We start from the raw sequence: 45518 nt of genomic DNA on the forward strand, positions 1-45518 counted from the left end.
TGGTATAATTGAAAAAAAGTATGTATTGGAGAACACCCATGGCGATAATAATGGATGGTAAGGCCCTAGCTGTTAAAATGCAGGATCAATTGCAAGAAAAGGTAGCACGTCTAAAAGAAAAGGAATGGATTGTGCCAGGACTCGTGGTAATCATGGTCGGTGATAACCCTGCCAGTCAGGTTTATGTGCGTAATAAGGAACGTGCTGCTAAAAAGGCTGGCTTCCATAGTCAGACGGTCAATCTTTCTGAGAGTATTAGTGAGGAAGAGTTGATTGAAGTTATTGAGCGCTATAATCAGGATCCGCTTTTCCATGGTATCTTGGTTCAATTGCCACTGCCTAATCATATTAATGAAATGCGTATTCTTTTGGCTATTGATCCTAAAAAAGATGTTGATGGTTTTCATCCTATGAATACTGGTAATCTCTGGAATGGTCGCCGTCAAATGGTGCCTTGTACACCGGCTGGGATTATGGAAATCCTTCGTGAGTACAATGTTGAATTGGAAGGTAAGACAGCAGTTATTATCGGACGTAGTAATATTGTTGGTAAACCTATGGCTCAGCTTCTTCTAGAAAAGAATGCAACAGTTACCTTGACCCACTCACGAACACCGCATTTGGCTAAGGTTTGTAGCAAGGCAGATGTCTTGATTGTAGCTATTGGACGTGCAAAATTTGTAACAGAAGACTATGTCAAAGAGGGTGCTGTTGTCATTGATGTGGGAATCAACCGTGATGAAGAAGGCAAACTTTGTGGTGACGTTGATTTTGATCAAGTGAAAGATAAGGTTGGCATGATCACGCCTGTTCCGGGTGGTGTAGGCCCTATGACTATTACTATGCTGATGGAACAGACCTATCAAGCTGCTCTTCGTAGTGCGAAAGGATAGTTTATGAAAGTTGATGACGATTTAGCTAGGCAAGTGATAACACCTCGCTTGAGAGAGTCTCACAAGGGTTCTTACGGTCGATTGCTTTTAGTTGGTGGGCTTTATCCTTATGGTGGTGCCATCATTATGGCTGCCATAGCTTGTGTCAATAGTGGGGCAGGCTTGGTCACAGTGGCTACGGATCGTGAAAATATCACAGCCCTTCATGCTCATCTCCCTGAAGCCATGGCTTTTGACCTTAGAGAGACTGAAAGATTTCTTGAGAATCTTAGGGCAGCTGATGTGGTATTAATCGGTTCTGGCCTAGGTGAAGATGGTGCAGCTAGTCAGGCTATGGACTTGGTGCTGGCAAATATTAGGGCAGATCAAAATTTGGTTGTTGATGGTTCAGCTCTCAATCTTTTGGCTAAGAAGAATAAGAAGAGCTTACCAGATTGTCACCTTACTCTCACCCCACATCAAAAAGAATGGGAACGCTTGTCTGGTTTTAGGATTCCAGAGCAGACAGTTTCCAACACTCAAAAAGCCTTAGGTGAGTTCCAAGCTGGGACAATCCTGGTTGCCAAGAGTCACAAGACGGCTGTCTATCAAGGTGAAAAAGTAGCTCATTTAGAAGTTGGTGGGCCTTATCAAGCCACAGGAGGAATGGGAGATACCTTAGCTGGTATGATTACTGGTTTTCTGGCCCAGTTCCCTTCAATTGATCGCTATAAGGCTGTCACAGTAGCTACCTGGCTTCACTCAGCTATTGCTGATGATCTGGCTAAAAATGCCTATGTGGTTTTGCCGACACATATCAGTAAAGCCATTCCTAGCTGGATGAAAAAGTTGTCAATATAATCTAAAAAACGTGTCTTATATTGAGGCAAGTTTTTTTAGATTTCGACATTTTTTTAAGATTGCTGAAGCTTATTTGTGATAAAATAAAAGAGAATTTTTATGAGAACATAGAGGAAAAAAAGTGACATCATTTTCGAAAAAACTCAGTCAAAAATGGGAAAAACGGCGCCAAAAACAAAAAGAAAAACGAGCGAATAAGCCTAGAAAGCCAGTAAACATCTCACGTCGTGTTTACTTGCTTTTTGGTGTAGTCTTTGTCCTTTTTTTGTTGCTTTTTGCACGTTTGACCTATATGCAGGTTTATAACAAATCGTTTTATACGAAAAAATTAGAGGATAACTCCAAGTATACGGTTAGAATTGCAAGCGAACGTGGGCAAATCTTTGATGCTAAGGGGGTCGCTCTTACGACCAACCAGAGTAAGGACGTTATCACCTTTACACGTAGCAATTTGGTGTCATCAGATACTATGAAGAAGGTCGCTGAAAAGTTAGCGACCATGGTAACACTAACGGAGACGAAGGTAACAGCACGCCAGAAACGCGATTTCTATCTAGCGGATTCTGCCACCTACAAACGTGTGGTTAATGATCTTCCAAAGGACAAGAAAACAGATAAGTTTGGTAATAAATTAGCTGAAGCTACTATTTACAACAATGCTGTTGATGCCGTTCCTGATGAAGCAGTGGATTACACTGAGGATGAGCTTAAGATTGTCTACATTTACTCACAGATGAATGCTGTTTCTAATTTCTCAACAGTCACATTGAAAACAGGAGACTTGACGCCTGAACAAATTGCGATTGTAGCGGCTAAACAGAAGGAACTTAATGGTATTACGGTTGCTAAGGATTGGGAGCGTCATACGGTTGATTCAGCCTTGTCTCCTCTCATCGGGAAAGTCTCAAGTTCAGAAGCAGGTTTGCCACAAGAAGATGCCAAGGAATACCTCAAAAAAGGTTATGCCCTTAATGACCGTGTAGGAACTTCTTATCTAGAAAAAGAATACGAGGAGAAGCTACAAGGGAAACATACTGTTCGTGAGATTACAGTAGACAAGGAAGGCGAAGTTGATAGTGATAAAATCACTCAAAAGGGAAGTAAGGGTAACAATCTGCAGTTGACCATCGACCTTGATTTCCAAAAAGGAGTTGAAGATATCCTAGGTCAACAGCTTTCTTCAGAGATTTCAGAGAACAAAGCTACCTATTCTGAAGGAATGTATGCAGTTGTTATGAATGCTGACACTGGTGCTGTACTTGCCATGGCGGGGCAAAAACATGAACAAGGAGCACAAGATTTTAAAGCAAATGCCTTAGGAACAATCACTGATGTCTTTATTCCAGGATCTGTTGTTAAGGGAGCAACCCTAACTGCTGGTTGGCGTTCAGGTGCCATCTATGGAAATCAGGTCTTGACTGACCAACCAATCAACATTGCTGGTTCAGCCTCGATTACGTCTTGGTTTACAGATCAAGGTAGCCGTCCTATTACCGCGACACAGGCTCTAGAATATTCATCAAATACCTATATGGTGCAGATTGCAATCAAACTACTTGGCCAACAATATGTTCCAGGCATGGCCTTGTCGACTGACAATATGGATAAGGCCATGACGACACTTCGTGATACCTACGCTGATTTTGGTATGGGGGTATCTACAGGGCTTGATTTGCCTGGAGAATCAGAAGGTTATATTTCTAAGAATTACAATGTAGCCAACGTCTTGACAGAAGCTTTTGGTCAGTACGACTCTTATACAACTATTCAATTGGCTCAATATGTTGCTTCAATTGCAAATGGTGGTAAACGTGTAGCACCTCATATTGTGGGAGGTATCTATGATGCTGGTACTAATGGTAGCTTAGGAACTCTAGCTTCAACGGTAGATACACGTGTATTAAATACCTTACCTCTTGATTCTGAGCAGATGGGGATTATCCAACAAGGCTTTAATGATGTCGTTAATTCCGGTTCTAGCCTTGCGACTGGTAAAGCTATGGCAAGTTCTATTATTCCAATTAGTGGTAAAACAGGGACAGCCGAAACTTATGCAACGGATGCTTCCGGTAACTCTGTAACAACGGTTAACCTTAATGCAGTGGCCTATGCGACTGCCAAAGATGGTACTAAGTTGGCAGTTGGGATTATGTATCCACATGCTCTAGACTGGAAGAGTAAGGCTCATCAAAATGCGGTCAAAGCTATCATGGAACTTTATCAAAATACTCACTAAATATGAAAATCTCTTGTGCCTTGCACGAGGGATTTTTCTGTGATATAGTGTTTGAGTATTTGTTCTTGGGTAAAGACATATCCATGACAGTGACAAAAGATAAGAGATGAATAAAATCATATAAAGAACAGGAGACCTTCATGCTTTATCCTACTCCAATTGCGAAGCTGATTGATAGTTTTTCAAAACTCCCTGGAATTGGGGCTAAAACAGCGACACGCCTAGCTTTTTATACTATTAGCATGTCTGATGAAGATGTCAATGATTTCGCAAAAAACCTCTTAGCAGCCAAACGTGAATTGACTTATTGTTCGGTCTGTGGTCGTTTGACAGATGATGATCCCTGTAACATTTGTACAGATGAAACGAGAGATCGTACTAAGATTTTGGTTGTTGAAGACTCCAAAGATGTTTCAGCTATGGAAAAGATTCAGGAATACCGTGGTCTCTACCATGTGCTTCAAGGGCTTATTTCCCCTATGAATGGTGTTGGACCAGATGATATTAACTTGAAAAGTTTGATTACTCGTCTTATGGATAGCGAGGTTGACGAAGTTATCATTGCTACTAATGCAACAGCAGATGGTGAGGCAACATCTATGTATATTTCACGTGTCCTCAAACCTGCGGGAATCAAAGTGACTCGTTTAGCGCGTGGTTTGGCTGTTGGTTCTGACATCGAGTATGCTGATGAAGTGACCTTGCTAAGAGCTATCGAAAATCGAACAGAACTTTAGGAAAAGTGTTGGTAAGTCCAGCGCTTTTCGTTTGCAGTAAGTAGGTTTCTCATTAAAAATTTGGTAAAATAAAGTAAACGCTTTAATGACGAGGGATCATGATGCAGATTGAAAAGATTTTAAACAACAATGTTGTTCAGGCTTTGGATAATAATGTGGAATACATTGTCATGGGCAAGGGACTGGGCTTTCAAAAGAAGGTCGGAGACTTTGTTGATAAGGAAAAGATTGAAAAGACTTTTGTTTTAGAAAATACAGAGGCAGTAGAGGAATGGTCTCGTGTTTATGTCAATTTGCCTGAAGGTGAAATGCAGGTCTTTTTGAATATCCTTACTTTTGCTGAAGCTGTCTTACAAACCAAGTTTGACCCCTCTTTTTTCATCGCCCTAGCTGACCACCTACATTACGCCATTGAAAGAAGTGGAGAAGGTATTTCTCTGCAGAATCCCTTGGCTTGGGAGGTTCGAAAATTTTACCCTCGGGAGTATGAGATTGGAAAACAAGCTCTTTGTTTGATTGCCAAGGATTTAGAAGTTAAATTGGCAGATGATGAGGCTGCCTCTGTCGCTTTACATTTTGTCAATGCACAAAAGGATGCGGGTCTCCATGAAAAAGACCGACAGATGACTCAAATTGTGGTTGGGATTAGTGACATTGTCCGTCTTCATTTTGGTTATGATTTGGATGAGGATAGTTTCTCGTATAACCGTTTTATGACCCATCTCCAATACCTAGCCCAACGGATTGTGAGTGGGGTTAGTGGTGGTAAAAATGATGCTTTTCTTTACGAGCAGGTTAGGGTAAATTATCCAGAATCCTTTATCTGTACCCAAAAGATTGCTAACTATATTAAGACAGGTTACACTTTTGAATTGAGTTTGGACGAACAGGTCTATTTAACCATTCATATTCAACGTCTTAAGGATAGTTTGGATAAGTAAGCGATTCACGGAGAGGCCATACAAAAAGCAGACAATTAGACTTAAGTCTGCTTTTTCTGTGTCCTTATGGTATAATGAGGTGATTAATATTAAACTAAAAATACTCAAAGTTAGGATTCTATGTATTTGAGTATTTCTATAAAAAGCTAATGAGTTAGTGAAAGGAAGCGAGCGGTTCTGTGCTTGGAGTGAGCATAGCCGTTCCTAAAGAATCTTATGTATATTGAAATGATTGACGAGACTGGACAAGTCTCTGAGAAATTAAAAGAACAAACTTTGGAGTTGCTAGATTTTGCAGCACAAAAACTTGGCAAGGAAGACAAGGAAATGGCTGTTACATTTGTAACCAACGAACGCAGCCACGAACTAAACTTGGAATATCGTGATACAGACCGTCCAACGGATGTCATTAGTTTGGAGTATAAGCCTGAGTTAGATATTAGCTTTGATGAGGAAGAGTTGGCTGAAAATCCTGAATTAGCTGAAATGATGGGAGAGTTTGATAGTTATATCGGTGAACTCTTTATTTCCGTTGATAAGGCTCATGAACAAGCTGAGGATTATGGACATAGTTTTGAACGTGAGATGGGTTTCTTGGCTGTTCACGGTTTTCTCCATATCAATGGCTATGACCATTACACCCCAGAAGAAGAAGCGGAAATGTTTGGATTACAGGAAGAAATTTTGACTGCTTATGGACTTACGCGACAATAATCCACAAAAAAAGTGGAAAAATAGAGAATTTACAGCTAGTTTTGAGTTTGCTCTGACAGGAATAATAACGGCTTTTAAAGAAGAACGCAATATGCGCAAGCACTTGGTTTCAGCTATCTTGGTGGTATTGGCTGGCTTGATTTTCCGTGTGTCTGCGACAGAATGGCTCTTTCTTTTGATGGCAGTTTTTCTCGTAATTGCCCTAGAGATTGTTAATTCTGCCATTGAAAATGTTGTCGATTTAGCTAGTAATTATCACTTTTCAATGCTAGCAAAAAATGCCAAGGATATGGCCGCTGGAGCTGTTTTAGTGGTTTCTTGTTATGCAGTTATTACGGGGATGATTGTTTTCATACCTAAAATTTGGCACTTAATTTTCAATTAAAACGAAATAGGAAAGAAGTTATATGACATTTAAATCAGGATTTGTGGCTATTCTCGGCCGTCCTAATGTAGGAAAATCAACGTTTTTGAACCATGTTATGGGGCAAAAGATTGCTATCATGAGTGATAAGGCTCAAACAACCCGCAATAAAATTATGGGAATTTACACAACCGATAAGGAACAGATTGTCTTTATCGATACCCCAGGGATTCACAAGCCTAAGACGGCTCTTGGGGATTTCATGGTGGAATCTGCTTATTCAACCCTTCGTGAGGTTGATACAGTCCTCTTTATGGTACCAGCGGATGAGCCTCGTGGTAAGGGTGATAATATGATTATCGAACGCCTCAAACAAGCTAAAGTTCCAGTTATCTTGGTAATCAATAAGATTGACAAGGTCCATCCAGATCAGCTCCTAGAGCAGATTGACGATTTCCGTACACAAATGGATTTCAAGGAGATTATTCCGATATCTGCCCTCCAAGGGAACAATGTTTCCCACCTTGTGGATGTCTTGAGTGATAACCTTGAGGAAGGGTTCCAATATTTCCCAGCGGACCAAATCACCGATCACCCTGAGCGTTTCTTGGTATCAGAGATGATTCGTGAAAAAGTCCTTCAGTTGACACGTGAAGAAATTCCACACTCTGTTGCGGTTGTCATTGATGAGATGAAGCGTGATGAAGACACGGATAAGATTCATATTCGTGCGACAATCATGGTTGAGCGTGACAGCCAAAAAGGGATTGTTATTGGTAAACAAGGTTCCATGCTCAAGAAAATTGGTACCCTTGCTCGTAAAGATATTGAAGTCATGCTCGGGGACAAGGTCTTCCTTGAAACCTGGGTTAAGGTTAAGAAAAATTGGCGTGATAAAAAACTTGATTTGGCCGATTTTGGTTACAATGAAAAAGAATATTAAAAAGCTGGGCACTTGCTCGGCTTTCTTGCTAGAAGGAGGAGCAGATGCCTGAGTTACCTGAGGTAGAAACTGTTAGACGAGGTTTAGAACGGTTAGTAGTAGGTCGGACTATTTTGTCGCTTGAGGTCAAGGTTCCAAAAATGATTAAGACCTCCTACGATAGTTTTTTGACTGATTTACCTGGTCAAACCATTCAAGCCCTGCGACGAAGAGGCAAGTACTTGATTTTTGACTTTGGACAGTTGATTATGATTTCCCACTTGCGTATGGAGGGAAAATACCTGCTGTTTACAGATCAAGTTCCTACCAACAAGCATTTTCACTTATTTTTTAAGTTAGATGATGGCTCCACCCTCGTCTATCAAGATGTCCGCAAGTTTGGAACCTTTGATTTATTGGCTAAAAGTCAAGAGGAGGCTTATTTTACAAGGAAAAAGCTTGGTCCTGAACCTACTAAGAAGGCCTTCAAATACGCTCTATTTGAGAGAGCCTTGATGAGTTCTGCAAAGCCCATTAAAAGTCTCCTCTTGGAGCAAAAATTGGTGGCTGGTCTAGGAAATATCTATGTTGATGAGGTGCTTTGGGCGGCCAAGGTTCATCCTGAAATGCCAGCAAAGGAACTCAGTAAGGTAGCCATGAAGCGGGTCCATGATCAAACGATTGCCATTTTACAGCTTGGCATTGAAAAAGGCGGCTCAACCATAAGGACCTATCGTAATGCCCTTGGTGAGGACGGAACCATGCAGAACTATTTGCAGGTTTACGGAAAGACGGGACAGCCTTGTCCACGCTGCGCAAGCACAATTGAAAAAATCAAGTTAGGAGGAAGAGGGACACATTTGTGTCCTCATTGTCAGAAACGATGATTATTGGGTTAACAGGTGGTATTGCTTCAGGAAAATCAACGGTTGTTGAAATGATTAAAGAGGCAGGTTACAAGGTCATTGATGCTGATCAGCTTGTCCACGATATGCAGGCCAAAGGAGGCCGTTTGTATAGTGCCTTGCTTGATTGGTTGGGAGAGGGGATTCTCCTTCCTAATGGAGAATTGAATCGTCCTAAACTAGGGCAACTGATTTTTTCGAATGAGGAGATGAGACATCGGTCTGCTGAGATTCAAGGGACAATTATTCGAGAGGAACTAGCAACTCAAAGGGATTGTTTGGCCAAGAAAGAAGATGTTTTTTTCATGGATATTCCCTTACTTATTGAGAATGGGTATCAGGACTGGTTTGACCAGATTTGGTTGGTGGCAGTGTTACCTGAGGTCCAGCGCCAACGCTTGATGAAACGTAATCACTTAAGTTCAAAGGAAGCTAATATGCGTATCGCTAGCCAGATGTCTTTAGAAGAGAAAAAGCCTTATGCCAGCTTGGTTCTTGATAATAATGCTAGTCTCGATGATTTGAAGGAGAAAGTGAAGAGCGCAATAAATGATTTACCTAGCTCCTCATAGCTAACCATTGTGATATAATGGATAGTGAATTTTAGAAAGAAGATGATTATTTGCGCCAAAAAGAGCTTAAAAGTACTGATTGGCAACGTAACCTTAAAATTGCATGGATAGGAACCTTCTTTACTGGAGCTAGTTTCTCCATTGTTATGCCTTTCATGGCCCTCTACATTGAGGAACTAGGTGTTAAAGGAGACATGGTTGAATGGTATACTGGTTTGTCTGTTGCCATCTCTGCTTTAGCCTCGGCCTTGGTTTCACCTGTTTGGGGACGCTTGGCTGACCGTTATGGCCGAAAGCCCATGATGATTAGAGCCAGCATGGTGATGACTTTTACAATGGGAGGTCTTGCCTTAGTCCCAAATGTTTTCTGGCTGCTTTTCTTAAGAACGCTGAATGGTTTGTTTGCGGGGTATGTTCCAAATGCCACAGCTTTAATTGCTAGTCAGGTTCCTCAGAACCGTTCTGGCTATGCCCTGGGGACCTTATCTACGGGTCTAACGGCAGGTGTTCTGATTGGCCCTTTGTTAGGTGGTACCTTGTCTGAGGCGTTTGGTATGAGAGGGACCTTTTTATTGGTGGGCCTCATTCTATTTATCTGCTGCCTCTTAACTGTCTTTGGTTTGCGAGAGAATTTTCAACCTATCGAAAAGGGAGAGATGATGACTCTTTCTCAGATTTGTGCGAAAATTCCCAGCAAATCTATGTTGATTGGCCTTTTTGTGACCAGTATGATTATCCAGATTTCTGCCCAATCGATTGCGCCTATGTTGGCCCTCTATATTCGTTATTTAGGTCAGAGGGACAATATCCTTTTTTACTCAGGTTTAATTGTTTCTGCTATGGGCTTCTCTAGTCTCTTGAGTACCCCTTTTCTGGGAAAATTGGGAGACCGTATTGGGAATCATCGCTTGCTTTTAATGGGGCTATTTTATAGCTTCCTCTTGTATTTCCTTTGTGGTTTTGCCGGTTCAGCCTTGCAATTGGGTATCTTACGTTTTGCCTATGGCTTCGGTGTGGGTGCCCTTATGCCTAGTGTCAATTCTTTATTGACCAAGATGACACCCAAGGAAGGAATCTCAAGAATATTTAGCTTTAATCAAAGCTTTTCATACATTGGACAAGTTTTAGGTCCTTTTGTTGGTTCGGCAGTTGCGACTGGACTAGGTTATCGCTGGGTCTTCTTTGTGACCGCAATGATTGTCTTTGGAAATTTTGTCTGGTCCTTAATCATCTTTAGAAAATCGCTAGGAGTCAAGAATATAGGTGAGAGTTAAAATTAATTTAAAGTGTAGTGAATGTGGGAGCATCAACTATCTCACAAGTAAAAATAAACAAAATCATCCTGAGAAAATTCAGGTACCCAAATTCTGCCCCAAGGATAGAAAAGTAACCTTACATGTTGAATCTTAAAGGGTTCTATGGTAGAATAAAAAGGACTTTTTCGGAGGAATAACTATGTACGACTTATTATTAACGCTGCTCTTGGTGATGTCAGCTATTATTGTGATTGCGGTATTCATGCAGCCACAAAAGAATCCAAGTAGCAATGTCTTTGATGGTGGTGGGTCAGAAGCACTATTTGAACGTAGTAAACCACGTGGTTTTGAAGCCTTTATGCAACGCTTTACAGGAATCATGGTTTTTCTATGGATTGTAGATGCAATCGTCCTTTCCATTCTCTCAAGTAAGTAATGAGCTGACTGAGGTTGGCTCATTTTTTGCGTTATAGTCAATAAATAAAAGAAAAGGAAATCATGAAAGAATCTATTATAAATTATTTGAAGGAGCATGGGAAATCCAGTGTAAACGACATTGCCCAGGCTCTTAATCATGCTGGGGGAGAAAAGTTTCCTCAGCTCATCAAGGCCATATCAGCCATGGAAAGTAAGGGGCAGTTGCGTTTTAATCGAGATGGCTCTGTTTCCTTGCGTCCTAAGAAAGAAAATCCAAATCAGGTGACTGTTGAAGGTGTTTTCCGTGCCAATAAGAACGGTTTTGGTTTCTTGCATGTCGATGACAGTGAAGATGATATGTTCATTGGTCGTAATGATGTTGGCCATGCTATTGACGGTGATACTGTTGCTGTTGTTATCAAGAAGCCAGCGGATCGTTTGCGTGGGACGGCAGCAGAAGCACGGGTTGTTGAAATTGTAGAACGTTCGCTTAAGACTGTTGTAGGGAAATTTATCCTTAGCGACGAGAAAGAACCTTATGCTGGTTACATTAAGTCTAAAAATCAAAAAATTCAGCAGCCAATTTATATTAAGAAAGAACCAGTTGCCCTAGACGGTACTGAAATTATCAAGGTTGATATTGAAAAATACCCTAACCGTCACTATGATTATTTCGTAGGAAGTGTTCGTGACATTATTGGTCATCAAGGGGATGCTGGTATTGATGTCTTGGAAGTCTTAGAATCAATGGATATTGTTTCAGAGTTCCCAGAGGATGTCATGGCGGAAGCAGAAGCTGTACCAGATGCACCTAGTCAGGAAGACCTCCTTGGTCGTGTTGACCTTCGTCAAGAGGTAACCTTTACTATTGATGGAGCTGATGCGAAGGACTTGGATGATGCGGTCCATATTAAACGTTTGCCAAATGGTAATTTTGAGCTTGGTGTTCATATTGCCGATGTGTCCTACTATGTCACTGAAGGTTCAGCTCTTAACCGTGAGGCCGTAGCACGTGGGACTTCGGTTTATGTGACAGACCGTGTGGTGCCAATGTTGCCTGAGCGTCTTTCAAATGGTATTTGTTCACTAAATCCCAATGTTGATCGCTTGACTCAGTCAGCCATTATGGAGATTACTCCAAAAGGTAAGGTGGTTAATCATAAGATTTGCCAATCTGTGATTAATACAACCTTCCGTATGACCTACAGTGATGTCAATGAGATGTTGGCTGGAAATCCAGAAAAGATTGAGCAGTTTAAGCCAATCATGGAGTCTGTATCAGCCATGGCAGAACTGCATAAGATTTTAGAAGACATGCGTGAGCGTCGTGGTGCCCTTAACTTTGATACATCTGAAGCTCGTATCTTGGTAAATGAGAAGGGGATGCCAGTGGATATCGTGGTGCGTGAACGTGGAACAGCCGAGCGAATGATTGAATCCTTCATGTTGGCTGCCAATGAATGTGTGGCAGAGCATTTCGCTAAGGCTAAGTTGCCATTTATCTACCGTATCCACGAAGAGCCAAAAGCTGAGAAATTGCAACGCTTCATGGATTATGCCTCTATTTTTGGTGTTCAAATCAAAGGAACTGCCAATAAGATGGATCAGCTAGACTTGCAAGAGTTTATGGCCAAAGTTCAGGGAAAACCTGGAGCAGAGGTCATGAACATGATGCTGCTTCGTTCAATGCAACAAGCCCGCTATTCAGAACACAACCACGGACACTATGGACTTGCGGCTCAGTATTATACCCACTTTACTAGTCCAATCCGTCGTTACCCAGACCTCTTGGTTCACCGAATGATTCGTGAGTACACTAACAATATGTCTCAAGAAACACGTGAACATTTTGAAGAGGTTATTCCTGAGTTAGCGACATCATCTTCAACTCTTGAACGTCGTGCCATTGATGCCGAACGTGTCGTTGAAGCTATGAAAAAAGCGGAATACATGGAAGAGTTTGTTGGTCAAGAATTCGACGGTATTGTTGGAAGTGTGGTTAAATTCGGTATGTTTGTGGAATTGCCAAACACCATCGAAGGTTTGGTTCACATCACCACCCTTCCAGAATTTTACAATTACAATGAACGTACCATGACACTTCAGGGTGAAAAAACTGGTAAGACTTTCCGAGTTGGTCAGCCTATCCGTGTTAAATTAACACGTGCGGATAAGGAAACAGGAGACATTGACTTCCAATACCTTCCAAGTGAGTATGACATCACTGAAAAAGTAGACCACAAGGCACGTCAGGAACGTGAAGAGAAGGCGAAAACCTTCCGCAATAGAGGTCCACGTCGTGACCGTCAAAATGGAGACTTCGAACATCGTGGTAAACGTGGGGATAACCGTAACCGTCAAGATGGTAATGGTCGTAAAGGCTCTTATGAAGAAAAACGTAAGTCATCTAAGAAACCAGACAAACGTAAAAATCAAAACCGTCCTCATAATGATAACAAGGGACGTGAGAGTGGTCGTCGTAAGAAAAAAGGGAACAAACCTTTTTACAAGGACGTTGCTAAAAAACGAAAATAGGATGAGAATGGAGGGACTGCTATGCCAAAGGGTGAAGGCAATGTTGTTGCTCAGAATAAAAAGGCTAGACATGACTATAGTATCGTTGATACTATTGAAGCAGGTATCGTGCTGACAGGAACAGAGATTAAATCTGTTCGTGCGGCCCGCATCCAACTAAAAGATGGCTATGCCCAAATCAAGAATGGTGAGGCCTGGTTAATCAATGTCCATATTGCTCCTTTTGAGCAAGGAAATATTTGGAATCAAGATCCAGACCGTACGAGAAAGTTGTTGCTTAAGAAAAAACAGATCACCAAACTTCAAAATGATCTTAAGGGTACAGGAATGACCCTAGTTCCTCTTAAGGTCTACCTAAAAAACGGTTTTGCCAAGGTATTGCTCGGTATTGCCAAAGGGAAACACGATTACGATAAACGTGAGTCTATCAAGCGTCGTGAACAAGAGCGTGATATTAAACGTATTATCAAGAGTGTTAATCGTTAAACTGCCTATCATCTAAGACTACTATAGTCTTAGATGATTTTTTGTTTTTGGCTTTAAGACATGATATAATGAGAGTACCATGCGGTCTTTAGTTAGGATACTAGCTATACCTGACTCTAGCTGTGATACTGTAAAGGAGATTAGCGATGCCAGTAGATGCTAAAACAAAATACAAGGCCAAGAAGACTAAGATTGTTTTCTTTGACATTGACGACACCCTTCGTGTTAAAAAGACAGGCTACATTCCTGAATCTATTAAGGCTGTTTTCAAAGGGCTTAAAGAAAAAGGAATCTTGACGGGGATTGCCACAGGACGTGGCTACTATGGTGTCGTTGAGGACATTCGAGACCTAGAGCCCGATTATTTTGTAACCATCAATGGAACTTATGTGATTAATCGAAAAGGGGAAGAAATTTATAACCAACCCCTCGCTCGTGAGGTTACAGAAGCCTTTGTTGCTTGGTGCAAAGAGATTGGGATTGCTTGGGGCTTTGCTGGTAAGGATAAGCCAGTTGTCTCAGAGCGTTCAGATTTGATTGATAATGCTATGAAACCAGTCTATGGTCTTTGTGATGTGGAGCCAGACTTTCACTTGTCGAATGATGTTTACCATATGTGGACTTTTGCGGAAAATGATGGTGACCTTGAATTACCAGAAGAACTCGCATCCCATGTCCGTATGGTACCCTGGCACGAACACTCCTCTGACGTCGTAGCAAATGGTATCTCAAAGGCCTCTGGTGTCGAGCATGTCTTGGAGCATGAAAATCTTAAACCAGTCAATGCCATGATGTTTGGTGATGGTCCAAACGATATGGAAATCTTTGACTATGTTGGACTTAAGATTGCGATGGGTAATGCCACACCAGAATTGAAAGAAAAAGCAGATTACGTTACAGGAACAATAGAAGAAGATGGCATTTTCAATGCCTTGGAGGAACTCGGATTGGTAGAAAAAGAACTTCATTTCCCACAACTTGACTTGGATACAGTAGAAGGTCCAGTCGCAACAATTAAAACAAATCATGGTAATTTGGTCATCAAACTCTTCCCTGATCATGCACCATTAACAGTTACTAACTTTGTCAATTTGGCCAAGAGTGGCTACTATGATGGTGTGATTTTCCACAGAATTATCAAGGACTTTATGATTCAAGGTGGTGACCCAACTGGTACTGGTATGGGTGGTGAGTCAAGCTTTGGTGGTAGCTTCCAGGACGAATTTTCTGAAGAGCTCTATAACCTCCGTGGTGCGCTTTCTATGGCTAATGCTGGACCAGATACAAATGGTAGCCAATTCTTCATCGTTCAAACGTCTGAAATTCCTTATGCTAAAAAGGAACTCGAACGTGGTGGATGGCCAGCACCAATCGCAGAAGCTTATGCTGAAAATGGGGGAACACCTCATCTAGACCGTCGTCACACAGTCTTCGGTCAATTGGTGGATGAAGACTCTTACAAGGTGCTTGATGAAATTGCCAATGTTGAGGTTGGGGCTCAAGATAAGCCACTTGAGGATGTTGTAATTGAAACAGTTGAGGTAGCAGACTAAGATGAAGATTGGAGACAAGCTTAGGGGTGTTATCACAGGCATCAAGCCTTACGGTGCCTTTGTTTCATTGGAAAATGGTACCACAGGCTTGATTCACATCTCAGAGATTAAGACAGGTTATATCGACAATATCTACAATACCTTAAAGGTAGACCAGGAGGTCTTAGTTCAAGTTGTTGATTTTGATGAATTTACACAAAAGGCCAGTCTTTCTTTGAGAACCCTTGAGGAAGAAAAAAATAAAATCCCTCATCGTCATCGTTTTTCTGATAGTCGTTTGAACTATGGCTTTAAACCTTTGGCAGAAGCAATGCCAGGATGGATTGAAGAAGGACTTGACTATCTTAGACAAGAGCATGAGGAGAAATAGCAAAAGCTGACTCACGATGAGTCAGCTTTTTATATGGCTATTGAATTTGAGTGCAAACGAAAAGGTCCTCAACTTAATTGAAGACCCTTCTGGATTAATTAAACATCAAAATAGAGCAATTCTTTTGGTGTGTGTGTGAAGACTTCAAAGCCGTCTTTTGTAACATAACCACAGTCCTCGATACGAACACCAACTTTTTCAGGAATGTAGATACCTGGTTCAACTGAGAAGCACATTCCTTCTTCAATGACCATGTCATTTCCTTCCATGATAGAAGGGAATTCATGCACATCCATTCCGATACCGTGTCCGAGGCGGTGGTTGAAGTATTCGCCGTAACCAGCTTTTTCAATAACATTACGTGCTGCAGCATCGACTTCGCTGGCAGTTACACCTGGTTTAATCATATCTAGGGCAGCCTGTTGAGCTTCTAAAGTCAAGTGGTAGATTTCTTTTTTGAAATCATCGGGTTTTCCAACAGCGACTGTTCGCGTCATATCTGAAGCATAGCCATTCACCATACAGCCCAAGTCGAAGAGAAGAAGAGCATCTTTTTCAATTTTGTTGCTTCCAGGAATGCCGTGTGGGTTGGCTGCATTGTTACCAGTCAAGACCATAGTTTCAAAGCTCATTTCATAGCCCAAGCGTTTGATGCCAAATTCGATTTGAGCAATGATGTCTGTTTCAGTAACATCGAGAGAAATATTGTCGAAACCGATATTAACAGCTTTATCAGCATAATCACCGGCAACAAGCATTTTTTGAATTTCATCAGCTGACTTGATAACGCGCATTTTTTGAATGAATGGTGTCAGGTTTTCAAAGCGACCTTCAAAGACCGATTGCAATCCTTGGAACTTGGTCACATTAAGATTGTCAAACTCTGCATAAATAATAGGGCTGTCTGTGCTTGCTAGGCCAGCTTTGATTTTTTGCCATGGATTTTCAGAGTCTACATAACCAAAGACTGGGAAGTCGAGTACAGCAGAGGCACGTGCAACCTCAAGAGCAGGTACAAATAGGGCAGGCTCACGATTTTCATAGACGAAGAGGAACATTTGGCGTTCATGTGGGTCACAATCAAAACCAGTAAGATAATTGACAGTTACAGGATCTGAAACAATAGCTAGCCCTGCTTTATTTTCATTCAAAAAATGACGAATGCGATCAAGTTTAGACATAGAAAAAAACTCCTTTGTATTTCTTACACTCATTCTGTCACTTTTATAAGGAAAATGCAAGCTGTTTTTTTGGCTTTTCATTAAATCATTTACTTTCATTGAGACTTTTTTAGGCTAGTTTTGTAAGCGATGGATAGTCTTGGAAACACGAAATGAGAGGCCTTTTTCTGAAATGGCTTTCTTCCTCATAACCACAAAGAAGGAATCCCTTTCATTTTTTTGTAAAAAATCAGTCAAAATAATTGAAAGTGTTTTCAGAATCTGATACAATTAGCGTGAAAGAGTGAGCGTAAAATGAGAAAGGAAGTGTTTTTATGAATACTGATGAAACAATCACTATTTATGACGTTGCGCGTGAGGCAGGCGTTTCGATGGCGACTGTGTCTCGTGTGGTAAATGGAAATAAAAATGTAAAAGAAAACACCCGAAAAAAAGTGCTTGAGGTCATTGATCGTTTGGATTATCGTCCAAATGCGGTTGCGCGTGGCTTGGCGAGTAAGAAAACCACTACTGTAGGAGTTGTCATCCCAAATATTGCAAATAGCTATTTTGCTACTTTAGCAAGGGGGATTGATGATATTGCAACGATGTACAAGTACAATATTGTCCTTGCTTCTAGTGATGAAAATGACGATCACGAAGTTACCGTGATTAACTCTCTATTTGCCAAACAAGTAGATGGTATCATCTTCATGGGTTACCACTTGACGGAAAAAATTCGTGCAGAATTTTCTCGTACCCGTACTCCGATTGTCCTAGCAGGAACAGTGGACCTCGAGCACCAATTACCGAGCGTTAATATCGACTATAAAGTTGCCGTTGAGGATTCTGTAACGCAACTTGCCAAGAATAATGAAAAGGTTGCCTTTGTATCAGGACCACTAATTGATGATATTAATGGCAAACTCCGTCTAGCTGGTTATAAGGCTGGACTTGAAAAGAATAATTTGCGTTACAATGAAGGTCTTGTCTTTGAAGCCAAATATAGCTATAGAGATGGCTTTGATTTAGCACAACGTGTTTTGAACTCTGGTGCCACTGCTGCCTATGTTGGAGAAGATGAATTGGCTGCAGGTCTCTTGAATGGCCTCTTTGCTGCAGGTAAATCAGTTCCAGAAGACTTCGAAATCATCACAAGCAATGACTCACCAATTACAAGCTACACACGTCCAAACCTTTCTAGTATTAATCATCCTCTCTATGATTTAGGGGCAGTTAGCATGCGTATGTTGACTAAAATCATGAATAAGGAAGAGCTCGAAGAAAAAGATGTTATTCTTAATCACGGTCTTACCTTACGTCAGTCAACAAAATAAAAAAGGAGTTGGGACATAAGTTTGTCTCAACTTCTCTTTTTTAGAAAAAGGGAGAACCAATGACTTTTGAGGATGCTTATTTTAAACAGAAGATCCTAAAACAGGATAGCCTAGAGCCTTTTGGTTTTACAACTACTGAGCAAGGTTACGAGTTCAGAAAAACACTGATGGCGGATGAACTTGAAGCTCGATTGCTTATTGATTTAGAAGGTAAGTTGACGGGACAGGTTGTTGATATCGATCTTGATGAGCCTTATGATATCTTCAGGAGTCCTCAGGCCACTGGAACTTACGTTGGTCAAGTCAGAGAAGCTTATGGAGAACTTCTCTCACAGCTAGCTGATTCTTGTTATGAAAATCAATTGTTCTCATCTCCACAAGCTAATCGCCTAGTTCAGTTTTTAGTTCAAGAATTTTCAGACCAAGCAGACCATCCTTTCGAAAAGGAACCAAGCTATTTGTCCTTTAGGGTTGATGGTAAATGGTATGCCTTGTTTTTTCCTCTTAAGGGAGAAAAACTAGGGCTTGATGGAGAAAAGGCGGATTTAATTTATGATGTGGTTAACCTGAAGGTTAATCCAAAGCAAATGGATAAGCTCTTGGAAATGGATGGGGTTTTTCCTAGCTACCATATGTCCAAGAAGACCTGGATTAGTCTTGTTTTAGACGAGACATTGTCGGACCAAACCATTATTGAGTTTCTTAGTGACAGTCGCTCCCTAGTGGCCCCAAAACATCTTAGAAAGGCTTTTGAGCCTCATTATTGGATTATCCCGGTAAATTTGAAATACTACGATATTGGAGAGGAGTTCTCCGCAAATGAGGAGATCCTTTGGACACAGAAAGCTAGTATGCAAAAGGGAGATTTGGTGGCTATCTATATTACGGCACCTACCAAGACCATACGTTACCTCTGTCAGGTTTTAGAAGCGAATATCCCTAATCAAGGTTATCGTGAAGAGGCGAGTATTAAGGAGTTGATGCGGATTAAACCCTTATACACCTTTAATGACACCGAATTTGACAGTGATAGGCTAAAGAGTTTAGGTATCAAAACTGTGCGAGGTCCAAGACATATGACGGATGAGTTAGTTCAGGCCTTATCCCCTTACCTAAAAGAAAAATAGAAGGAGGACATCATGCGAATTTTGATTGCACCTGATTCCTTTAAGGAAAGTTTGTCTGCAAAAGAGGTCGCCTTAGCTCTCAAATCGGGCTTTGAAAATGCCTTACCCGACGCTGATTTTGACCTCATGCCAATAGGTGATGGTGGCGAGGGCACCTTAGATGCTCTTGCTGAAAATCTAAATCTTGAGAAGAAAAGTATCGAGATTCCTCATGCCTATACAAGTGATGGAAGTGTTTCTTTTGCCAGCAATGGCCAGACTGCCGTTTTTGAAATGGCTGCGATTTGTGGCTTGGAACAGATTCCTAAGGATAAACGAAATCCTCTAGCTCTAACGACACAAGGCGTGGGTGAACTAATTGTTCATTTGGTTCAATCTGGCATCCGAGATTTTATCATAGGCGTAGGTGGGTCTGCTACCAATGATGGTGGTATTGGTATGGCATATGGATTGGGTTATCGTTTTTATGACTCTCAGGGACAGGAGCTTGAGCCAATAGGTGCTAATCTTGGTCTTATTAAAAAGGTATCCTCTAAAAATAAGATTGATTTGTCTGGTGTTACTATTCATCTGATTACTGACGTAGATAATCCCTTGTGTGGTCAAGATGGAGCGACCTATATTTTTGGTGGACAAAAAGGCCTAGCTCCTTCACAATTTAAAAAGGTTGACCAAGACATGACACAATTCTACGAAAACTTTGCTCCTGAGGTTTTAAAACTGGCTGGTTCAGGAGCCGGAGGAGGCATGGCAGCGGGTTTAGTAGCTTTTGCAGGTGCAGAAATTAAATCAGGGATTGACTTTGTACTTGATTGCGTTGATTTTGATCAACGTGTGAAGGAAGTTGATTTGGTCATAGTTGGTGAAGGACGTATGGATAGCCAGTCCTTGTCTGGTAAAGCACCGGTCGGGGTGGCTAGGCGGACACCATCAGCTATTCCCGTCATTGCTATCTGTGGTAGTTTGAAGGATGACTTGCCTGATTTTCCAGTAGCAGGTATCACAGCTGCTTTCCCTATCATTGGACAAGTATTAGAGTTAGACCAAGTTTTAGCTACCGCTAAGGAGAATCTCTATCGCACAGGACTCAATATTGGGAATGTCATCAAGCTCAGTAAAACATTGTGATATAAGAAAAAGCTGACTTTGCATCAGCTTTTATTTTCCGAATAGTTTAGCAAAAAATCCCTTTTTTTCAAGGATAGGTTCAGTTTCACTAGGAGCAAGGATATCAGGATAGAGTTCTGAAAATAACACTTTATCAAGATTCTCTGCTTGATTACTATGTACGATAAGACCGTATGGTGAGTGGGCCTTGGCCTCGTCAACGATAGTTGCAGAAATATTTAGTGCTTGAGCGGTCTTGATATAGGTAAATTGTGTCTGGTCGGCTAATTTTGGCGAAAGTTTGAGACTAAGATTAGGGTAAACGGCTAATAAGTCTTTTAATATTTGCGGAAAATTGTCAATTACAGTTTTCTTTTCGGCATTTTCCAATAGAACAGCTAGGACTACACGTTCCGCATAGGTTCCAAAATACTGACGAAGTTCATCGGGATTTAGGCGTTTTTCACCACTAGCGCATTGGAGCACTTTGTTTTCAAGTGAAGTCATAGGAATCTCCTCTTAGTTTTCTACTTGTATTATACAATATTTTGAATTCCTTTTCATTTGAGTTGCTTTCTGAGATTTTCAAAAACAATTGAAAATATTAAAAAATAGAAAATCGCTAGAAAATTCTGGTTTTAATTTGCTTAAGCCTTGATATTATGGTAATATATAGGTGTAAAAAATTTTAACTCATAAGGAGAGTATTGTAATGTCAATTATTACTGATGTTTACGCACGCGAAGTCCTTGACTCACGCGGTAACCCAACACTTGAAGTAGAAGTTTACACTGAATCTGGTGCATTCGGTCGCGGTATGGTTCCTTCAGGAGCTTCAACTGGTGAACACGAAGCAGTAGAACTTCGTGATGGTGACAAAGCTCGTTACGGTGGTCTTGGTACTCAAAAAGCAGTTGATAACGTAAACAACGTTATTGCTGAACACATCATCGGATTCGACGTACGTGATCAACAAGGTATTGACCGCGCAATGATCGCTCTTGACGGTACTCCAAACAAAGGTAAACTTGGTGCCAACGCTATTCTTGGTGTGTCTATCGCTGTAGCACGCGCAGCTGCTGACTACCTTGAAGTTCCACTTTACAGCTACCTTGGCGGATTCAACACTAAAGTTCTTCCAACTCCAATGATGAACATCATCAACGGTGGTTCTCACTCAGACGCTCCAATCGCTTTCCAAGAATTCATGATTGTACCTGCTGGTGCACCAACATTCAAAGAAGCTCTTCGTTGGGGTGCTGAAATCTTCCACGCACTTAAGAAAATCCTTAAAGAACGTGGACTTGAAACAGCCGTAGGTGACGAAGGTGGTTTTGCACCTCGTTTCGACGGAACTGAAGATGGTGTTGAAACTATCATCAAAGCTATCGAAGCTGCTGGATATGTACCAGGTAAAGACGTATTTATCGGATTTGACTGTGCATCATCTGAATTCTACGATGCAGAACGTAAAGTTTACGACTACACTAAATTTGAAGGTGAAGGCGCTGCTGTTCGTACTGCTGCAGAACAAATCGACTACCTTGAAGAATTGGTTAACAAATACCCAATCATCACTATCGAAGATGGTATGGACGAAAACGACTGGGACGGTTGGAAAGCTCTTACTGAACGTCTTGGTGGTAAAGTTCAATTGGTTGGTGACGACTTCTTCGTAACTAACACAGCTTACCTTGAAAAAGGTATTGCAGAACACGCTGCTAACTCAATCCTTATCAAAGTTAACCAAATCGGTACTTTGACTGAAACTTTCGACGCTATCGAAATGGCGAAAGAAGCTGGATACACAGCAGTAGTATCACACCGTTCAGGTGAAACTGAAGATTCAACAATCGCTGATATCGCAGTTGCAACTAACGCTGGTCAAATCAAGACAGGTTCATTGTCACGTACTGACCGTATCGCTAAATACAACCAATTGCTTCGTATCGAAGACCAACTTGGTGAAGTTGCAGAATACCGTGGTTTGAAATCATTCTACAACTTGAAAAAATAATTCTATAGTCATATAGAATAAAAAGAGGTTCCTTAGGAATCTCTTTTTTGTGTTTCTAAAGAATCTTAGATTGTGTTATGCATTGTCTCTAAATAGAAACTCTAAACATAAAAAGCCCCCTCAATCCTATTGATTTAGGGGACTTCGTCTTAGAATAGACCTTTAATCTTGTCTAAAGCTCCACTAACCATTTCGTTACCTGAAACAAGTGACTTAGCTTGGTCAAAGTATTCGCCCAAATCATCTTTATTGTCATCGACAAACTTTTTAGCAGCTTCGAAATCTTTCTTTTCGATCATTTCTTTTACTTGGTTAAATAGGTCCATTGGATTCATATCTGTTCTCCTTTATAAGTTTTTTTACAAAAACTATTTAATCACGCTTATAGCAAACTAGCAAGAAATATGTTTGAGGCGAGTGCTATGAGGATTATGATTTTCCAGTTAAGTACGATTGATAATTGTTTAATCTAAAAAAGGCAGTCCAAACAGGACTGCTTTTAAGGCTTATTGTTGTTCCGTTGAAGAACTACTTGACTCTGATTCACTTGAACTTGAGCTCGATTCAGATTCTGCAGGATGTAGTTCCTTGTAAGATGGGGTCTTGAATAGATCAGCTGTTGATTTATTGCCTTTTTGTTTGTAGAGGCTGGTTGATTTATCTTTCAGCTTTTTATTGATTTCTTTTAGTTGATCCATCTGTTTAGTGTAGGAAATCTTGCTAGAATCAACATGCTTCAAACCGTTTGGCGTATAGAAACGAAGAAGGTCACCTGTTTGAACAGCGTCACTCATCGAAAGCTGAGTTGCTACTGCCTTACGAATGGCTTCGTTATCTTTTTTAGTTGTCTCATCAGGGTTGGTAATTTCTTCCCCTGTTTGAGTGTTATAAAGTCGACCAGAGTAGCTGGTGTATTGAGGAGTAACATATTGACCTGAGGTTCTAAATGCGACGGTTTGCTTATTATCGGGAGATAGGAGGTCTTGTCCCATCTGGATATAAGAGCTAGTGTCAACTCCAAGAACGTGAAGGAGAGTTGGAAGGGCATCAACCTCACCACCAAAGGTGTTAGAGATACCACCACCAGTATAGCCTGGAATATGAATCATGTAAGGAACACGTTGAAGCATGGCTTTATCATAGTTTGACCAAGTTTCAGGGTTCTTACCGAGAAGTTCAGCAAGATTGCTGCTTCGTGTATCAGAGATACCATAGTGGTCACCGTACATGACAATAATCGAGTTATCGTAAAGACCGGTTTCCTTGAGGTAATCAAAGAAGTCTTTGATTGCTGAGTCAAGATAGTTAGCTGTTGCAAAATATCCGTTGACTGTCTCGTCTTTTGTTTCGGCAAGTGGGAAACCTTGTTCCTTTTCATCGCCTGAGAGAGAAGTATATGGGTAGTGGTTAGATACTGTAAGGTATTTAACGTAGAAAGGTTGTTGCATTTGTTCCAGATATTTGATGGAATCTGGGAACATGTACTTGTCATTTAGACCATACTGGAAGGAGTTTTCATCAGTTTTTTCAGTGAAGGCTGATGAGTCAAAGAAGTAATTATACCCCCATTGTTTATAGGTATTATTACGATTCCAGAAGGATCCAGTGTTTCCATGGAAAACAGCTGATGTATAATCGCCTGTTTGAGCTAGGATAGATGGTGCAGCATAGGCTGTATTGGTACCGCCATAGTTTACCATGTATGAGCCTGTGCTTAGTCCAAAGAGAGACGTTTCCATCAAGGTTTCAGCATCAGAAGTTTTACCTGATTTAACTTGGTGGAAGAAGTTTGAAAAGGCTAGAGTTTCATTTGAGTGATAAATGGAATTGATGAATGGTGTAACCTCATAGTCTTGACCGTCTACTTTGAGCTTGTAGTCAATGAGGAACTGTTGGAAGCTTTCCAGGTGAATAACGATGACGTTTCTTCCTTTAGCAATTCCGTAATACTTAGGATCAGGTGCTGCGTAATGCTCTTTAACGTAAGCTTCAACCTTTTTCATATCCTCAGCTGTTGCAGATGAACGAGCCTGTGAGGCCTGATAAGTTAAGTTACCAGAATAGGCTGTGAAGAAGGGGAGCCCCATAGCACGAACAATATAGTTATTTGAGAAACCACGTGTCAACAACTCGCCACGGTTAACTTCCGCTAAAAAGAGGTTAACTGAGAGAAGGAGTGTCGACAGTGCAGTAACGGCAAAACTAGCTCGTTTGTTAAATGGCTTGCTGTCCATTTTAAGCTTTTTCCTGAAACCAGCATAGATGAAGAAAGGAACATCAATCAGGTAGAAAAGATAGCTTGGCTCAAGAAGGTTCTTGGCTGAGTCTCCTAGTCCTGCTGCCGAACTAGAACTTGCTAGGATGGTATTTACAGTGATGAAGTCTGTAAACTCTCCAAAGTATATCACATTAGCAATAAGTAAGAGGTTAAGGATGACATAGATAGCAATGGTAATGCTGTAAAAGAAACGTCGTTTCTTGAAGTATAGTCCTAAACCCAGAAGCATTAATCCTAGTGGAATAGGGTTGATCAGCGAAAGCATAACCTGATATCTGCTTTCCAACTCAAGATTAATGTTGACGTAATAAGCGAATATGGTTTTTAGCCAGTAAAAGAAGAGTAACAAGAGGATAAATCCAAGTCTTGATGAAACTCCTTTCCAAAAGGCTTCAGTAATTTTTTTCAAAGTAATACTTCCTTTGATTCTATATTATCTTAATCATTATACCAAATAAGATAATGACTCTCAAAAATTTACTGCCATTGAGTGTGATATTCCTTGACATATAATTGATAAAATCTAGTCACGAAACAGAAATAATAGCATTTTTTTGGTATAATAGTAACATGAGTATATTGACGGTAAGTCCCTTTGCGGAGAAAAAAATCAAACAAGGAAAACAGCTTCTTTTAGCCGAAGATTTTCCAAATATAACTGAAAATAATCAGTTGGTTTATCTATATAGCCAATCCAAAGACTTTTTAGGAACGGGCTATTTGTCAAGTCAAAATAAGGGGATAGGATGGTTTCTGTCCCCTAAAAAACAACAATTGACAGTGACTTATTTTCAAGGACTTTTTGAAAGGGCTAAGGCCAAACGTCAATCCTATTATGATAATGAGTTGACGACAGCTTTTCGTCTTTTCAACCAAGATGGTGACGATTTTGGTGGTCTCACAATTGATTTATATGGGGATTATGCCCTCTTTTCATGGTACAATGCCTTTGTTTATTCCTTGAAAAATGATATTGTAGATGCTTTCCAAATGGTCTTTCCTGAGGTCTTGGGAGGCTATGAGAAAATCCGCTTCAAGGGTCTTGATTTCGAATCAGACCATCTTTTTGGGCAAGAGGCGGCTGATACCTTCACCATTTTAGAAAATGGGGTAACTTATGAAGTTTTCCTCAATGATGGGCTAATGACGGGGATTTTCCTTGATCAGCATGAAGTGCGTGATGGCTTAGTTAATGGCTTAGCTTTGGGAAAATCAGTTTTGAATATGTTCTCCTATACGGCAGCTTTTTCAGTGGCTGCAGCTATGGGGGGAGCGGTTGAAACGACATCGGTTGATTTGGCTAAGCGTTCACGTGAATTATCGACGGCTCATTTTGAAGCTAATGGCTTCAGTATGGAAAATCATCGCTTGGTCGTGATGGATGTCTTCGATTATTTCAAATATGCAAAGAAAAAAGGCTTATCTTATGACCTTATCGTCATCGATCCGCCAAGCTTTGCTCGAAATAAGAAACGCACTTTCTCAGCAAATAAGGATTACCACAAGTTAATTGCACAAAGTCTTGATATTTTATCAGAGCATGGGACAATCATCGCAAGTACCAATGCTGCTAATATGACAGTGCAACAGTTTAAGAAACAACTACGTAAGGGCTTGGGAGATGTTTCAGCGGACTTCGTTAACCTGCAACAATTACCAGCGGATTTTACCGTCAATCCTAATGATCCAACATCAAATTATTTGAAAGTATACACAATAAAGGTAAATAAATGAAAATTGTAGTTCCGATTATGCCAACTAGTTTAGAGGAGGCACAAGCGCTTGAACTGTCTCGTTTTGAGGGGGCAGACATTATTGAATGGCGTGCAGATTTTTTAGATAAGGATAGTATCTTAACGGTTGCTCCGGCTATTTTCGAGAAATTCGCAGGCTTTGAGATTATCTTTACCATCCGTACAACGCGTGAGGGTGGTAGGCTTGAGTTAACGGATGCGGAATATGTCGCACTGATTAAGGATGTAGCTGCGATTTACTCGCCAGATTATATTGATTTTGAGTATTTCACACGTAAGGCTGTCTTTGATCAAATGCTTGAATTTTCAAACTTGGTTTTGTCTTATCATAACTTTGAGGAGACACCTGAAAACCTCATGGAACTTTTGTCTGAGATGGCAAACTTGACACCACGAGTGGTTAAGGTGGCAGTTATGCCTAAGAATGAGCAGGATGTTCTCGACCTTATGAACTTCACACGTGGCTTTAAGGCCTTTAATCCTGAGCAGGAGTTTGTGACCATGTCAATGGGTAAACTAGGTCGTTTGTCACGTTTTGCGGGCGACTTGATAGGGTCATCATGGACCTTTGCCAGTCTTGATAATGCCAGTGCTCCAGGACAAATTAGTTTAGCAGACATGCGCAGAATCAGGGAGGTTTTGGATGCAGATTGATGGACACACACGCCTAGCAGCTGTTGTCGCCAATCCAATCAAGCATTCGATTTCGCCATTCATTCATAATTCGGCCTTTGAGAAGACACAAGTTAATGGTGTTTATGTGGCCTGGGAGATTCTGGAATCAGACCTAGCCGAGACAGTTGAAAATATTAGACGTTACGACATGTTCGGTATCAATTTGTCCATGCCATATAAGGAAGCAGTCATTCCTTTTTTGGATGAGATTAGTCCTGCAGCTCAACTGATTGGTGCTGTCAATACAGTTGTTAATCGTGATGGGCGTTTGATTGGTCATAATACAGACGGTTTTGGCTTTTTTGCTAGTCTAAAGAACTTTAGCCCTAAAGATGCCCATCTGATGATTTTGGGTGCTGGTGGTGCGGCTAAAGCTATTGTGACGCAGGCAGTTCTTGATGGTGCCAAAAAAGTAAGTGTCTATGTTCGCCCTCAGTCATTGGATAAGGCAAAAGAGAGCTTTAAGTCACTACTTGAACAGACAACTTGTCACTTGGAGTTTCATGCTTTAAATGATCTTAAGTATTTTAAAGAGGAACTAGGCCAAGCTCATTTATTGGTGAATGCGACGAGTGTAGGTATGGATGGCGCATCCTTGCCTATTCCTACAGATACAAAATTTCCTAAGGGACTCTTGGTTGCTGATATCATTTATCAGCCTTTTGAAACACCTTTCTTGGCCTTGGCTAGAAAACAGGGAATAGGGGCTGTGAACGGCCTTGGCATGTTGCTTCATCAAGCAGCAGGTGCCTTTAAATTGTGGACAGGCAAGGACATGCCAACAGACGCCATTTGGCAGGAATTAGAAAATATTTACAATAGCTAGGAGGGAACGACGATGAAACTAGAGGTAAATTTAACACATAACCCTTATGACATTATTATTGAAAAAGGAGCCCTTAAGACTGTCGGTAAATGGGTGAAGTCACTTTGGGAACCACAAAAGATTGCCCTTATTACGGACAATCATGTGGGAGCTCTATATGCAGAAAAAGTTAAGCTTAGCCTGGAGCACGAAGGTTTTGAGGTTGTCGTTTTTGATTTCCTAGAAGGTGAAGCGAGTAAAAATCTTAAGACTGTTAACAAGGCTTATGAGTTTTTGATTAAGAATGGCATGACTCGTAGTGATGGCATTGTTGCTCTTGGTGGTGGCGTTGTTGGAGACTTAGCAGGCTTTGTCGCTTCAACCTATATGCGTGGGATTCATTTCGTTCAGGTTCCAACCAGTCTAACTGCCCAAGTGGATTCATCTATTGGTGGTAAGACAGGTGTGAACACACCATTTGCTAAAAATATCGTGGGAACTTTTGCTCAGCCTGATGGGGTTTTGATTGATCCTAATGTTCTTGAGACACTTGGTAAACGTGAATTGATTGAAGGTATGGGTGAGGTTGTCAAATACGGTTTGATTGATGACCCTGAGCTTTGGCACTTGCTTGAAAGCATTGATGGTTCGGTTCACAGTATCCTAGAAAACTCAGAAACCATTATTTACCGTTCATGTAACGTTAAGCGTAAAATTGTGGTTGAAGATGAGTTTGAAGGTGGTGTCCGTATGTACCTCAACTTTGGTCATACGATTGGGCATGCCGTTGAACAAACAGCTGGTTACGGAAAAGTCATGCATGGTGAAGCGGTAGCTATCGGAATGGTTCAGATTTCTCGTGTTGCTGAGGAAAAAGGTCTAATGCCTCAGGGAATCACACGTCAAATTGCTGAGATGTGTGTTAAATTTGGTTTGCCAGTGGACTATGAGCCATGGCGTGTTGAAGAGCTCTATACAGCCCTCACACATGACAAGAAAGCCCGTGGTAATAACATTAAGACAGTTATCGTTCCCGAGATTGGTAAGGCAGCTATCAATCAGATTCCTTTAGTCGAAATGAAAGAGTACTTGGAGAAATAAATGAGATATTTAACAGCAGGTGAGTCTCACGGCCCACGTTTAACAGCAATTATCGAAGGTGTTCCAGCTGGTCTTCCCTTGACGGCTGAAGATATCAATACTGATTTGAAACGCCGCCAAGGTGGCTATGGTCGTGGTGGCCGTATGAAAATTGAGTCTGATAAGGTTGAAATCACTTCTGGTGTTCGTCATGGGAAAACAACAGGAGCTCCAATCACCCTTCACGTTATCAATAAGGACCATCAAAAATGGTTGGACATCATGGCTGTGGAAGATATTGAGGACCGTTTGAAAACCAAACGTAAAATCACTCACCCACGTCCAGGACATGCTGACTTGGTTGGCGGAATGAAATACCGTTTCGATGATTTGCGTAATTCCTTGGAGCGTTCTAGTGCGCGTGAAACAACCATGCGTGTGGCAGTAGGTGCTGTTGCTAAACGTATCTTGGCTGAGCTTGATATTGAAATTGCTAACCATGTTGTTGTCTTTGGTGGTAAGGAAATTGATGTGCCTGAGAATTTGACAGTAGCTCAAATCAAGGAATTGGCTCAACAATCAGAGATTTCAGTTGTTAACCAAGAACGTGAACAAGAAATTAAAGATTACATTGACCAAATCAAAAAAGAGGGAGACACAATCGGTGGTGTCGTTGAAACTGTTGTTGGCGGCGTCCCTGTTGGCCTTGGTTCTTATGTCCAATGGGATACCAAACTTGATGCTAAGATTGCTCAAGCAGTTGTATCCATCAATGCCTTCAAGGGTGTAGAATTTGGACTTGGTTTCAAGGATGGCTACCTCAAGGGCTCTCAAGTAATGGACGAGATTCTCTGGAATGAAGAGGATGGCTATACGCGTCGCACTAACAACCTTGGTGGTTTTGAAGGTGGTATGACCAACGGGCAACCGATTGTGGTCCGTGGGGTTATGAAACCTATTCCAACCCTATACAAGCCATTGATGTCAGTAGATATCGAAACACATGAACCATACAAGGCAACAGTCGAGCGTTCAGATCCAACGGCCTTGCCTGCAGCGGGTGTCGTTATGGAATCCGTAGTCGCTACAGTCGTAGCCAATGAAATCTTGGACAAATTCTCTTCTGACAACATGGAAGAATTGAAAGAAGCGGTAGCACGTCACCGTGCCTATGTGAAAAACTTTTAAGCAGCATCAGACAATAGATGGGAGTAGTAATGAGTAAGAAAACTATTTATATCGCAGGATTGGGCTTGATTGGTGGCTCCTTGGCCTTAGGGATTAAAAGGGACCACCCTGATTATGAGATTCTTGGATATAATCGCTCTGACTATTCCCGAAATATTGCGCTTGAGCGTGGTATCGTTGACCGTGCAACAAGTGATTTCAAAGAGTTTGCCCCACTTGCTGATGTGATTATCCTTGCAGTGCCGATTAAGCAAACTGTGGCCTACTTGAAGGAGTTGGCTGACTTGGAACTCAAAGATGATGTCATCATCACAGACGCAGGGTCTACTAAGTTGGATATCGTTGAGGCAGCTGAACGTTACCTAACAGGTAAAAATGTTCAGTTTGTAGGTTCTCACCCTATGGCTGGTTCTCATAAATCAGGGGCTATTGCAGCCGACGTGACACTTTTTGAAAATGCCTATTATATTTTCACACCGACAAGTCTAACAAGAGAGACAACTATTCCTGAGCTTAAGGATATCTTGTCGGGGCTTAAGTCACGATTTGTGGAGATTGATGCGGCTGAACATGACCGTGTAACCAGTCAAATCAGTCATTTCCCACATCTTTTGGCTTCTGGACTTATGGAGCAGGCAGCTGATTATGCTCAGGCTCACGAGATGACCAATCACTTTGCGGCTGGGGGCTTCCGAGATATGACCCGTATTGCAGAAAGTGAACCTGGTATGTGGGCTTCCATTCTCATGACCAATGGGCCAGCTGTTTTGGATCGTATTGAAGATTTCAAAAAACGTTTGGACCATGTGGCTGACTTGATTAAGTCTGAAGATGAGAATGCCATTTGGGAGTTCTTTGACAATGGTCGTAAGAAACGTAAAGAGATGGAAATTCACAAAAAAGGTGGCGTGGAAAGTGCCTTCGATATTTTCGTGGATGTGCCTGACCGAGAAGACGTTATCCTTAGCATTATGGAATTGCTACGAGGAACGTCTTTGGTTAACCTTCGTATTAATGAGGAAAATCGTGAGGATATTCACGGTATCCTACAAATTACTTTTAAAAATGAAAAAGATCGCACACATGCTAAGACTGTTATTGAAGCCAATACCGACTATCATGTGGTGATCGCCTAGGAGAATAAAATGACAAATATTTATGATTTAGCAAATGAGTTGGAACGTGGCATTCGTGCCCTTCCTGAGTACAAAACTTTGGTAGAGAAAAAAGAAGCAATTGCAGCTGATGCTGAAGCTAGCGCTCTTTTCAAAGAGTTTACTGATTTCCAAGAGGATTTCTATGCTAAAATGCAAGCTGGAACAATGCCAACAGCAGAAGAACAAGCAGCTGTTCAAGAATTGGGTCAAAAAGTAGAAGCTAATGCCCTTTTGAAAGAATACTTGGCTGCACAACAAGGTTTGTCTGTTTATTTGAATGATATTGAACGTATCATCTTCAAACCTTTGCAAGAATTGAATAGTTAATCAGAGAGGGTGTGTCAATTGACAGGCCCTTTTCTGCATTCAAAAGAGATTGTTTAAGGAAGAAACTAGAGACATTAAGGAGGAAAATGATGAGTCGTAAGATTGGAATTATTGGTATGGGAAACGTTGGAGCTGCAGTAGCTCATGGAGCAATTGCTAAAGGCTTGGCTGATAGTTATGTCTTTATAGATATCAATGAGAAGAAGGCCGAGGCAGATGCCCAGGATTTTAAGGATGCCATGGCAAATCTACCTAGCTATGCAAAAATTGTTGTCAATGATTATACGGCACTTGAAGATGCTGATGTGATTATTTCATCTCTTGGAAACATTCAGTTACAGCACAATGCTGGTGAGGACCGCTTTGCTGAATTTCCATTTACTCGAGAAGCTGTTTATCAGGTTTCTCAGGAACTTAAAAAATTGGATTTTAAAGGCATACTCTTGGTTATCTCGAATCCTGTAGATGCTGTATCAGCCCTCTATCAGGAATTCACAGGCTGGCCAAGAGAACGTGTGATTGGGACAGGGACTCTACTCGATACGGCGAGAATGAAGGCAGCGGTAGGAGACGATTTGTCAGTCAATCCCAAATCAGTATCTGGCTACAATCTTGGCGAACATGGGAATTCCCAATTTACTGCCTGGAGTCAAGTCAAGGTTAAAGGGCAAGACATTACAGAATTGACCAGCGAAGAAGAACGTCAAAATCTCTTTATGGCTTCCATGAAGGGTGGTCATAAGGTTTTTTATGGTAAGGGCTATACGTCTTACGGTATTGCCAGTGCTGCTCTTCGTTTGGTGACAATTATCCTTTCTGACGCTCAAGAAGAGGTGGCAGTATCTAGCTATCAAGAAGCTTATCAAACCTATCTTGGCTATCCAGTCATCCTAGGGCGTCATGGGGTGGCTGCTCCAGTTCGCTTGTCTTTGTCGGCTGAGGAAAATCGTCTTTTGGAGGAGTCTGCTAACTTGATTCGGAACCGTGTTCAAGAAGCAGTTGCCTTTCTGAAAGAAAAGTATGGCAATACTAGAGAGTGAATATTTTGACAATTCAGTCTATGGTTGGGCTTTCGATTATGGTATAATGAGAGTAACTATAAAATTTTCAGGAGTAACCTATGAAACTAGAAACCAAAGCCCAAGGTCTTCATGGCAGCTTGCGTATCCCTGGTGACAAGTCAATCAGTCACCGTTCTATCATGTTCGGAAGTCTTGCCAAAGGTGTGACAACTGTTCGTGATATTTTACGAGGTGAGGATGTCCTCTCAACTATGCAGGTCTTCCGTGATTTGGGTGTGACTATCGAGGATGATGGTGATGTGGTACGCATTCACGGTGTTGGTTTTGATGGTCTCAAGGCTCCTCAAAACAAGTTGGACATGGGGAACTCTGGAACATCGATTCGTTTGATTTCAGGTGTGCTTGCAGGTCAAGATTTTGATGTGGAAATGTTTGGAGATGATTCCCTTTCAAAACGTCCGATGGACCGTGTGACCATTCCCTTGCGTCAGATGGGTGTAGAGGTTTCTGGTCAAACAGACCGTGATTTGCCACCTTTGAAAATGCACGGTAGCAAGTCTCTTAAACCTATTCATTACCAATTGCCTGTGGCCTCTGCTCAGGTAAAATCTGCCCTTATTTTTGCAGCGCTTCAAGCTGATGGCGAATCTGTTATCATCGAGAAGGAAAAAACACGTAACCATACGGAAGATATGATTCAGCAGTTTGGTGGTCAGCTTCAGGTAGATGGCAAGGAAATTCGTATTTCTGGTGGCCAAACTTTCACTGCTCAAGAAGTTGTGGTCCCAGGTGACATTTCTTCAGCTGCCTTTTGGTTGGTAGCAGGACTTGTGGTACCTAACTCTAAGATTGTCTTGGAAAATGTTGGTATCAATGAGACGCGTACGGGTATCATTGATGTGATCAAAGACATGGGTGGTAAGATTACCCTTTCAGATATTGACCAGGTTGCAAAATCTGCGACCATTACGGTTGAAACTTCAGAACTTAAAGGAACTGAAATTGGTGGAGATATCATTCCACGTTTGATTGATGAACTTCCAATTATCACACTCTTGGCGACACAAGCTCAAGGTAAGACTGTGATTCGTGATGCTGAAGAACTTAAGGTCAAAGAGACTGACCGTATTCAGGTGGTAGCGGATGCCTTGAATGCTATGGGTGCTGATATTGTACCAACTGAGGATGGTATGATTATCACTGGTAAGACGGCTCTTCATGGGGCAGAGGTTAATACCTTGGGTGACCACCGTATTGGTATGATGACAGCTATTGCTGCCCTTTTGGTTCAAGATGGTGAGGTTGACTTGCAACGTGCGGAAGCTATCAATACAAGTTACCCAAGCTTCTTTAGTGACTTGGAAGGATTGCTCCATGGCTAAGGTTTTATTGGGCTTTATGGGAGTTGGTAAGAGTTCCGTCGCCCCATACCTGGATGGTCGTTTCGTGGATATGGATCAGGTCATCGAGGAGAAAATCGGCATGTCCATTGCTGATTTTTTTGCAAAAGAAGGTGAAGCAGCCTTTCGTCAGATTGAGTCTGAGACTTTGGAGGAACTCCTTCAAGAGGGAGATGACGTCATCATCTCTACTGGAGGTGGTGTCGTTGTGACGGAGCGCAATCGTCAGCTCTTGGCGAAAAATCGTAAGCATAACGTTTGGCTCCATGCTTCTTTCGATGTGGTCTATGATCGCATTGAAAAGGATACCAAGAATCAGCGCCCACTCTTTCTCAATCATTCCAAAGAGGATTTTAAGGCTATTTATGACGGTCGAATGGCACTCTATCAAGATTTAGCAGATTTGGTTGTCACAGTTGATAACCGAACGCCAGAAGAAGTAGCAAGGTTTATCAAATGTATGTAGGTTATTTGGGCCCTAGTGGGTCGTTTACGCATAATGCAGCCTTAAAGGCTTTTCCTAAGGCAGAATTGGTTTCTCTAGGTACCATTACCGAGGTTATCAAGTCTTATGAAGAGGGACGTGTGGATTATGCGGTCATTCCGGTGGAAAATTCCATTGAGGGCTCTGTTCATGAGAGTTTAGACTATCTCTTCCATCAGGCCGATATTCGTGCTGTGGCAGAGATTGTTCAGCCCATCAAGCAGCAGTTGATGGCGACGAAACATCATGAGAAAATTGAGAAAATCTTCTCACACCCACAGGCTATTGCCCAAGGGAAAAAGTATATTAAACAGCATTTTCCACATGCCAAGATTGAGACAACAGCCAGTACAGCCTTTGCGGCGCGTTTTGTCGCTGATAATCCAGATCAGCCATATGCGGCCATCGCTCCGCATGCAGCTGCTAAGGAATACGGTCTTCAAATCTTGGCTAAGGATATTCAGGAGATTGAAAAGAATTATACCCGTTTTTGGGTGTTGGGGAACACCGTTCCTGAGATTCCGCTCAATCAGATTGATTGCAAATTAACGCTGGCCTTGACCCTGCCTGACAATATGCCAGGGGCACTTTACAAGGCCTTATCAACCTTTGCCTGGCGAGGCATTGACTTGACCAAGATAGAAAGTCGTCCTTTGAAGACGGTACTTGGCGAGTATTTCTTTATTATTGATTGTGATTATACAAAGGAAAAGTTGGCTCAGTTCGCTCTTGAAGAGCTGACTGCAGTTGGAATTGGATATAAAATCTTGGGTGCTTACCAAGTCTATGAAATTTAAAGGGAAATCTTATGACCAAATCTAACAATGGACCGTTTACGCATCATGAACGGTTACGTTACAGCTATCTTTTAAAAAATCTTGCTCACCTGAATGGACAGCAGGCCTCAGAATTCAATTATCTTCAAGGAAAGTTGGATGCCTATGAAGCTGAGCGGCGGTATCAAGCGCAAAGAGAGGACTATCAAGCAGCATGGAGCCAGCCTTATGACAATCGTTCTGACTACTATCAAGAACGTGATTATGAGTCTGTCAATCAGCTAACTGAGGAAGGATTGCCCGTCTATCGGGAGGAAGTCGCTCAAAGTAAACCTAAACGTAAAAAGGTTCAAAGACAAGCAACTCCTTCAGCAATGTCGGCTCCAAGGTCCAAGTCGCAAGTAGCCAAGAAGAAGCGACCAAAGAAAAAGAGAAGGCTCAAGAAAGTTGTTAAGCTGGTGCTTAGTTGCTTGAGTCTTGGAGTTGTGTTCTTAGTGATAGCCATGGCCTATCAATTTTACAAGGGAACAGACCTTTCTGCTGCAGGTAATAATGGTAAATCCTATCAGCCTGCCGTAGTTGAGACCTTTAATGGTAAGGATACCAAGGATGGGGTTAATATCCTTATTCTAGGTTCTGACCAGCGAGTTAGCCAAGACTCTACCGATGCCAGAACGGACTCCATCATGGTTGTCAATGTGGGCAATAAAGAAGGTAAGATTAAGATGGTTAGCTTTATGCGAGATACCTTGGTCAATATCAAGGGAGCTTCAGAAACCGACTATTCTCAGGACTTGAAACTTAATACGGCTTTCAATATTGGTGAGCAAAATAATCATCAAGGGGCAGAACTCATGCGTGAGACCCTCAAACGAAACTTTGACATTGATATTAAGTACTATGCCATGGTTGACTTTGAAACCTTTGCGACAGGGGTCGATACCCTCTTCCCGAATGGTGTGGAAATCAATGCGAAGTTTGCGACCATTGATGGTAAAAAAGTGTCATCAGTACAAGTCCCAGATGATTTGAAGATGGACAAGAATGGTCATGTGCCAAATCAAACCATTAAAGTTGGTAAGCAGGATATGGATGGTCGCACCCTTCTGAATTATGCTCGTTTCCGTAAGGATGACGAGGGAGATTATGGCCGTACCAAGCGCCAGCAACAAGTGATGCAGGCTGTTATGAAGCAGCTTAAGAATCCACTTAATCTCTTCAATGGACCTGAGGCTTTGGGGAAGGTTTACTCACTGACCTCAACCAATATGAGTATGACTGATATGTTGGATTTGGGACTTTCAAATGCTGGTAGTTTCAAAAAAGGGATCAATTCGCAAACCATTCCTTCGGATGGTGATTGGATTGACAGTTATGATTTGTATGGCGGTCAAGGGATTGAAATTGATTTTGATAATTATCAGTCAAAATTAAAAGAACTAGGATTTAGATAAGAAAACAAGCAGGTTCACACTGAACCTGCTTGTTTTTTGGTATTAAGAGCTTGTATAAGCGCCTTGTATAAGAGTTTTAGAAAATGATAGAGCAAATAGGTCATGATGACAAGAACGAAGACGAACTCTACCTTATAAACCAATTGGGTAGCTGGATTGACTAGTCCAAGACTGGTAGTGGCCGCCTTAAAAGCATTGACACTATTGACCAAGGGAAAGCTAAAAGCTGCAAAAAGTGGCATAAAACCATTTCTAACCAGTTTTACGAAGAGATCAAGAGCATAGAAAAAGAATGCTTGTGAGAATAAAAGTAGGGCAAGTAAAATGATAGTTGCAGGTCTTTGATTACTCTTGATTGAGCTGGTAATGAGAAGGGCCAGAGGTGCTGCTAAAATGGCAAGTATAGGCCGATATAGGTGAGGTATGGCTATCTGTCTCATTCTCCATAAAACAAGTGGAAAGAGGGCTAGAGTCGCAAATCCCGTTACTCCCAGAATAAGTCCCTTGATGCTAGTTGGAACACTAGCCGGTACTGTCACAAGACTGATAGCAGGGCCAACATAGACCACGAACCAGCTTGGATAGACTTGATTCAAAGAAAATGGGCGTAAAAAACGCAGACTGAAAAAAATAATATAGGCAATATAAAGTCCAAGGAGTCCAAGCCAAGTCACACTCAATCCTGTTTGAGCTAGTGGGAGGCGGCTGGCAAATAGAAAGGCAGCCATAAAGAAACTAGCAAAGGCCGAAGCAATGACTGGATTTCGCAAATCTTCTCTTATTTGTTCAAATCCAAGAATCAAGCGTCCCAGTATAAGTATAAAACCTATACTGGCTAAACACCAAATACCCTGAGCAATCAGGGTATAGTGGCTTATTTGATTGGATAAACTAAAGAGGGCAAGAACTAGACTAGATAGGGCCAAGGGAATTTTCTTAAAAAATACCATCATTGGTCCACCGGCCTTTCTAGCTAGCTGCAAGAATGTGACGAAGCTGCACCGCACTCGGAGATACAATTGGAAGGAAGCCGCCTTCATTCCAACGACGGATAAAGCTTGACTCTGATTCTTTCAAATAGCCACGACCACCACTAGCCTGAAGTTCGAGGAGTAGGCTGTTGGCTACGACATCGACAATATCGATACGCAATTGGAAAAGTTCACGTGGTTTGTCAATGAAATAATCGGCATCATTAAGACCGGCAAAGAGTTGGTCTTGGATAGCAAGAAGATTTCCACGTGTAGCTTCAAATTCTTCACGAAGAACGCTACGGTTACTGTTTAGACTAGCTTCAACCTCATCAAGAGAACGTTTGGCCAAACCAAAGGCGAGACCAAATTGGAAACCAAGGAAGTTCGGACGTGTTTTGGCAATATAGTCCGTACCTTCTTTTGAAAGGATCCAATTAGGATCTAACTTAACGTGATCGAAAGTAAGAGAGGCAGTGTTAGCACCTTGAAGGGAAACGAATTCCAAATCTTCAGAACGGCTGAGTCCCTCAGCTTCAGATGGAATAGTGATAATCCAAGGTTGGCTACCGTCTTTAAAGTCAGCAGCAAAGAGAGCAGCGAATTTATCAGAACGTAGGTTAGTCACCCAAGGCAAACGACCATCAAGATAGTAGTCATCACCTTCTTGACTGATGGTAACATTCAATTCTTCAATATCTGACAAGAATTTGACCGCATTTGACAAGCCAGTTCCACCAGCACGCTCACCGGTATACAATTCTTTCAACCATGTTTCACGAGGATAAGCATTGTCGCTAGCTAGGATATACTCGATGAAAGTACGGTGTCCCCAAGAAATAAAGGAAGCTGTCAAAGAGTGTTGTGCCAATTCATCAAGCACATCAACAACTTGAGTAGGACCACCACCTAGGCCATCAAACTCAGCAGGTACGCCGATTTTAAAGACGTCGTTTTCAGCAATTTTTTCAAGAAGTTGGTCCGCAATGGGTCCAGACTCTTGGTCAATATGGTCAGCGTTGGTGTCCAACCAAGTAAGGAATTCTTTTGAAAAATGTGACATAGGCTTAGGTCCTCCTCTAGTTTATCCTTTGGTTTTGAATTAAGCGAATTCTTGAAGTTCAGGGTTAATCGGTGTTTGTGCGAGATTGTTAGCGTAGTTACACAAGCTAGCAAGGCTGACACCCAAGATAACGTCAAGGGCATTTTGAGCAGTGTAACCAGCTTCCAAGAAGTCATTGTAGGCTTCATCACCAACAGCACCTTTGGTATTGATCACGGCAATAGTGAATTTAGCAAGGGTATCAAGTTTTGGATCGTCTTCGATTGGTGTACGGTTACGAAGGGCTTCCAAGAGTTGTGGTGTCATTTGGATTTGCTTGATTGAAAAAGCTGTGTGACCTGCCACACAGAAAGCACATCCGTTAGTAACAGCAGCTGTAATTTGAACAACCTCACGTTCAGTTGGTGTCAATGAATTGCGACGGTTGATTTCACCGACAGTACGGTAAGTTTCAAGCGCAGTTGGCGCATTAGCAAGGAGACCAATCAAATTTGGAATGAATCCCCCATTGGCATCTTTGACTGTTTGAAGGACGTCTTTGACTTCTTCTGGTGCAGTTTCGATTGTATGAATGGTAATATCTGGCATGATTATTCTCCTTTAGATAGAAACGACATCTAGCCAAGTTGCTGAGTCGTTTAATTTTTTGTCATGGACCTATGATAGCACTGTATGACTTTTCTGAAAAATCTATATTATTTATGGCCAGCCATAAATTTAATTTATATGTGCTATAATGGAGGGTAGTAAAAGGCTTTAGAAGATATGTTTAAGCCCTATAAAGAGTAAAGAAAGTTGAATTATGTTAAATAAAAACGATATTGTAGAAGTTGAAATTGTCGATTTGACACATGAAGGAGCAGGCGTTGCCAAGGTGGATGGCTTTGTCTTTTTCGTGGATAATGCCCTCCCAGGTGAAGTCATCAAGATGCGCGTGCTTAAGCTCAAGAAAAATATCGGCTTTGGAAAGGTTGAGGAGTATGTGACCCTTTCACCAAACCGCAATCAGGACATTGATGCAACCTATCTCCGTTCAGGGATTGCTGATTTTGGACATATGACCTACGAGGAGCAGCTCAAGTTCAAGCGTAAACAAGTTGTGGACAACCTCTATAAGACAGCAGGCATCTCAGACGTAGAGGTCACTGAAACATTGGGGATGGAGACGCCTTACGCCTACCGTAACAAGGCTCAGGTACCTGTTCGCCGTGTTAAAGGTCAGCTTGAAACAGGTTTCTACCGCAAGAATTCGCACGACTTGATTCCAATTGAAGATTTCCTTATCCAAGACAAGGAAATTGATAAACTCATTGTCTTTGTCCGTGACCTTCTCCGTCGCTATGACCTCAAACCATACGACGAGAAGGAGCAGACAGGTTTGATTCGTCACTTGGTGGTTCGTCGTGGCCATTATTCAGGTCAGATGATGTTGGTCTTTGTAACGACCAGACCAAAAGTCTTCCGTATTGACCAAGTCATTGCTAAAATTACAGAAGCTTTCCCAAGTGTCGTTTCTATCATCCAAAACATCAACGATAAGAACACTAACGCCATCTTTGGTAAGGAGTTCCGAACTCTTTATGGTCAAGACACCATCACAGACAGTATGTTGGGTAATGACTATGAGATTTCTGCCCAGTCTTTCTATCAGGTTAACACCGAGATGGCTGAAAAACTCTACCAAACAGCCATTGACTTCTCAGACCTAAACAGCGATAGCATTGTTATTGATGCCTACTCAGGAATCGGGACAATCGGTTTGTCATTTGCAAAACAGGTCAAGGAAGTCTACGGCGTTGAAGTCATCGAAACAGCCGTCGAAGATGCCAAGAAAAATGCAGAACGCAACGGCATTACTAACGCCCACTATGTGGCTGACTCAGCTGAAAATGCCATGGCCAAGTGGAGTAAGAATGGCATCAAACCAGACGTCATCATTGTGGATCCACCACGTAAGGGCTTGACTGAAAGCTTCATCAAAGCCAGCGTCGCCATGCAACCTGAGAAGATTACTTATGTCTCATGTAACCCAGCAACCATGGCGCGTGATATCAAACTCTACCAAGAATTGGGATATGAATTGAAGAAAGTACAACCGGTTGATTTATTTCCGCAAACGCACCACGTGGAGTGTGTAGCTTTGCTCGTAAAAGCCTAGAACCTTTGAACGAAAGGGATAATGAAAAGCCTTGATTGCAAGGCTTTTTGCTTTATGGTGGGGAAGTATTAGAGTAAGTAATTTTTGGAGTGAGTGGAAGTGATAGTTAGGAATTCTCAAATTCTATTTCCATTTACACTGTGGGTACGTTTTTATTTCCATTGACAAGGAGTTTGAGGGAATAGAAACGTACCCACCTATATGAAAAAATCACGAAAGGTTTGATCTATGGAAATCAGTAGAAATTAGGTGATACAATAACACGTTATAAAAACCTTGAAATCAGTATGTTTCAAGGTTTTAAGTACTCTTACGGATAGCATTGGGAACATCTAACTTTCTTGAGGAGTAAAGTTTGTTTCTCAATATAGTAATCGTTAAATTGTGTCGAAGCGTTATATGATATGATAATTCCAAATAGTCCTTTGGGCTTTTTATGGCATTGTGATATTCTCTAAGAACACGAGATTGCTTCAATAATTTACAAAGTTATGGGGATTTCTCATAGCTTTTTTACTTTCTTCCTTGACAATTGAGCGAGTGTTCAACTATAATGATAATAGTTGAGTGGTTGTTCAACTGAATCATCGATTATTGAGGTATGAGATGTAATTTTTCTTCTCTATCACCAGTAATGCAAGCTTTATTAGCTGGCTTATTCAACTGGTTTTGTACCCTTATCGGTGCTAGTTTGGTCTTTTTTGTCAAAACCATTCATCAAAAATTCATGGATATGATGATGGGCTTGGCAGCGGGCATTATGACGGCAGTGGCAGTCTGGCCTTTGCTTGTCCCTTCTTTGGACTATAGCCAGTCAATAGCTACGAACAGATTTTACTGGTTGACGACGGCTGTTGGTTCTATTGTCGGGGGCTTATTTATCCGCTTTATTAATTATTTGGTTCCCGACCTACATTTGAATCATCAGATGAGTGATAAGGAAGGGATTTTGAATCCCAAAAGACCCTTATCAAAGACCATGCTGCTTTATCTGGCGGTAGTGTTTCATAATATACCAGAGGGCTTAGCAGTTGGTGTGGCATTTGCTAGTGTGGCAAATCTCGCAACTAGACTTTCCTTTACGTGAATGAGTGCCCTTGGATTGGCCTTGGGAATTGGCATCCAAAATATTCGAGAAGGCTCTGCCTTGTCCTTGCCACTACGGGTAGAAGGGCGAAGTAGGAAATCAGCTTTCTACTATGGCGCCATGTCAGCGATTGTTGAGTCGATTGCAGCTGTTTTAGGGGCCTATGCTGTTATGTCTATGACCCAGCTACTACCTTATGCTCTCTTATTTGCGGCGGGAGCCATGATTTATGTTGCAGTGGAAGAACTTGTGCCAGGTGCTCAAGAGCACAAGAATACCGATATTGCGACAGGTGGGGTTATGGCCGGATTTCTAATCATGATGTTACTTGATACAACTTTAGTATAGGAGGAATAGAAAATATGTCACAGTGTTTAACAGCTTGTAATCCAGATTTAATTCAAGGGGTCCATGAGACGGAGTTTGATACCGTTACATTGCTAAATATGTCCAATTTTTTTAAGGCGATTTCTGACCCAACTCGTTTGCGGATTTTACAAGCAGTACGGCAAAATCCAATTTGTGTCGGAGACTTAGCGATTGCGTTACAGATGACCAAGTCTGCTATTTCTCACCAACTACGCTATCTGCGGGACTGCCAATTGGTCAAGGGGGAGAAAAAAGGAAGGATGACCTATTATGAACTTGCGGACGATCATGTCGCAGCAGTCTTGTCTTTGACACTGAAACATTTGAAAGAGGAAAAACATGAAGAAAGAGTATGAACTTCGAGGAATTGACTGTGGCAATTGTGCTGCTAAGATTGAACGTGCTGTCAATCAATTGGAGCAGGTAGAATCTGCCACTGTCAATCTGATAGCTCAAAAGCTGATTTTGGAAACAAAAAGCGAAGATGGGATAGATAAGGAAATTATTGACTTGGTGGATGCTATTGAACCTGGAATCGAAGTTATCAGTGAGAAAAAGGAAGAGGCACTTCCAGAAAAACGAGATTGGGCGAAAGAGCTGCTACTTGCTGTTATGATTCTATTTGCCTTCGGCTTTTTCCTGCCAGAGGAGTATTTCTGGATTCGTCTGGTCTATTATCTGACCCTATATATCATTATCGGCCATAAGGTTCTTATCAAGATGGTTCAAAATATTCAACGTGGTAATCTTTTTGATGAAAACTTTTTGATGAGTATCGCGACCTTAGGAGCCTTTCTCTTGGGAGAATTTCCAGAGGCAGTAGCCGTCATGCTTTTTTATCAGATTGGGGAGTATTTCCAAGATAAGGCCACCTCTCAATCTCGTCAGTCCATTGCACGATTGATGGATATTCGGTCGGATAAGGCTTGGAGACTAGAGGGGGGAGAAACCGTTCAAGTAGACCCTGAAACAGTAAGGGTTGCGGACCATATTTTAGTTAAGCCTGGGGAGAAGGTGCCCCTAGATGGTCTGGTCAGAGAAGGTCGTTCTATTCTGGATACGTCAGCCTTGACAGGAGAATCACTGCCTAGGGAAATTGGCGTTGGTGAGGACATTACAAGTGGTGTGATCAATTTGACTAGTCCACTGGTAATTGAAGTGAGTAAGACTTTTTCGCAATCAACGGTCAACAAAATTTTGGAATTAGTTGAAAATGCAAGCAATAAAAAAGCGGAGACGGAACGGATGATCACACGTTTTTCGCGTGTGTATACACCAGTGGTTGTCGGAATCGCTTTTCTGCTTGCAAGCCTGCCTCCCTTGCTTGGTTTAGGGGAGTGGTCGACTTGGCTTTATCGGGCACTTACCTTTTTAGTCATTTCTTGCCCTTGTGCTCTTGCGGTTTCGGTACCAATGAGTTTCTTTGGCGGGCTAGGGGGAGCATCTAAATTAGGTGTCTTAGTGAAAGGTGGGAATTATTTAGAGGCTCTTGCCAAGTTGGATACGGTCGTATTTGATAAGACGGGGACAATTACAAAAGGTATCTTTGCGGTAGATACCGTTGTCAACGCAGAAGGTATCGAGGATAATATTCTGTACCTCGCTGCCCATTTGGAAAGCTATTCCAATCATCCAATCGCAAACTCGATTCGAACAGCCTATGGACAGGAAGTGGACGAGAATAGGGTGAGTCAGATTACCGAGCTACCAGGGCAGGGCATGTCCGGTAGGATAGATGGCAGACAGCTCTATCTTGGGAATGCTAGATTAATGGAAGTTCAAGGGATTGCTTATCCAGCTATTGACAGCACAGGAACAGTTCTCTATTTGGCAGAGGACAGTCACTTTTTAGGCTATTTCCTTATCACAGACCAAGTGAAGGAGACGAGCATCGAGGCCTTGAAGGATTTACAGGCGGTCGGAATTAAAAAAACGGTTCTCCTTTCAGGTGATCGTCAGGCAGTGGTTGATGAATTTGCACAGCAATTTGCCTTCAATGATGCATTTGGAGATTGCTTGCCTCAGGATAAGGTGAGTACATTTGAGGAAATTCTGACTCAGTCTCAGCAGGCTGTTGCCTTTGTTGGAGATGGAGTGAATGATGCACCGGTTCTTGCTAGGGCAGATGTTGGTATTGCTATGGGAGGGCTAGGTTCGGACGCAGCCATTGAATCAGCAGATGTTGTACTGATGGATGATGACCTTGGAAAACTTCCTCAAGTCATTCGACTGGCTAAAAAGACAGTCAGAATAGCTCGGCAAAACATGACCTTGGCTATTGTAGTTAAACTAATTTTCTTGGTTCTAAGTGGATTGGGAATTTCTAATATGTGGGAGGCAATCTTTGCAGATGTTGGTGTAACGCTACTGGCAGTATGGAATGCATTGAGGACCTTGAGGATAGATACCTCCACTTTGTCAAAGTAAGTGAACAAACAGAGCGATATACAAGTTTTTGTATAATCGCTTTTTTAAACTATGATATGGGCTTTAACGATTTTAACCTAAATCTAGTAACCGTTGAACGTGCATCAATAGAACACACTATGACCATCAACAAGAACTACGTTACTTTCATTAAGGGTATTTTCTGGTAAATTTCAAAAATAAAACCTTGATTTTGCGCCATTTCTTTTTTTCCTTCCCGAAGGCGCGGGAGTACACCCCTTTTGTTAAGGATTTATCCCTTTTTAAATAAAAATAATACAAGTAGGACACTTCTAAAAGTGATCTACTTTTTTTAAATATTTTCATTCTAAAGTTTAATTTTAAACAACAACTCTATCACTTTCGTTATATAATATAGATGTTGACTAACTCCACACATTGAGTGTGTGAGTTTGTTAGTGAAACGCAGTTAAACCTCAAAAGGTTCCCTGAACCTTTTGAGTTCCACAGACGCACCATGTTGAGGCGGTAAGTTTGCTAGTCAAGGAGTAAAACGACGAAGATTAGCATTTACTTCCGCCCATGCGATAGCT

43 protein-coding genes and 1 pseudogene are annotated in these 45518 nt (G+C 41.6%); 37 read left to right on the forward strand and 7 right to left on the reverse strand.

Annotated features, from left to right (window positions below):
- The first annotated feature begins 38 nt into the window (after positions 1–38).
- From H7U02_RS02130 to H7U02_RS02210, 17 genes are all read left to right on the forward strand, one after another.
- Positions 39–893, forward strand: coding sequence for a bifunctional methylenetetrahydrofolate dehydrogenase/methenyltetrahydrofolate cyclohydrolase (locus H7U02_RS02130; protein WP_037597576.1), 855 nt, complete (start codon positions 39–41; stop codon positions 891–893).
- 3 nt (positions 894–896) lie between these two features.
- Positions 897–1733, forward strand: coding sequence for an NAD(P)H-hydrate dehydratase (locus tag H7U02_RS02135; RefSeq protein WP_110980874.1), 837 nt, complete (start codon positions 897–899; stop codon positions 1731–1733).
- Positions 1734–1854: 121 nt separating this feature from the next.
- Positions 1855–3969, forward strand: coding sequence for a penicillin-binding protein PBP2B (gene pbp2b / locus H7U02_RS02140; RefSeq protein ID WP_070576349.1), 2115 nt, complete (start codon positions 1855–1857; stop codon positions 3967–3969).
- Positions 3970–4109: 140 nt separating this feature from the next.
- Positions 4110–4706, forward strand: coding sequence for a recombination mediator RecR (gene recR, locus H7U02_RS02145; protein ID WP_002889030.1), 597 nt, complete (start codon positions 4110–4112; stop codon positions 4704–4706).
- A 101-nt stretch (positions 4707–4807) separates the two neighbouring features.
- A complete protein-coding gene (gene licT / locus H7U02_RS02150) occupies positions 4808–5647 on the forward strand; it encodes a BglG family transcription antiterminator LicT (protein ID WP_201042714.1) in 840 nt (279 codons plus the stop codon).
- A 216-nt stretch (positions 5648–5863) separates the two neighbouring features.
- Complete coding sequence (gene ybeY, locus H7U02_RS02155) at positions 5864–6361, forward strand: rRNA maturation RNase YbeY (RefSeq protein WP_002890437.1); 498 nt, start codon at positions 5864–5866, stop codon at positions 6359–6361.
- Positions 6342–6746 carry a diacylglycerol kinase family protein gene (locus tag H7U02_RS02160; RefSeq protein ID WP_002890438.1) on the forward strand — a complete coding sequence of 135 codons (405 nt, stop codon included), beginning with the start codon at positions 6342–6344 and terminating at the stop codon, positions 6744–6746. The genes ybeY and H7U02_RS02160 overlap by 20 nt, the downstream gene beginning before the upstream one ends.
- 22 nt (positions 6747–6768) lie before the next feature.
- Positions 6769–7668, forward strand: coding sequence for a GTPase Era (gene era / locus H7U02_RS02165; RefSeq protein WP_013990908.1), 900 nt, complete (start codon positions 6769–6771; stop codon positions 7666–7668).
- A 44-nt stretch (positions 7669–7712) separates the two neighbouring features.
- The gene (mutM, locus tag H7U02_RS02170; protein ID WP_110980872.1) at positions 7713–8534 is read left to right on the forward strand and encodes a DNA-formamidopyrimidine glycosylase; all 822 of its coding nucleotides are present in this window, start codon (positions 7713–7715) and stop codon (positions 8532–8534) included.
- Positions 8531–9124, forward strand: coding sequence for a dephospho-CoA kinase (gene coaE / locus H7U02_RS02175; RefSeq protein WP_183135731.1), 594 nt, complete (start codon positions 8531–8533; stop codon positions 9122–9124). Before mutM ends, coaE begins: the two co-directional genes overlap by 4 nt.
- A 50-nt stretch (positions 9125–9174) precedes the next feature.
- Positions 9175–10398: a multidrug efflux MFS transporter gene (locus tag H7U02_RS02180; RefSeq protein WP_110980870.1), complete on the forward strand. Its 1224-nt coding sequence runs from the start codon at positions 9175–9177 to the stop codon at positions 10396–10398.
- A complete protein-coding gene (gene rpmG / locus H7U02_RS02185; protein WP_002890443.1) occupies positions 10388–10534 on the forward strand; it encodes a 50S ribosomal protein L33 in 147 nt (48 codons plus the stop codon). The genes H7U02_RS02180 and rpmG overlap by 11 nt, the downstream gene beginning before the upstream one ends.
- Positions 10535–10579: 45 nt before the next feature.
- Positions 10580–10816, forward strand: coding sequence for a preprotein translocase subunit SecG (gene secG, locus H7U02_RS02190; protein ID WP_002886135.1), 237 nt, complete (start codon positions 10580–10582; stop codon positions 10814–10816).
- A gap of 62 nt (positions 10817–10878) precedes the next feature.
- A complete protein-coding gene (gene rnr, locus H7U02_RS02195; protein WP_201042708.1) occupies positions 10879–13332 on the forward strand; it encodes a ribonuclease R in 2454 nt (817 codons plus the stop codon).
- Positions 13333–13353: 21 nt separating this feature from the next.
- A complete protein-coding gene (gene smpB, locus H7U02_RS02200) occupies positions 13354–13818 on the forward strand; it encodes an SsrA-binding protein SmpB (RefSeq protein WP_002885905.1) in 465 nt (154 codons plus the stop codon).
- A 146-nt stretch (positions 13819–13964) separates the two neighbouring features.
- Positions 13965–15371, forward strand: coding sequence for a Cof-type HAD-IIB family hydrolase (locus H7U02_RS02205; RefSeq protein WP_037599247.1), 1407 nt, complete (start codon positions 13965–13967; stop codon positions 15369–15371).
- Between the two features lies 1 nt (position 15372).
- Positions 15373–15741 carry a S1 RNA-binding domain-containing protein gene (locus tag H7U02_RS02210; protein ID WP_002886108.1) on the forward strand — a complete coding sequence of 123 codons (369 nt, stop codon included), beginning with the start codon at positions 15373–15375 and terminating at the stop codon, positions 15739–15741.
- A 98-nt stretch (positions 15742–15839) separates the two neighbouring features.
- Here the strand turns inward: H7U02_RS02210 and H7U02_RS02215 are convergent, their stop codons facing one another.
- Positions 15840–16922, reverse strand: coding sequence for a M24 family metallopeptidase (locus tag H7U02_RS02215; RefSeq protein ID WP_201042709.1), 1083 nt, complete (start codon positions 16920–16922; stop codon positions 15840–15842).
- Between the two features lie 314 nt (positions 16923–17236).
- Here H7U02_RS02215 and ccpA point away from each other — a divergent pair, with 314 nt between their 5' ends.
- The 3 genes from ccpA to H7U02_RS02230 are packed head-to-tail and all read left to right on the forward strand — an operon-like array spanning position 17237 to position 20493.
- A complete protein-coding gene (ccpA, locus tag H7U02_RS02220; RefSeq protein WP_070576321.1) occupies positions 17237–18238 on the forward strand; it encodes a catabolite control protein A in 1002 nt (333 codons plus the stop codon).
- A 59-nt stretch (positions 18239–18297) separates the two neighbouring features.
- Positions 18298–19365, forward strand: coding sequence for an MmcQ/YjbR family DNA-binding protein (locus H7U02_RS02225; protein ID WP_110980867.1), 1068 nt, complete (start codon positions 18298–18300; stop codon positions 19363–19365).
- A gap of 12 nt (positions 19366–19377) precedes the next feature.
- A complete protein-coding gene (locus H7U02_RS02230) occupies positions 19378–20493 on the forward strand; it encodes a glycerate kinase (protein WP_110980866.1) in 1116 nt (371 codons plus the stop codon).
- Between the two features lie 30 nt (positions 20494–20523).
- On the opposite strand, the gene H7U02_RS02235 is transcribed toward H7U02_RS02230, so the two are convergent.
- Positions 20524–20979 carry a YueI family protein gene (locus tag H7U02_RS02235; RefSeq protein ID WP_048675120.1) on the reverse strand — a complete coding sequence of 152 codons (456 nt, stop codon included), beginning with the start codon at positions 20977–20979 and terminating at the stop codon, positions 20524–20526.
- A 205-nt stretch (positions 20980–21184) separates the two neighbouring features.
- On the opposite strand from H7U02_RS02235, the gene eno reads away from it, so the two are divergent.
- A complete protein-coding gene (gene eno / locus H7U02_RS02240) occupies positions 21185–22489 on the forward strand; it encodes a surface-displayed alpha-enolase (protein WP_002886048.1) in 1305 nt (434 codons plus the stop codon).
- 149 nt (positions 22490–22638) lie between these two features.
- Here the strand turns inward: eno and H7U02_RS02245 are convergent, their stop codons facing one another.
- Positions 22639–22824 carry a hypothetical protein gene (locus H7U02_RS02245; RefSeq protein ID WP_002890454.1) on the reverse strand — a complete coding sequence of 62 codons (186 nt, stop codon included), beginning with the start codon at positions 22822–22824 and terminating at the stop codon, positions 22639–22641.
- Positions 22825–22995: 171 nt separating this feature from the next.
- Entirely contained in the window at positions 22996–25176 is a 2181-nt protein-coding gene (locus H7U02_RS02250; protein WP_064523272.1) for an LTA synthase family protein, read from the reverse strand.
- 161 nt (positions 25177–25337) lie between these two features.
- Between H7U02_RS02250 and H7U02_RS02255 the strand changes: the two genes are divergently transcribed.
- From H7U02_RS02255 to H7U02_RS02310, 12 genes are all read left to right on the forward strand, one after another.
- Positions 25338–26501 carry a class I SAM-dependent rRNA methyltransferase gene (locus tag H7U02_RS02255; protein ID WP_037603989.1) on the forward strand — a complete coding sequence of 388 codons (1164 nt, stop codon included), beginning with the start codon at positions 25338–25340 and terminating at the stop codon, positions 26499–26501.
- Positions 26498–27175, forward strand: a complete 678-nt coding sequence (aroD, locus tag H7U02_RS02260; RefSeq protein ID WP_037603987.1) for a type I 3-dehydroquinate dehydratase — start codon at positions 26498–26500, stop codon at positions 27173–27175. The genes H7U02_RS02255 and aroD overlap by 4 nt, the downstream gene beginning before the upstream one ends.
- A complete protein-coding gene (locus H7U02_RS02265) occupies positions 27165–28022 on the forward strand; it encodes a shikimate dehydrogenase (RefSeq protein WP_037603986.1) in 858 nt (285 codons plus the stop codon). Before aroD ends, H7U02_RS02265 begins: the two co-directional genes overlap by 11 nt.
- A gap of 12 nt (positions 28023–28034) precedes the next feature.
- Positions 28035–29102: a 3-dehydroquinate synthase gene (aroB, locus tag H7U02_RS02270; RefSeq protein WP_037603983.1), complete on the forward strand. Its 1068-nt coding sequence runs from the start codon at positions 28035–28037 to the stop codon at positions 29100–29102.
- The gene (gene aroC / locus H7U02_RS02275) at positions 29103–30269 is read left to right on the forward strand and encodes a chorismate synthase (protein WP_037603981.1); all 1167 of its coding nucleotides are present in this window, start codon (positions 29103–29105) and stop codon (positions 30267–30269) included.
- Positions 30270–30298: 29 nt separating this feature from the next.
- Positions 30299–31405 carry a prephenate dehydrogenase gene (locus tag H7U02_RS02280; RefSeq protein ID WP_037603978.1) on the forward strand — a complete coding sequence of 369 codons (1107 nt, stop codon included), beginning with the start codon at positions 30299–30301 and terminating at the stop codon, positions 31403–31405.
- Between the two features lie 9 nt (positions 31406–31414).
- A complete protein-coding gene (locus tag H7U02_RS02285; RefSeq protein ID WP_002890462.1) occupies positions 31415–31753 on the forward strand; it encodes a YlbF/YmcA family competence regulator in 339 nt (112 codons plus the stop codon).
- An 89-nt stretch (positions 31754–31842) separates the two neighbouring features.
- A complete protein-coding gene (locus tag H7U02_RS02290) occupies positions 31843–32793 on the forward strand; it encodes an L-lactate dehydrogenase (RefSeq protein WP_037603976.1) in 951 nt (316 codons plus the stop codon).
- 80 nt (positions 32794–32873) lie between these two features.
- Positions 32874–34157 carry a 3-phosphoshikimate 1-carboxyvinyltransferase gene (gene aroA, locus H7U02_RS02295; RefSeq protein ID WP_037603974.1) on the forward strand — a complete coding sequence of 428 codons (1284 nt, stop codon included), beginning with the start codon at positions 32874–32876 and terminating at the stop codon, positions 34155–34157.
- Positions 34150–34641 carry a shikimate kinase gene (locus H7U02_RS02300; protein ID WP_014634149.1) on the forward strand — a complete coding sequence of 164 codons (492 nt, stop codon included), beginning with the start codon at positions 34150–34152 and terminating at the stop codon, positions 34639–34641. Before aroA ends, H7U02_RS02300 begins: the two co-directional genes overlap by 8 nt.
- Positions 34632–35456, forward strand: coding sequence for a prephenate dehydratase (pheA, locus tag H7U02_RS02305; RefSeq protein ID WP_037603971.1), 825 nt, complete (start codon positions 34632–34634; stop codon positions 35454–35456). Before H7U02_RS02300 ends, pheA begins: the two co-directional genes overlap by 10 nt.
- Before the next feature lie 11 nt (positions 35457–35467).
- Positions 35468–36889, forward strand: a complete 1422-nt coding sequence (locus H7U02_RS02310; protein ID WP_037603968.1) for an LCP family protein — start codon at positions 35468–35470, stop codon at positions 36887–36889.
- A 14-nt stretch (positions 36890–36903) separates the two neighbouring features.
- Here H7U02_RS02310 and H7U02_RS02315 read toward each other — a convergent pair whose 3' ends face one another.
- Genes H7U02_RS02315 through H7U02_RS02325 form a run of 3 tightly spaced genes read right to left on the reverse strand, consistent with a single transcriptional unit; the run spans position 36904 to position 39511 of the window.
- A complete protein-coding gene (locus tag H7U02_RS02315) occupies positions 36904–37842 on the reverse strand; it encodes an ethanolamine utilization protein EutJ (RefSeq protein WP_037603966.1) in 939 nt (312 codons plus the stop codon).
- A 16-nt stretch (positions 37843–37858) separates the two neighbouring features.
- Entirely contained in the window at positions 37859–38923 is a 1065-nt protein-coding gene (locus H7U02_RS02320) for an acyl-CoA dehydrogenase family protein (protein ID WP_201042710.1), read from the reverse strand.
- Between the two features lie 39 nt (positions 38924–38962).
- Positions 38963–39511, reverse strand: coding sequence for a carboxymuconolactone decarboxylase family protein (locus tag H7U02_RS02325; protein WP_002888987.1), 549 nt, complete (start codon positions 39509–39511; stop codon positions 38963–38965).
- Positions 39512–39725: 214 nt separating this feature from the next.
- On the opposite strand from H7U02_RS02325, the gene rlmD reads away from it, so the two are divergent.
- The 4 genes and pseudogenes from rlmD to H7U02_RS02350 all read left to right on the forward strand — a co-directional run bounded on the left by rlmD (position 39726) and on the right by H7U02_RS02350 (position 44964).
- On the forward strand, positions 39726–41081 hold the full coding sequence (gene rlmD / locus H7U02_RS02330) for a 23S rRNA (uracil(1939)-C(5))-methyltransferase RlmD (protein ID WP_155198120.1): 1356 nt from the start codon (positions 39726–39728) through the stop codon (positions 41079–41081).
- 601 nt (positions 41082–41682) lie between these two features.
- Positions 41683–42516: pseudogene (locus tag H7U02_RS11480) on the forward strand (ZIP family metal transporter).
- Positions 42517–42530: 14 nt separating this feature from the next.
- A complete protein-coding gene (locus tag H7U02_RS02345; RefSeq protein ID WP_002890511.1) occupies positions 42531–42893 on the forward strand; it encodes an ArsR/SmtB family transcription factor in 363 nt (120 codons plus the stop codon).
- Positions 42877–44964: a heavy metal translocating P-type ATPase gene (locus H7U02_RS02350; protein WP_060973386.1), complete on the forward strand. Its 2088-nt coding sequence runs from the start codon at positions 42877–42879 to the stop codon at positions 44962–44964. The genes H7U02_RS02345 and H7U02_RS02350 overlap by 17 nt, the downstream gene beginning before the upstream one ends.
- Positions 44965–45518: the final 554 nt, after the last annotated feature.

Origin of the sequence: Streptococcus sp. 3.1 (genome assembly GCF_016648915.1) — a bacterium.
Taxonomy (GTDB): domain Bacteria; phylum Bacillota; class Bacilli; order Lactobacillales; family Streptococcaceae; genus Streptococcus; species Streptococcus salivarius_E.

Bases quoted from the DNA above. Each gene is read 5' to 3' on its own strand.
- H7U02_RS02130 (WP_037597576.1), top strand. From the start codon at position 39: ATGGCGATAATAATGGATGGTAAGGCCCTAGCTGTTAAAATGCAGGAT.
- H7U02_RS02135 (WP_110980874.1), top strand. From the start codon at position 897: ATGAAAGTTGATGACGATTTAGCTAGGCAAGTGATAACACCTCGCTTG.
- recR (WP_002889030.1), top strand. From the start codon at position 4,110: ATGCTTTATCCTACTCCAATTGCGAAGCTGATTGATAGTTTTTCAAAA.
- licT (WP_201042714.1), top strand. From the start codon at position 4,808: ATGCAGATTGAAAAGATTTTAAACAACAATGTTGTTCAGGCTTTGGAT.
- ybeY (WP_002890437.1), top strand. From the start codon at position 5,864: ATGTATATTGAAATGATTGACGAGACTGGACAAGTCTCTGAGAAATTA.
- H7U02_RS02160 (WP_002890438.1), top strand. From the start codon at position 6,342: ATGGACTTACGCGACAATAATCCACAAAAAAAGTGGAAAAATAGAGAA.
- era (WP_013990908.1), top strand. From the start codon at position 6,769: ATGACATTTAAATCAGGATTTGTGGCTATTCTCGGCCGTCCTAATGTA.
- mutM (WP_110980872.1), top strand. From the start codon at position 7,713: ATGCCTGAGTTACCTGAGGTAGAAACTGTTAGACGAGGTTTAGAACGG.
- coaE (WP_183135731.1), top strand. From the start codon at position 8,531: ATGATTATTGGGTTAACAGGTGGTATTGCTTCAGGAAAATCAACGGTT.
- secG (WP_002886135.1), top strand. From the start codon at position 10,580: ATGTACGACTTATTATTAACGCTGCTCTTGGTGATGTCAGCTATTATT.
- rnr (WP_201042708.1), top strand. From the start codon at position 10,879: ATGAAAGAATCTATTATAAATTATTTGAAGGAGCATGGGAAATCCAGT.
- smpB (WP_002885905.1), top strand. From the start codon at position 13,354: ATGCCAAAGGGTGAAGGCAATGTTGTTGCTCAGAATAAAAAGGCTAGA.
- H7U02_RS02205 (WP_037599247.1), top strand. From the start codon at position 13,965: ATGCCAGTAGATGCTAAAACAAAATACAAGGCCAAGAAGACTAAGATT.
- H7U02_RS02210 (WP_002886108.1), top strand. From the start codon at position 15,373: ATGAAGATTGGAGACAAGCTTAGGGGTGTTATCACAGGCATCAAGCCT.
- H7U02_RS02215 (WP_201042709.1), bottom strand. From the start codon at position 16,922: ATGTCTAAACTTGATCGCATTCGTCATTTTTTGAATGAAAATAAAGCA.
- ccpA (WP_070576321.1), top strand. From the start codon at position 17,237: ATGAATACTGATGAAACAATCACTATTTATGACGTTGCGCGTGAGGCA.
- H7U02_RS02225 (WP_110980867.1), top strand. From the start codon at position 18,298: ATGACTTTTGAGGATGCTTATTTTAAACAGAAGATCCTAAAACAGGAT.
- H7U02_RS02230 (WP_110980866.1), top strand. From the start codon at position 19,378: ATGCGAATTTTGATTGCACCTGATTCCTTTAAGGAAAGTTTGTCTGCA.
- H7U02_RS02235 (WP_048675120.1), bottom strand. From the start codon at position 20,979: ATGACTTCACTTGAAAACAAAGTGCTCCAATGCGCTAGTGGTGAAAAA.
- eno (WP_002886048.1), top strand. From the start codon at position 21,185: ATGTCAATTATTACTGATGTTTACGCACGCGAAGTCCTTGACTCACGC.
- H7U02_RS02245 (WP_002890454.1), bottom strand. From the start codon at position 22,824: ATGAATCCAATGGACCTATTTAACCAAGTAAAAGAAATGATCGAAAAG.
- H7U02_RS02255 (WP_037603989.1), top strand. From the start codon at position 25,338: ATGAGTATATTGACGGTAAGTCCCTTTGCGGAGAAAAAAATCAAACAA.
- aroD (WP_037603987.1), top strand. From the start codon at position 26,498: ATGAAAATTGTAGTTCCGATTATGCCAACTAGTTTAGAGGAGGCACAA.
- H7U02_RS02265 (WP_037603986.1), top strand. From the start codon at position 27,165: ATGCAGATTGATGGACACACACGCCTAGCAGCTGTTGTCGCCAATCCA.
- aroB (WP_037603983.1), top strand. From the start codon at position 28,035: ATGAAACTAGAGGTAAATTTAACACATAACCCTTATGACATTATTATT.
- aroC (WP_037603981.1), top strand. From the start codon at position 29,103: ATGAGATATTTAACAGCAGGTGAGTCTCACGGCCCACGTTTAACAGCA.
- H7U02_RS02280 (WP_037603978.1), top strand. From the start codon at position 30,299: ATGAGTAAGAAAACTATTTATATCGCAGGATTGGGCTTGATTGGTGGC.
- H7U02_RS02285 (WP_002890462.1), top strand. From the start codon at position 31,415: ATGACAAATATTTATGATTTAGCAAATGAGTTGGAACGTGGCATTCGT.
- H7U02_RS02290 (WP_037603976.1), top strand. From the start codon at position 31,843: ATGAGTCGTAAGATTGGAATTATTGGTATGGGAAACGTTGGAGCTGCA.
- aroA (WP_037603974.1), top strand. From the start codon at position 32,874: ATGAAACTAGAAACCAAAGCCCAAGGTCTTCATGGCAGCTTGCGTATC.
- H7U02_RS02300 (WP_014634149.1), top strand. From the start codon at position 34,150: ATGGCTAAGGTTTTATTGGGCTTTATGGGAGTTGGTAAGAGTTCCGTC.
- pheA (WP_037603971.1), top strand. From the start codon at position 34,632: ATGTATGTAGGTTATTTGGGCCCTAGTGGGTCGTTTACGCATAATGCA.
- H7U02_RS02310 (WP_037603968.1), top strand. From the start codon at position 35,468: ATGACCAAATCTAACAATGGACCGTTTACGCATCATGAACGGTTACGT.
- H7U02_RS02315 (WP_037603966.1), bottom strand. From the start codon at position 37,842: ATGATGGTATTTTTTAAGAAAATTCCCTTGGCCCTATCTAGTCTAGTT.
- H7U02_RS02320 (WP_201042710.1), bottom strand. From the start codon at position 38,923: ATGTCACATTTTTCAAAAGAATTCCTTACTTGGTTGGACACCAACGCT.
- H7U02_RS02325 (WP_002888987.1), bottom strand. From the start codon at position 39,511: ATGCCAGATATTACCATTCATACAATCGAAACTGCACCAGAAGAAGTC.
- rlmD (WP_155198120.1), top strand. From the start codon at position 39,726: ATGTTAAATAAAAACGATATTGTAGAAGTTGAAATTGTCGATTTGACA.
- H7U02_RS02345 (WP_002890511.1), top strand. From the start codon at position 42,531: ATGTCACAGTGTTTAACAGCTTGTAATCCAGATTTAATTCAAGGGGTC.
- H7U02_RS02350 (WP_060973386.1), top strand. From the start codon at position 42,877: ATGAAGAAAGAGTATGAACTTCGAGGAATTGACTGTGGCAATTGTGCT.